This is a genomic window from Pseudoduganella namucuonensis, assembly GCF_900116645.1.
In the GTDB taxonomy this organism is placed as follows: Bacteria; Pseudomonadota; Gammaproteobacteria; order Burkholderiales; family Burkholderiaceae_D; genus Rugamonas; species Rugamonas namucuonensis.
In genome coordinates this window covers 113,352-171,022 of record NZ_FPBO01000013.1, presented here as the reverse complement: position 1 = coordinate 171,022, position 57,671 = coordinate 113,352, and the positions used below count along the sequence as shown (strand labels likewise).

Annotated in this window: 45 protein-coding genes (2 of these 45 cut by a window edge); 21 read left to right on the top strand and 24 right to left on the bottom strand. The window is 68.1% G+C overall.

What is annotated here, in order from left to right; genetic code table 11:
* Positions 1-1,267, bottom strand: the 5' portion of a protein-coding gene (gene tssF / locus BM436_RS15910) for a type VI secretion system baseplate subunit TssF (RefSeq protein WP_093556508.1). Its footprint begins 560 nt before the window's first position; 1,267 of the gene's 1,827 nt are visible here — the first part of the coding sequence; it begins with the start codon at positions 1,265-1,267; its stop codon lies off the left edge, out of view.
* A 147-nt stretch (positions 1,268-1,414) separates the two neighbouring features.
* Here tssF and tssK point away from each other — a divergent pair, with 147 nt between their 5' ends.
* Positions 1,415-2,767: a type VI secretion system baseplate subunit TssK gene (gene tssK, locus BM436_RS15905; protein WP_093556507.1), complete on the top strand. Its 1,353-nt coding sequence runs from the start codon at positions 1,415-1,417 to the stop codon at positions 2,765-2,767.
* Here the strand turns inward: tssK and BM436_RS15900 are convergent.
* The 9 genes from BM436_RS15900 to BM436_RS15860 all read right to left on the bottom strand — a co-directional run bounded on the left by BM436_RS15900 (position 2,736) and on the right by BM436_RS15860 (position 17,653).
* Positions 2,736-3,761, bottom strand: a complete 1,026-nt coding sequence (locus BM436_RS15900) for a LacI family DNA-binding transcriptional regulator (RefSeq protein ID WP_093556506.1) — start codon at positions 3,759-3,761, stop codon at positions 2,736-2,738. The genes tssK and BM436_RS15900 overlap by 32 nt on opposite strands.
* A gap of 87 nt (positions 3,762-3,848) precedes the next feature.
* Positions 3,849-5,510 (bottom strand): alpha-amylase family glycosyl hydrolase, encoded by a 1,662-nt coding sequence (locus BM436_RS15895; RefSeq protein WP_093556505.1) that lies wholly within the window; start codon positions 5,508-5,510, stop codon positions 3,849-3,851.
* A gap of 33 nt (positions 5,511-5,543) precedes the next feature.
* Positions 5,544-6,371 carry a carbohydrate ABC transporter permease gene (locus BM436_RS15890; protein ID WP_218164867.1) on the bottom strand — a complete coding sequence of 276 codons (828 nt, stop codon included), beginning with the start codon at positions 6,369-6,371 and terminating at the stop codon, positions 5,544-5,546.
* Between the two features lie 2 nt (positions 6,372-6,373).
* A complete protein-coding gene (locus BM436_RS37550) occupies positions 6,374-7,339 on the bottom strand; it encodes a carbohydrate ABC transporter permease (RefSeq protein WP_093556504.1) in 966 nt (321 codons plus the stop codon).
* Positions 7,339-8,619: an ABC transporter substrate-binding protein gene (locus BM436_RS15880; RefSeq protein ID WP_218164866.1), complete on the bottom strand. Its 1,281-nt coding sequence runs from the start codon at positions 8,617-8,619 to the stop codon at positions 7,339-7,341. The genes BM436_RS37550 and BM436_RS15880 overlap by 1 nt, the downstream gene beginning before the upstream one ends.
* Positions 8,616-9,734 (bottom strand): ABC transporter ATP-binding protein, encoded by a 1,119-nt coding sequence (locus tag BM436_RS15875; protein WP_093556502.1) that lies wholly within the window; start codon positions 9,732-9,734, stop codon positions 8,616-8,618. Before BM436_RS15875 ends, BM436_RS15880 begins: the two co-directional genes overlap by 4 nt.
* Positions 9,735-9,745: 11 nt before the next feature.
* On the bottom strand, positions 9,746-12,244 hold the full coding sequence (locus tag BM436_RS15870) for a TonB-dependent siderophore receptor (protein ID WP_093556501.1): 2,499 nt from the start codon (positions 12,242-12,244) through the stop codon (positions 9,746-9,748).
* 277 nt (positions 12,245-12,521) lie between these two features.
* Positions 12,522-16,655, bottom strand: coding sequence for an EAL domain-containing protein (locus tag BM436_RS38490; protein WP_093556500.1), 4,134 nt, complete (start codon positions 16,653-16,655; stop codon positions 12,522-12,524).
* A gap of 167 nt (positions 16,656-16,822) precedes the next feature.
* Positions 16,823-17,653 (bottom strand): response regulator, encoded by an 831-nt coding sequence (locus BM436_RS15860; RefSeq protein ID WP_143133158.1) that lies wholly within the window; start codon positions 17,651-17,653, stop codon positions 16,823-16,825.
* Between the two features lie 234 nt (positions 17,654-17,887).
* Here BM436_RS15860 and BM436_RS15855 point away from each other — a divergent pair, with 234 nt between their 5' ends.
* The 3 genes from BM436_RS15855 (at position 17,888) to BM436_RS15845 (ending at position 23,911) form a co-directional block, all read left to right on the top strand.
* Positions 17,888-19,885 (top strand): DNA topoisomerase IV subunit B, encoded by a 1,998-nt coding sequence (locus BM436_RS15855; protein ID WP_093556498.1) that lies wholly within the window; start codon positions 17,888-17,890, stop codon positions 19,883-19,885.
* 21 nt (positions 19,886-19,906) lie between these two features.
* Positions 19,907-22,414 carry a DNA topoisomerase IV subunit A gene (gene parC / locus BM436_RS15850; RefSeq protein ID WP_229490346.1) on the top strand — a complete coding sequence of 836 codons (2,508 nt, stop codon included), beginning with the start codon at positions 19,907-19,909 and terminating at the stop codon, positions 22,412-22,414.
* A 102-nt stretch (positions 22,415-22,516) separates the two neighbouring features.
* Positions 22,517-23,911 carry a GGDEF domain-containing protein gene (locus tag BM436_RS15845; protein WP_093556497.1) on the top strand — a complete coding sequence of 465 codons (1,395 nt, stop codon included), beginning with the start codon at positions 22,517-22,519 and terminating at the stop codon, positions 23,909-23,911.
* A gap of 73 nt (positions 23,912-23,984) precedes the next feature.
* Here BM436_RS15845 and BM436_RS15840 read toward each other — a convergent pair whose 3' ends face one another.
* The 4 genes from BM436_RS15840 to BM436_RS15825 all read right to left on the bottom strand — a co-directional run bounded on the left by BM436_RS15840 (position 23,985) and on the right by BM436_RS15825 (position 29,191).
* Positions 23,985-24,485, bottom strand: a complete 501-nt coding sequence (locus BM436_RS15840) for a hypothetical protein (protein ID WP_093556496.1) — start codon at positions 24,483-24,485, stop codon at positions 23,985-23,987.
* A 126-nt stretch (positions 24,486-24,611) separates the two neighbouring features.
* The gene (locus tag BM436_RS15835; protein WP_218164865.1) at positions 24,612-26,279 is read right to left on the bottom strand and encodes a glycoside hydrolase family 32 protein; all 1,668 of its coding nucleotides are present in this window, start codon (positions 26,277-26,279) and stop codon (positions 24,612-24,614) included.
* A gap of 96 nt (positions 26,280-26,375) precedes the next feature.
* Positions 26,376-27,824, bottom strand: a complete 1,449-nt coding sequence (locus BM436_RS15830) for an IgA Peptidase M64 (RefSeq protein ID WP_093556495.1) — start codon at positions 27,822-27,824, stop codon at positions 26,376-26,378.
* Positions 27,825-27,961: 137 nt separating this feature from the next.
* Positions 27,962-29,191 carry a cyanophycinase gene (locus tag BM436_RS15825; protein WP_093556494.1) on the bottom strand — a complete coding sequence of 410 codons (1,230 nt, stop codon included), beginning with the start codon at positions 29,189-29,191 and terminating at the stop codon, positions 27,962-27,964.
* Between the two features lie 196 nt (positions 29,192-29,387).
* On the opposite strand from BM436_RS15825, the gene BM436_RS15820 reads away from it, so the two are divergent.
* The 3 genes from BM436_RS15820 (at position 29,388) to argH (ending at position 33,513) form a co-directional block, all read left to right on the top strand.
* The gene (locus BM436_RS15820) at positions 29,388-30,503 is read left to right on the top strand and encodes a succinylglutamate desuccinylase/aspartoacylase family protein (protein WP_093556493.1); all 1,116 of its coding nucleotides are present in this window, start codon (positions 29,388-29,390) and stop codon (positions 30,501-30,503) included.
* A 16-nt stretch (positions 30,504-30,519) separates the two neighbouring features.
* Positions 30,520-31,905, top strand: coding sequence for a YfcC family protein (locus BM436_RS15815; RefSeq protein ID WP_093556492.1), 1,386 nt, complete (start codon positions 30,520-30,522; stop codon positions 31,903-31,905).
* 210 nt (positions 31,906-32,115) lie between these two features.
* Positions 32,116-33,513, top strand: coding sequence for an argininosuccinate lyase (argH, locus tag BM436_RS15810; RefSeq protein WP_093556491.1), 1,398 nt, complete (start codon positions 32,116-32,118; stop codon positions 33,511-33,513).
* Between the two features lie 72 nt (positions 33,514-33,585).
* Here the strand turns inward: argH and BM436_RS15805 are convergent, their stop codons facing one another.
* Positions 33,586-34,215 (bottom strand): ACT domain-containing protein, encoded by a 630-nt coding sequence (locus tag BM436_RS15805; RefSeq protein WP_229490344.1) that lies wholly within the window; start codon positions 34,213-34,215, stop codon positions 33,586-33,588.
* Between the two features lie 710 nt (positions 34,216-34,925).
* On the opposite strand from BM436_RS15805, the gene BM436_RS15800 reads away from it, so the two are divergent.
* From BM436_RS15800 to BM436_RS15735, 14 genes are all read left to right on the top strand, one after another.
* Entirely contained in the window at positions 34,926-37,466 is a 2,541-nt protein-coding gene (locus BM436_RS15800; RefSeq protein WP_093556489.1) for a M4 family metallopeptidase, read from the top strand.
* Positions 37,467-37,568: 102 nt separating this feature from the next.
* A complete protein-coding gene (locus BM436_RS15795) occupies positions 37,569-38,801 on the top strand; it encodes a type II secretion system F family protein (RefSeq protein WP_093556488.1) in 1,233 nt (410 codons plus the stop codon).
* Positions 38,798-40,480, top strand: coding sequence for a GspE/PulE family protein (locus BM436_RS15790; protein WP_093556487.1), 1,683 nt, complete (start codon positions 38,798-38,800; stop codon positions 40,478-40,480). Before BM436_RS15795 ends, BM436_RS15790 begins: the two co-directional genes overlap by 4 nt.
* Positions 40,467-41,540 carry a hypothetical protein gene (locus tag BM436_RS15785; protein WP_143133156.1) on the top strand — a complete coding sequence of 358 codons (1,074 nt, stop codon included), beginning with the start codon at positions 40,467-40,469 and terminating at the stop codon, positions 41,538-41,540. Before BM436_RS15790 ends, BM436_RS15785 begins: the two co-directional genes overlap by 14 nt.
* Entirely contained in the window at positions 41,537-42,091 is a 555-nt protein-coding gene (locus BM436_RS15780) for a hypothetical protein (protein ID WP_093556485.1), read from the top strand. Before BM436_RS15785 ends, BM436_RS15780 begins: the two co-directional genes overlap by 4 nt.
* Positions 42,079-42,672, top strand: a complete 594-nt coding sequence (locus BM436_RS15775; RefSeq protein WP_093556484.1) for a hypothetical protein — start codon at positions 42,079-42,081, stop codon at positions 42,670-42,672. Before BM436_RS15780 ends, BM436_RS15775 begins: the two co-directional genes overlap by 13 nt.
* Positions 42,669-43,334, top strand: a complete 666-nt coding sequence (locus tag BM436_RS15770; protein ID WP_093556483.1) for a hypothetical protein — start codon at positions 42,669-42,671, stop codon at positions 43,332-43,334. The genes BM436_RS15775 and BM436_RS15770 overlap by 4 nt, the downstream gene beginning before the upstream one ends.
* Positions 43,331-45,331: a secretin GspD/PilQ domain-containing protein gene (locus BM436_RS15765; protein ID WP_229490342.1), complete on the top strand. Its 2,001-nt coding sequence runs from the start codon at positions 43,331-43,333 to the stop codon at positions 45,329-45,331. The genes BM436_RS15770 and BM436_RS15765 overlap by 4 nt, the downstream gene beginning before the upstream one ends.
* A gap of 1 nt (position 45,332) precedes the next feature.
* Positions 45,333-45,803 carry a type II secretion system protein gene (locus BM436_RS15760; protein ID WP_229490339.1) on the top strand — a complete coding sequence of 157 codons (471 nt, stop codon included), beginning with the start codon at positions 45,333-45,335 and terminating at the stop codon, positions 45,801-45,803.
* A 5-nt stretch (positions 45,804-45,808) separates the two neighbouring features.
* Positions 45,809-46,192 carry a type IV pilin protein gene (locus BM436_RS15755; protein ID WP_093556519.1) on the top strand — a complete coding sequence of 128 codons (384 nt, stop codon included), beginning with the start codon at positions 45,809-45,811 and terminating at the stop codon, positions 46,190-46,192.
* The gene (locus BM436_RS15750) at positions 46,189-46,719 is read left to right on the top strand and encodes a type II secretion system protein (protein ID WP_177307224.1); all 531 of its coding nucleotides are present in this window, start codon (positions 46,189-46,191) and stop codon (positions 46,717-46,719) included. Before BM436_RS15755 ends, BM436_RS15750 begins: the two co-directional genes overlap by 4 nt.
* A 91-nt stretch (positions 46,720-46,810) precedes the next feature.
* Positions 46,811-48,040 carry a M24 family metallopeptidase gene (locus BM436_RS15745; protein ID WP_093556481.1) on the top strand — a complete coding sequence of 410 codons (1,230 nt, stop codon included), beginning with the start codon at positions 46,811-46,813 and terminating at the stop codon, positions 48,038-48,040.
* A 112-nt stretch (positions 48,041-48,152) separates the two neighbouring features.
* Positions 48,153-48,410, top strand: coding sequence for an AbrB/MazE/SpoVT family DNA-binding domain-containing protein (locus BM436_RS15740; RefSeq protein WP_093556480.1), 258 nt, complete (start codon positions 48,153-48,155; stop codon positions 48,408-48,410).
* A complete protein-coding gene (locus BM436_RS15735; RefSeq protein WP_093556479.1) occupies positions 48,407-48,763 on the top strand; it encodes a type II toxin-antitoxin system PemK/MazF family toxin in 357 nt (118 codons plus the stop codon). Before BM436_RS15740 ends, BM436_RS15735 begins: the two co-directional genes overlap by 4 nt.
* A gap of 9 nt (positions 48,764-48,772) precedes the next feature.
* Here BM436_RS15735 and paaZ read toward each other — a convergent pair whose 3' ends face one another.
* From paaZ to paaK, 9 genes are all read right to left on the bottom strand, one after another.
* On the bottom strand, positions 48,773-50,818 hold the full coding sequence (paaZ, locus tag BM436_RS15730) for a phenylacetic acid degradation bifunctional protein PaaZ (RefSeq protein ID WP_093556478.1): 2,046 nt from the start codon (positions 50,816-50,818) through the stop codon (positions 48,773-48,775).
* A 21-nt stretch (positions 50,819-50,839) separates the two neighbouring features.
* Positions 50,840-51,451, bottom strand: coding sequence for a phenylacetic acid degradation protein PaaY (locus BM436_RS15725; protein ID WP_093556477.1), 612 nt, complete (start codon positions 51,449-51,451; stop codon positions 50,840-50,842).
* A 79-nt stretch (positions 51,452-51,530) separates the two neighbouring features.
* Complete coding sequence (locus BM436_RS15720; RefSeq protein ID WP_093556476.1) at positions 51,531-52,262, bottom strand: ABC transporter ATP-binding protein; 732 nt, start codon at positions 52,260-52,262, stop codon at positions 51,531-51,533.
* A gap of 8 nt (positions 52,263-52,270) precedes the next feature.
* A complete protein-coding gene (locus BM436_RS15715; RefSeq protein ID WP_093556475.1) occupies positions 52,271-53,026 on the bottom strand; it encodes an ABC transporter ATP-binding protein in 756 nt (251 codons plus the stop codon).
* A 4-nt stretch (positions 53,027-53,030) separates the two neighbouring features.
* Complete coding sequence (locus BM436_RS15710; RefSeq protein WP_093556474.1) at positions 53,031-53,966, bottom strand: branched-chain amino acid ABC transporter permease; 936 nt, start codon at positions 53,964-53,966, stop codon at positions 53,031-53,033.
* Positions 53,963-54,838, bottom strand: a complete 876-nt coding sequence (locus tag BM436_RS15705) for a branched-chain amino acid ABC transporter permease (protein WP_177307222.1) — start codon at positions 54,836-54,838, stop codon at positions 53,963-53,965. Before BM436_RS15705 ends, BM436_RS15710 begins: the two co-directional genes overlap by 4 nt.
* A gap of 12 nt (positions 54,839-54,850) precedes the next feature.
* Positions 54,851-55,999: an ABC transporter substrate-binding protein gene (locus BM436_RS15700; RefSeq protein ID WP_093556473.1), complete on the bottom strand. Its 1,149-nt coding sequence runs from the start codon at positions 55,997-55,999 to the stop codon at positions 54,851-54,853.
* A gap of 191 nt (positions 56,000-56,190) precedes the next feature.
* Entirely contained in the window at positions 56,191-57,396 is a 1,206-nt protein-coding gene (gene pcaF, locus BM436_RS15695) for a 3-oxoadipyl-CoA thiolase (protein ID WP_093556472.1), read from the bottom strand.
* 9 nt (positions 57,397-57,405) lie between these two features.
* A protein-coding gene (gene paaK / locus BM436_RS15690) for a phenylacetate--CoA ligase PaaK (protein ID WP_093556471.1) crosses the window boundary here: on the bottom strand, positions 57,406-57,671 show its 3' end. Its footprint extends 1,054 nt past the window's final position; 266 of the gene's 1,320 nt are visible here — the last part of the coding sequence; its start codon lies beyond the right edge, outside the window; it ends in the stop codon at positions 57,406-57,408.

Here is a 57,671-nt window from a genome sequence, read left to right as displayed (position 1 = left end):
GCGTGGCGCCTTCCAGCTCGAGGCCGGCCGCGCCGGCATTGACCAGCGACAGTCGCTTCTCGTGTCCGGGACTGGCCGCTGCAAGCGCGTCGTCGTGCCGCAGCGTCCAGTAACGCCCCTCGCCTTCCTCGCCGTGCCGCAGCGAGTAGAACGGCTTGAAGTCGATGGCGTCCGCGCCGCCGCCCTGCGGCAGCATCGCCACGGAATCGACCGTGTACACCTCGTAGGCATCGGCTTGCGTGGCATGCGCGCGCACGGCGTGGTCGCTGGTGCGTTCGGTGAGAGCGATCGGTTCGCCGGGCCGCCGGAACAGGTTGACGACCGGCGCGCAGTGCAGCCGCAGATGGTCCGCCGACAGGCTGCGCAGCATGCGCGCGGCCTGCGTGTCCGGGCCGAGGCCCGCCAGTGCCAGATGCAGCGTGCAGCGCCGGCAACCCGCGGGCAGGCCGCCTCGCATGGCGGCCAGGTCGATGTCGAAGAAGTTGAACTTTTCGGGAAAGGCGAAGTATTCGATCAGCAAACGGTAGGCGGGATGCGATCGGGCGCAAAAGGGAATCAGCGCGTCCTCCTCCGCGAAGCCCACCGGCGCGATCGGAACCGACGCCAGCGGCACGTGGCCGCCCTCGTCGAACGCGATGTACGCCCCGGCGGCGGAGATGAAGAGCGCGTCGCGCAGCGCCGCGCCGAAGGACGCCTCGCCGTCGATGTGGACGCGCAGCGCGCGGTCCGCCAGGTGCGCCAGTTCCGGTCCGCCGGGCGTGGATTCGAGCGTGATGGACAGTCCCGCGCCGGCGTGGGCGGGCAGGCCCAGACCGGCGGGAACGGCGGCGATGGCGTCGAAGCGCGCCGCCGCCAGCCGCACCGGCGTCTTCGCCAACCCGTACGCCACCCTGAAGCCGCAGCGCACGCCCTGCACCGGGGGCGATTCCAGTTCGGTGCCGCGGGGGATCGTGAAAGCCGCCGCGCCCCGCTCGCCGTCCTCGGCGGCCTGCACGATGGCGCAGGACGGGAAAGGCCGCAGATAGTGGGGGAACAGCATCTCCAGCAGCGCCTCGGTGAACTTCGGGTAGTCGTCGTCCAGGCGCTTGGAGACGCGCGCCGCCAACAGCGCCACCGCCTCGATCAGGTGCTCGACATGCGGGTCGGCGCAGCCGTCGCTGCCCATCCGCAGCCGCGCGGCCACCTTGGGGAAGCGTTCCGCGAATTCGCGGCTGTGGCGCCGCAACGTCACCAGCTCTCGTTCGTAATACGGCAGCAGGTCTTCCAAGGCATCCCCCTAGATTCCGCACGGCAAATCGTATCGAGTGCCCATTATTGAGGTTTTGCACATTGGCAAGTTGCGTCAAATCAACGCCTGGCGCCGCCGGGCGCTGCATGCTGGGTGGCCTGCAAACCGCCACGAAAGGAGCGCGCAATGACCTTGCCACTGAAAGTCCTCTGGTCCGAGGGACAGACGCTGGGACCGCAGCAGTTCCAGCAAATGGACCGTTACCACGAGGCGCGCCTGCAACGCATGGCCGCCGCCCTGCGCGCCCACGTGTGGGGCGTGCGGTCCATCGAATGGATGGACGAGGCGCTGGCCAGCAACCGGCTGTGCGTGCAAACCATGTCGCTGATCTTCCCCGACGGCGAGATCTACGAGGCGCCCAACGGCGACGCCCTGCCGCCGCCTGTGGACCTGTCGTCGCTGCCGCAGGACCAGCAAAGCTTCACCTTCTACGCGGCGCTGCCGGCGCTGCAGCCCTACGGCGGCAACCTTGGCGCCGCCAACGGCGCCACCCACGAGGCCCGCTACGCTCGGGTGGACAGCGACACGCCGGACCTGTACTCGGAGGCGGTCAGCACGGACGTGGCCTTCCTGCGCAAGACGGTGCGGCTGCGTTCGCAGCTGGAGTCGCGCGACGCCCATGTCAGCATGCCGGTGATACGGCTGCGCCGCGTGGCCGGCGGCGGCTTCGAACAGGACCCCGCGTTCGTGCCGCCCTGCCTCGCGGTCGGCTCCTCCGCCGCGCTGCCGCGCATGCTCGACACCCTGCTCGCCAAACTCAACGCGAAGATCGCCTCGCTCTACCAGCGCCACCGGCAGCCGGCCAAGGGCGTGCTGGAATTCCACAGCGGCGACATGGCCTCGTACTGGATGCTCAACACGCTCAACACCGCCGCCGCCTCGCTCGGCCATTGCGCGCGCTACCGCCTGCATCATCCCGAGGAGCTGTTCGACCGGATGACGGCGCTGGCCGGCAGTCTGATGACCTTCTCCAGCAAATACGCGGTGGCCGAGCTGCCGGCCTACAGCCACGACGACGCCGGCCCCGCCTTCGCGCGGCTGGACGCCATCATCCGCGAGCTGGCGGACGTGGTCATCTCGTCCAAATACTTCACGATCCCGCTCGTCCTGGACCCGGACAGAACCACCCACCTGCGCGGCATGCTGGACGCGGCGCAGGTCGACAGCCAGACCATGCTGGGCATCGCGGCCAGCGCCGACATGCCGCCGCTGGAACTGGTGGCGGCCCTTCCCGTTCGCCTCAAGATCGGCACGCCGGACGACGTGGACCGCATGATCAACACGGCGGTGTCCGGCGTGAAGCTGCTGCACATGGCGCAGGTGCCGCCGGAGGTTCCCGTGCGGCCCAACACCTTCTACTTCTCGCTGGAGCGCAAGAGCGCGCTGTACGAGGCCATGCTGAAGGCGCAGGCCATCACGATCTTCGCGCCGGAGGGAATGAAGGGGCTCAAACTGGAGCTATTCGCGCTAAAGGCGTAGCGCCGGGGACGGTGGACTGGCGCACCAACAGCTCGGTCGGCAGAACAACCGACTCCACCCGCCGCCCCCCCAGGGTTTCCAGCAACAACGCCACCAGTATGCGGCCCGCCTCCTCTATCGACTGGCGGACGGTGGTGAGCGGCGGGTTCGATTGCGCGGCGGCACGGATATCGTCGAAGCCCGTCACCATGACGTCCTGCGGCACGCGCAGGCCGCCGTCGCGCAGGGTCGACATCACGGTCAGCGCCACCACATCGCTGCAGGAGAACACCGCGTCGAACGCGGTCTTTTCCCGCAACATGCGCTCCACCTCGGCCTGCACGCTGGCCTCCACAAACGGCACCGGACGATACAAAGCCGGATCCGCGTCCAGGCCGAGGTCCGCGTGGGCCTGCAGGTATCCCTCGTACCGCAGACCCAATTCCGGCAGGCGCCGGTCGCCGAAAAAGGCGATGCGGCGCGCGCCCTGCCGCAGCAGGTGTTCGGTCGCTTGCCGTCCCCCCATCGCGTTGTCGCTGCCAACGGTGCAGTACAACTGCTTGCTCAGGCGCGCCCCCCACACCACGAACGGCATGCCGCGCACCGCCAGCTCGTTGAACAGCTCATGGTTGTATTCCTGGCCCAGCATGATGGTGCCGATGGCCTGGCCGGTCTCGTGCGCCTGCAGCAGCTCGCCGCTCCTGGCCTCCTCCACGCCCACCACCAGCATGCTATGGCCGCTGTCGATCAGCGCGTCGCCGATGGCGCCCAGCAGCGCGAGGAAGAACGGGTCCTTGAAGTGCTGGCGCCGTTGCGAATGATAGGGAAAGGCCACCGCCACCGTGCGCAGCGGCTTGCCCTTGAGGATCTGCGCGCCGACATTGATCGAGTAGTTGAGCGACTTCGCCAGCTCGTTGATACGGCTGCGGGTTTCCTCGCTCAGGCGCGGGTTGTTGGCCAGCGCGCGCGAGACGGTGGAGACCGACACATTGGCCAGGCGGGCGATATCGGCCATTTGCAGCTTGGATGGCCGTGCTCCGGGCGCGGGGGATGCTGTGGGTGACTTCCGTGGGGGCATGGCGGGGATTCTGAACAGGTCCGGTCATTCTACCATCGCGGCGGCGCCGAACCAGGCGCCGAACGGCGGCAAGGCGATGTCCCCATCCCTCAGCGCGCCGCCCATGCCGTGCCCTTCGACGTCAACCGCGCCGGCGCGCGGGCAGGCCAGGACCACGGGCACGGCGGACAAGTTGAACGCCGCCACCAGCGCCGTCCCGCCGCCGCGGCGCGACAGCAGCAGGCAGTTGTCCGGCGCGTCATGGAAGCGGATATCGCCGCCCGTCAGCAGGGGCTGCGTTTTGCGCCATTGAAGGAAGCGGCGCGTCCGGTTCAGCACCGAATCGGCTTGCACGGCCTGCAGCGCGGCGGCGCGCGAACGGTGCTGCCCGGCCATCGGCAGCCAAGGCTCGCCGGTCGAGAAGCCGGCATGCGGCGCCCGCCCGTCCCATGGCATCGGCGTGCGGCAGCCGTCGCGCCCCTTGAACTCGGGCCAGAAGGCGATGCCGTACGGGTCCTGCAGACGCTCGAACGGAATCTCCGCCTCCGGCAGTCCCAGCTCCTCGCCCTGGTAGATGCAGGCGCTGCCGCGCAGCGACAGCATCAGCGCCAGCAGCACGCTGGCCAGCGCGGGCGGCGCGTCGGCCCCGCCCATGCGGGTGACCACGCGCGGTGCATCGTGGTTGCCGATGGACCAGCACGGCCAGCCGTCGCCGATGCCCGCCTCCACCGTCTCGACCACGCCGCGGATGTAGGCCCCGCTCAGCGCGTCGCCCAGCAGGTTGAAGGTGTAGGCCATGTGCAGCTTGTCGCCGCCGCTGGTGTAGTCGGCCATGACGGCTAGCGCGTCGTCGTCGCCGATCTCGCCCACGCTGGTGGTGGCGCCGTACTCGTCCAGCAGCGCGCGCAGGCGCCGCAGGAAGGGCAGGTTTTCCGGCCGCGTCTTGTCGTACAGGTGGCGCTGGCGCGAATAGGGATTGGTCAGCGGGGTCGAGTAGTCGCCGCGCGGGCGGGCGCCCCATGGCGGGTTGTCGCGCAGGCGCTCGTCGTGGAAGTAGAAATTGCAGGCGTCGAAGCGGAAGCCGTCCACGCCGCGCGCCAGCCAGAAGCGCACCTCGTCCAGCAGCTGGTTCTGCAGGGCGGCGCTGTGCAGGTTCAGGTCCGGCTGGCTAGCGAGGAAGTTGTGCAGGTAATACTGCTGGCGGCGCGTGTCCCACTGCCAGGCCGAGCCGCCGAATATGCTCAGCCAGTTGTTCGGCGGCGTGCCGTCCGGCAGCGGGTCGGTCCAGACATACCAGTCCGCCCTGGCGTTGTCGCGGCTGGCCCGGCTCTCCTTGAACCAGGCATGTTCGTCGGACGTGTGGCTCAGCACCTGGTCGATCAGCACGCGCAGCCCCAGTTCGTGCGCGCGCGCCAGCAGGCGGTCGAAGTCGGCCAGCGTGCCGAAAATGGGATCGACGTCGCGGTAGTCGGCGATGTCGTAGCCGAAGTCGCGCATCGGCGAGGTGAAGAACGGCGAGATCCAGATCGCGTCCACGCCCAGCGACGCCACGTAATCAAGCCTGGCGGTGATACCCGGCAGGTCGCCGACGCCGTCGCCGTTGCTGTCCATGAAGCTGCGTGGATAGATCTGGTAAATCACGGCGCCGCGCCACCAGTCGCGGTCCAAGGGAGCGAGCGGGGAGACCGGTGCATTCGGTTGAGACATGAGAGTATTCCTTACAAATGGATGAGTAGTGCGTTAGCCTTTGACCGCGCCGGCGGTCAGCCCGGAGACAATGCGGCGCTGGAACGCCAGCACCAGCAGCACCACCGGCACGGTGACCGTCACGGAGGCGGCCATGATGTTCCCCCACGGAAGCTCGTGCTGGCTGGCGCCGCTGATCAGCCCTATCGCGACGGGAATGGTGCGCTGCTCGGTGCTGAGGGTGAAGGTCAGCGCGAACAGGAATTCGTTCCAGGCGGTGATAAAGGCCAACAGCCCGGTGGTGACCATGGCCGGTCCCATCAACGGCAGGTAGATGCGCACGATCAGCGTCAGGGTCGAGGCGCCGTCTATCATGGCCGCGTCCTCGAGCTCCTGCGGCAGCTCGCGCATGAAGGTGGTCAGCACCCACACGGTGAACGGCAGCGAGAAGATCATGTAGGACAGCGTCATCGACAGCAGATTGTTGTACAGGCCGAGGGCCCGTATCAGTTCGAACATGCCGGACAGCACGGCCACCTGGGGAAACATCGACACCCCCAGTATCGTCATCAGCAGCGTGGCGCGGCCGCGGAACGGAATGCGGCACAGCGGATAGGCCGCCAGCAGGGCCAGGCCCAGCGACAGCCCGACCACGGAGGCCGACACCAGCACCGAGTTGGCGATGTTCTCGCCAAAGGCCTGCTCGCGGAACACGGCGGCGTAGTTGTCCAGGTTCAGCCTGGCCGGGAACAGTTCGGCGCGGAACAGGTCCCCGCTGTCCTTGAGCGAGGTGACGATGGCGTAATAGAACGGGAAGATCGAGTACAGCACGATCAGGCCGACCAGGCCGGCGAAGCCAGCTCTCAGGGCGATTTTCTTCACGGTCAGTTCTCCTTCGACATGCGGACCTTGCCGAGCACCATATACAGCGCGACGCAAGTGGCGATCAGCAGGAACAGCAGAGTGGAGGCCGCCGAGCCGTAGCCCACGTCCTGGAAATCGACCAGTTGCTGGCGCGCGTAGATCGACATCGACATCGTGCTCTGGTTGTTCGAGCTGAGGACATAGATCACGTCGAAGACGCGCAGCGCATCGAGCGTGCGGAAGATCACGGCCACCACCAGCGCCGGTTTGATCAGCGGCAGCGTGATGCGCCAGAACACCTGCCATGGCGACACCCCGTCCACGCGGGCCGCCTCGTAACAGTCCGACGGCAGCATCTGCAGCGCCGCCAGTATCATCAGCGTCATGAAGGGCGTGGTCTTCCACACGTCCACCAGCACCACCGACAACATGGACAGGTGCGGATCGGCGGTCCACGCCAGCGGCTGGCCGATCCAGCCCAGGTCCAGCAGCACATGGTTGACGACGCCGAACTGGTCGTTCAGCATCCAGCCCCAGATGCGGGCCGAAACGATGGTGGGTACCGCCCACGGCACCAGCACGGCCGCGCGCACCAGGCCCCGGCCGGGGAAGGAGGCATTCAGCACCAGCGCGAACACGGTGCCCAGCGCCACCTCGATGGACACCGAGATGGCGGCGAAGCGGAAGGTGTTCCACACCGCGCGCCACCAGTCCGGATCGGCCAGCAGGCCTATCCACTCTCCCTCGTCGAGGGCGAGGTAGTTGGCGAAGCCGATGAATTGGGGCCGCCCGACACCGGTCAGGCTGGCGTCCGTCAGGCTGAACCAGATGCTGCGCAACAGTGGCCAGCCGGCCACCGCCACCAGCACCGCCATCATGGGCGCGAGCAGCAGCCACGCCGTGCGCGCGCGCCGGCTGGCCATGGCCCCGCGGCTGGCCGCGCGCGGGGTTACCGCCAATTCCGATATATGCGCTTCGTGCTTCATCACCACTGCCCTCCCCGGCGCAGGCGCCGCAATTTCTTATCCAGCACGTCCAGGCGGTGGCCCGCCTCGTCCTGACCGGCCAGCACGGCGTGCACGGCGTTCGAGAACTCGATGCTGACACGGTTGTATTTGGCCCCGGTGGCGCTCGACGGACGCGCGGTTGCGCCGGCCATCGCGGCGCGCAAGGTGCCCAGGTAGGGCGCCACGGCCAGCACATCGGCGTCCTGGTACAGCGCCGGCAAGGTCGGGCTGTAGGATCCCTTGATGGCGCGCCGCTTCTGCTCCGCCTCCGCGGTGAGGTACATCACCAGGTCCGCCGCCAGGCCGGTCTGGCGGGAGTACCTGTTCACCACCAGCAGCGACCCAGCCAGCGTGCCGGTGGAGACGCCACCCTCACCCGCCGGCAGCGCGGCCACCCCGACCTTGCCGCGCACCGCGCTCGCGCCGTCATTGAGCAGCGACCAGGCGTAAGGCCAGTTGCGCATGAAGACCGCGTTCCCCGACTGGAAAATCCCGCGCGCCTCCTCCTCCGTGTAATTGAGCACGCCCTGCGGTGTGATGCCGCCCACCCAGCTCGCGGCCTCGTTCAGCGCCGCCACCGCGCTCGGGTTGTTGATGGTGACCTTGCCGCTGGCATCGACCACGGTTCCGCCGCCATGGCTGGCCACCCATTCCAGCGCGTTGCAGGTCAGGCCCTCGTAGGCCCTGCCCTGCCAGACGTAGCCCCAGGCCTTCTGGTTGCCGCGCGCGCGTTCGGCGGCCTGGATCAGCGCGGCCGTATGGCGCAACTGCGCCCAGGTCGCCGGCGGCGACTGTCCGTACTTGTCCAGCAGGTCTTTTCGGTAGTACAGCAGACCGGCGTCGCCGAACCAGGGCATGCCCACCAGGCGTCCGCCCACGGTGGCGCTGCGCGCCATGGCCGGGAAGTGGCCGGCCAGCCTGCCGCCCGCCGCGCCGCCCAGGTCGTGCAGGTGCTGCGCCAGGATGCCGGACCAGGCGATGTCGATCTGGAACACGTCGATGTCGGCGGCGCCCGCCGCCAGCAGTTGCTGCGTCAGCGTCAGCGTGTCGGCGCCCGGCATCGTCACCAGTTTGACCGCGTGGCCGCGCAGCGCGGCCCAGGCGTTCGCGCCCTCGCGGCACAGTTCCAGTTCCCGTCCGGTCGATCCGCAGGTGATCGTGACCGTGGCGGCGGCGGCGGACCTCGGCCCGGCCGCGCAGCAGGCCAGCGGGAGAACAAGCGCCAGCCGCATCCATGGCGATTCAGCGCGTGTCCTCATTGCCCCGCCCCGCACAGGAAGGCCATGCGGGCGCCCGCCTCGTCGAACAGGTGCGCACGCTCCTTCGGAAACGCCACGGACAAGGACTCGCCCTTGGTCCGGGGCACATCCGCGTCGGCGCGCACCAGCAACAATCGCCCCTCGGGCAAGCCGATATCGAGGTGAATAAAGGTTTCGTTGCCCAACCGCTCGGCCACCACCACCTTGCCGCTGGCATGGGCCCGTTCGGGCCCGCACAGCTCGATATGCTCCGGGCGGATGCCGAAGACGACCGGGCGGGCGGTGCTCCAGGTCGCCGCCGCCGGAATGGCGGCCGCGAGACGCACCGGCTTGCAGCCCCAGGGAGTGGCCAGCGCCTTGCCGTCCGCGTCCGCCGACAACGTGCCTGGCATCAGGTTCATTTTCGGCGAGCCGATGAAGCCCGCCACGAACACGTTGCGCGGCGCGTGATACAACTCCAACGGCGCGCCGACCTGCTCGATCCGTCCGCCATTGAGCACCACGATGCGGTCGGCCAGCGTCATCGCCTCCACCTGGTCGTGCGTGACATAGATCATCGTCGTGCCCAGGTCCTCATGCAGCTTGGCGATCTCGATGCGCATCTGCACCCGCAGCGCGGCATCCAGATTGGAAAGCGGCTCGTCGAACAGGAACACCTTGGGGTTGCGCACGATGGCGCGGCCGATCGCCACGCGCTGGCGCTGTCCGCCGGACAGCGCCTTCGGCAGGCGGTGCAGCAGCTGGTCCAACTGCAGGATGCGCGCCGCCCGCTCCACCCGCCGGCGGATATCGTCCTTGCCGGCTTGCGCCAGCTTCAGGCCGAACGCCATATTCTCATACACGGTCATGTGCGGATATAGCGCGTAGGACTGGAATACCATGGCCACGCCGCGTTTGGACGGCGGCTCGTCGGTCACGTTCACGCCATCGATCTCGATGGCGCCGGAGCTGGTCTCCTCCAGTCCCGCGATCATGCGCAGCAGCGTGGACTTGCCGCAGCCCGAGGGGCCCACAAACACCGTGAAGTCGCCGGCCTCGATCTCCAGGTCCACACCGTGCACCGTCTCATGCCGGCCAAAGGACTTGCGCACGGCGGTCAAAGTAACGTTGGTCATCGAAGCAGCCCTCAGAACTTGTACTCGATGCTGGCACGCAGGTGGCGGCCGAAGTTCGGCCGTCCCTGGAACACCGCCTGCTGCCCGCCCAGGATCACACCGGAACGCGGGTTGCCCTCGCTGACGCCGACCTTGTCGGTCAGGTTGGTCACCAGCAGCTGGAAGCGCGTCCTCGGGTTGATCATCGCCGCGAACCCCAGGTCGATCTCGCCGAACGCCGGCAGCGCGACCGTGTTGGCCACGTCGGCGTAGCGCTTGCCGGTGTAGCGGTACTCGCCAAACACATCATACGCATTGCCGGCGCCGAAGTGGAAAGCGGGACGCAGCGACGCCTGCGCCCTCGGCTGGCGCACGATCTGGTTGCCGGTGTAGTTGAATGCGCCACCATCGGCGCCACGGCCGGAGAAGCCGCTGTACTTGAGCTTTTGCAGCACGCCGCTGAAAGCGACGTCGAAGCGGGTGGACGGGCGCCAGACGAATTCCGCCTCCAGTCCGACCGACTTGGCCGCCGCGCTGGCCGATTCCGTCACCTGCGCGCCGTTGACGGTGGAGGTGGTGTTGAACGACAGGTTGGGGAAGTTGTTGTGATACGCCGTCACGAAGGCGGAATACTCCCTGGAGGCGTGCTTCAGGCCGAACTCCGCCATGCCTATGCGATTTTCTGTCGGGGTGCAGCAATTGAACCACTGCGCGAATTCGGGCGTGATGCGGAAGCTGCGGCCGGCGCGCGCAAAGCCCGACAGCGAAGGGCTGAACTCGTAGTTGGCGCCCACCGACCAGGCCGCCTGCTCGTCCTTGAACGTGTAGGGCTGGAAGGCGCCGCTGAACACCGCCACGCTGTCATCCGCCAGCGTGGCCGGGTCGCCCAGGTCCTTGTTCACGGTTTGCGCAATCCGGCCATGCTTGCTGACGGTGTGGTAGCGGATGCCGCCGTCGATGCGCAGCGCCTTGGTCAACCGCCAGTTGTCGGTCAGGTAGTAATCCAGATTGCGCACATGGTCGTGGAACTCCTGCAGGTTGGTATGCAGATTGAGCAGGCCGTTGCGCGTGAGCGAGGCGGTCACGCCGCCGGCGGCGTTCAGACCGACGACGTCCAGCAAGCGTGGCTGATGCACGGCCTCGGTCAGCACGTCGCTCCAGTTCCAGTTTTGCCGCTGGTTGAACCGGCTGTAATAGACCCCCGCCGTCAGCTCATGGTCGCCCATGCCCGTCTCCAGCTTTTTGCTGACGCTGAAGTCGTTGATCACGTTGTCCAGCTTGACGTGGGTGTTCCACAGGCCCTCGGTCAGCGCCAGGCCGTTGCCCAGGTCCGCGGGAGCCAGGTTGCGGCCATCGCCGCCGGCCACGCGGTATGCCGCCGACACAGTGGCCGGATTGGCGGCCCGCAGACGCCCAAGGCCCGATGCCAGGAAGGACTGCGCGCTGTCCACGCCATTGCTGAACAGTCCGTTGAAATCGATGGAACCGGCGGTGCGGCGGAACTTGTTTTGTATGGAGAGGGTCGGCGACAAGTCCTTCTCGTAGAGCGCGGTGAAGGTGTCGGTGTCGGTGTGGATGCCGTCCTTGAGATGGAAGGACTGCTTGAACGCGCCCTGGCCGTCCGGCACCGCCAAGCCGTCGAAGGCGCTCGACACCAGCGTACCCTCGGTGGCGGACAAGCCCGGCAACCCGCGCGAGGGCGACGCCATCGGCATGGCGGTGTAGAAGATGTTACGGTCGTTCAGGCTTCTCACGCCCAGGAACAGCTCTCCATCGTCCAGCTTGAAGGTCAGACCGCCGCGCAGCTGGCCGCCCTTGTTGCCCTGGAAGCCGGGGTCGCGCAAGCCGTTGTTGGTGCGCAGGAAGCCGCCCAGCTGGAACAGCACCTTCTCGCTGAGCGGGCCGGAAAGGTTGAAGTCGGTGCGCAGGTGGTCGTAGTCGCCGGCCTCCAGCTTGACCTGCCCTTGGAAGGTTTCCGTGCCCTTCTTGGTGATCACGTTCATCGAGCCGCCGGGCGCGTTGTTGGCCAGGATGGACGCCGTGCCGCCGCGCACGATCTGCGCGCTGCGGACGGTCGCGTCCAGCCGGAAGAACAGGTCGGCGTTGGTGAAGGCGCCCGCGCCCTCTTCCCAGACCGGCAGGCCGTCCTCCAGCAGCGGCAGATAGCGGTAGTTGTCATTCGGCAGGCCGCGCGAATACACATTGTTGCCCACTTCGCCGCCCGAGCTTTCAGCGAACACGCCGGGGGTCTGGGTCAGCAGCGCCGCCACGCTGAGGGGCGCCTTCCTGGCCAGGTCCTTTTCCGAGAAGGTGCTGATGGAATAGGAACTCTGGAATTTGGTGGTGTCGGAACCGCCGCGGCCGGTCACGATGACCTTGTTCAGTTCCAGCATGTCGGCGGCCGACGGCGCCGACGGCGCGGTCACCGCTTCGGCGTCGGCCTGTCCCGCCGCATGGACTTCGGCGCCAACGATGAAAGCGAGCGCGATGGACAGGGCCATGGGAGTGGCCCGGGGGGTGTGCATTGCCATTTCTGTCTCCTGGTTATTGTTCACTGCTTCGAAACGAAGATTAGCACCAATTGCAATCGATTGCACACAAATTTCTCGATTGGATTTTTGTGTGCAAACGGAAAATTCAGTATCGATTACGCTATCAAGCAGCGCATCTCCACTATGAGACGGCGGCTCGCAAACCACGGATAGACAGAGGGAATCGACTATTTTGTGCAATCAATTGCACACACCGCCGCAGCGGCGGATGGCGTGTGCTTGATGAGATGGGGGCGCGGGCCGCCAGCGGCCCGCGCTAGTGCGCCGCGGACGCCGTGCGCAGGTCGCGGCCCGACTCCAGCAGCGCGCGGAAGGCGCCGGCCGGCAGCGGCCTGCTGAAGTGGTAGCCCTGCATGATGTCGCAGCCCAGCCGCTGCAGGTAATCCAGCTGCGCGGCGGTCTCCACGCCCTCGGCCACCACCTGCAGCTTCAGGTTGTGCGCCAGCGCGATCACCGAGGCGACGATGGCGGCGTCGTCGCCGTTGGCGATGATGTCGCGCACGAAGGAGCGGTCCACCTTCAGCACGTCGATGGGGAAGCGGCGCAGGTAGGACAGGCTGGAATAGCCGGTGCCGAAATCGTCGATCGAGAGCTTCACGCCGATGGCCTTCAGCTCGCGCATGGTGCTGACCGCGCTGCCCACCTCGGCCATCAGCAGGCTTTCGGTCAACTCCAGCTCCAGGTCGCGCGCGGGCAGCCCGGTCTCGCGCAGCGCGGCGATGACGGAGCTGGCCAGGTCCTTCTGCGCGAACTGGCGCGCGGACAGGTTGACCGCCACCCGCAGGTCCTTGAAGCCGGCGCGCTGCCATTCGAGCGTCTGCGCGCAGGCGGTGCGCAGCACCCAGGCGCCGATCGGCACGATCAGGCCGGTCTCCTCGGCCAGGCCGATGAAGCGGTCCGGCGCCACCATGCCCAGGTCGGGATGCCGCCAACGCAGCAGCGCCTCCATGCCCACCAGGCGGCCGCTGCGCAGGTCCAGCTGCGGCTGGTAATGCAGCACGAACTGGCCGCGCTCGAGCGCGTGGCGCAGCTCGGCCTCCAGCTGCAGCCTTTCCAGCGACTGCGCGTTCATGGCGCGCGCGAAGAAGCGCAGCGTGTTGCGGCCGGCCTCCTTGGCGCGGTACATGGCGATGTCCGCGTGACGCAACACGGTGTCGCCGTCGCCGCCGTCGGCCGGCCAGGCCGCCACGCCGATGCTGAAGGTGGGGAAGCATTCATGGCCCTCCACCTGCAGCGGCTGCGCCAGCGCCTCCTGGATGCGCTGCGCCAGCGCGGCCACGCCGGTGCTGCCGTGCGGCCCGGCCAGCATCACGGCGAATTCGTCGCCGCCCAGGCGCGCCACCAGGTCGCCGGACGGCACCGCCGCGCGCAGGCGCGCCGCCACCTGCTTGAGCAGGCCGTCGCCGGCCTTGTGGCCCAGGCTGTCGTTGACCAGCTTGAAGCGGTCCAGGTCCAGGTACATCACCCAGGCCGGCGTGCCCTCGGCGATGGCGCGGTCCAGGTGCTGCTGCAGCAGGCTGCGGTTGGGCAGGCCGGTCAGGCCGTCGTAATGGGCCTGGTGCTGCAGCGCCGCCTCCGAGCGGCGCATGGCCGTCACGTCGTACTGGATGACGACGAAGTGGTGCACCTCGCCGGCCTCGTCGCGCACCGGGGCGATGTACAGGTCGTTCCAGTACATGCTGCCGTCCTTGCGGTAGTTGCGCAGCATGGTCTTGCCTTCGCGCTTGCCCTGGAACGCCGCCAGGATCTCGCCCACGCCGTGCTGCGCGCGGTCCTCCCCCAGCAGGAAGTCGGGGCTGTTGCCGATGGCCTCCTCGCGCGGGTAGCCGGTCACGCGCTCGAAGGCGGGGTTGACGTATTCGATCTCGTACAGCGGCGCGCGGGCGCTGATGATCATGATGGCGTTGGCGCTGGCCTCCATCGCGCGCTCGTGCAGGCGCAGCGCGGCGCGCTGGCGGAACGCCTGCAACGTGGCGGCGACGCGGTCGGCCAGTCCCTGCAGCAGCAGCACCTCGTCGGGATCGAAGGCGTCCTGCTCGTCGGCGTACACATTGAGCACGCCCAGCGACTGCTCCTGCTGGTGCAGCGGCAGCGCGATCTTGGCCAGGAAGCCGCGCCGCAGCGCCTCCTTGCGCCAGGGCGCCTGGCAGGGGTCGCGCTGCATGTCGTTGACGGCCACCGGCCGCCGCGAGCGCAGCGCGGCGCCCACCGAACCGGTGCCGGCCGCGCCGGCCTCCAGCGCGGGACGCAGCACCTCGAGGTAGCCCTGGTGCTCACCGGTCTGCGCGGCCAGCACCAGGTTGTTGCCGCCCTCGAACGCGCCGGCCCACGCCATGCGGTAGTCGGCCGCCAGCACGTCGCACACGCCCTGCAGCAGGGCGCGCTCGCTGCGGCTGTCGGCGATCACGCGCTCGCAGGCGTGGATCACGCGCAGCGCGCGGTGGCTGCGCCGCAGCGATTCCTGCAGGCGGTGCTGGGCCGTGATGTCGATGCCCACGCTTTCGATGCGGCCGGCGCCGTTGCCGGGCACGAAATAGGACTCGTAGCGCATCCAGCGCACTTCCCGGTCGGGACGCACGATGCGGTATTCGAAGCTGCCATGGCCGCGCTCGAGCAGGCTGGAGGACAGCGCCACCATGCGGCGCCGGTCCGCCGGGTGCACGCATTTCAGCCACAGGTGCGGGTCGGCGTAGAAGGCGTGGCGCGCGTGGCCGTAGATCCGCTCCACGGCCGGGCTGACGTAGTTGATGCGCCAGTCCGGCAGGTCGAAGGTCCACAGCACCTCGTCCAGCGACTCGATGGCGCCGGCCAGGTGCTGGGCGCGGCCGTAGGTGCGCGGCCGGGGCGAGGCCATCGGCGCCGCCGGCAGCGCCGCGCCGTGCGCGGGGGCGCGCAGCGTGCTGCCGGACCAGATGCTGATGGCGTTGCGGCCGCTCTTTTTACTGCGGTGCATGGCCGCGTCGGCGCTGCGCAGCAGCTCATGGGCGCTGCGGCCGTTCTGCGGATAGAAGCTGACGCCGATGCTGGCCGAGCTGCGCAACTGGCGGCCGTCGCAGTCGTAGGGCTGCTGGGCCGCGTCCAGGATCTGCTCCGCCAGCGACGGCGGCAGCAGCTCGGTGGCGCACAGGATGGCGAATTCGTCGCCGCCCAGCCGGCCCACCTGCGCCTCGGGCGGCACCAGCGCCGCCAGCCGGCGCGCGAAGCTCGACAACACCATGTTGCCGGCCGCGTGGCCCACGCTGTCGTTGATGGCGCGGAAGCGGTCCAGCCCGATCGAGAACACGGCCAGCCCCTGGCCGCCCAGGCCCGCGTCGCGGCAGGCCTCGTCCAGCATGGCGTAGAACTGGCCGTGGTTGGACAGGCCGGTCAGCGCGTCGATGCGGGCCAGCTTGAGCAGCTGCTCCTGCTGGCGCAGGCGCTCCACCGTCTGCGCCACCAAGGTGCCGATGGCCAGCGCCAGGTTGGGCAGCTGCGCCTCGCGCTGGCGCGACAGGGTGCTGAAGAACTCCAGCACGCCGGCGGGATGGCGCTGGCGCTCCTGGTTCAGGCAACTGACGGGGAAGGCGTAGCCCGACAACAGGCCGGACGCGGTGGCGCTGCGGCCGCGCAGGAAGGTCGGGCTGGTGGCGATGTCCTCTATCCACGAGGCCTGGCCGCTGCCCCACACCTGCCCCACCAGGCCCTGGCCGGGCCCCATGCGCACGGCGCGGCTGTCGCGGGTGAAGGCGTCCAGTTGCACGTGCGGGTCGTGCCAGTAGTGGCTGCACTTGAGCACCGGCTTGCCGGGATCGGCCTCCGGGTCCGGCGACCAGAACGCGCCCCACTCCCAGCCCAGCGTCTCGCACACCAGCCGTATCACCTGCGTGACGGCGGTTTCCACCGTGGTGGTGCCGACCAGGATGCTGGTCGATTCGAAACTGAAGCGCTCGCGCAGCGCGGCCTGCTTGGTGGCGGTGATGTCGGTCAGCATGCCGGTGGCCAGGCCGCCGCCGGCTTCGTGCGCGGCGGAACCGGGCAGCGTGTGCATGCGCAGCCAGCGCAGGCCGAAGGTCTCGTTGATGATGCGGAATTCGCAGTCCAGCGGCACGTGGCGCGCGTGCGGCAGCACCGCCATCAGTTTCAGCACGTCGTCCGGCACCACGTTGACCAGGCAGCGCTCCACGTCGTGCTGCAGGCCGGGCTCCACCTCGAAAAAGGCGGCGGCGCGCGCCGACACCACGATGCGCGCGCTCTCCGGGTCGTACCACCAGCGGCCAAAGGCGGCCGCCTGCTCCAGCGCGGCCAGCGCATCCGCTTCCCGCACGGCCGCCAGCAGCGCGGGCGACGCCGGCGCGGGCGACCGGTGGGTCCGTTCGCCGGGGCGACGCTGGGATAATTGATCCTTGCTCACTTCACACCTTCTGAATAAAAGGCTGGTGCGGCGCGACGGGCGCCCACGAGTCCTGTCATTCAGTCATGCAATATCCGGGCCAGGCGCGAACCGGGGTTCGCGCCCCCGCGCTGCGCCGCCCCGCACCAGCGCGGCGCAGCGGTGCGACGTTTTGGGGAGCGCGGACCTCAGGCGATACGCATCAGCTTCTTCAACACCGCGCGCAGGGTCGGGTCGGAGACCGGCTTGTCCAGCAGCCCCTCGACGCCGGCGGCGCGGGCGCGCGCGCCGTCGTAGGCGAACGGCGGCGCCACCAGCAGCACCACGGCCGGGGCGCGCCCCTCCTCGCGCCGCCCCCGGCGCAGCGCGGCGCACAGCGCGTAGGGATCGACGTCGGGCGTCGAGGTGTTGATCAGCACCACGGCGATGGCGCCGTCGGCGCAGGCCACCAGCGCGGACGGCTCGTCGTCGGTCCAGGCGCAGGCGATGTTGTAGGGCTTGAGCAGCAGCGCCACGTGGTCGCTGAAGCGGGCGCCCTGGTCCACCACCAGCACGCCGCCGCGCCGGCCGGGGCCGCGCATGGCCGCGTACTCGGCGGGATCGGTCAGGTCGAAGTCCAGCCGCTCGCTCCGGCGGCGCTCGGGCGGCGGCGGCAGGCCGGCCGCCGCCAGCCGGGCCAGCGCGTCGGCGCGGCGCGCCACCAGCCGCGCCAGTTCGGCGTGCAGGGCGCCCGCGTCCAGGGGCAGCGGCAGGCGCGGGAAGGCCAGGTCGATGCTGGGCGGGCCGACCAGCAGCACCGGGTTCAGGGCGCTGCCGTCCGCCCTGGGCAGACCGGCCAGCGCGCGCAGGTCGCCGCCGTTGGCGAGCACCAGGTCGGGCTCTTGCAAACTGTCGCCGGACAGGCAAAAATACGCCGGCCCCCGCGCCGGCGCGGCGGCCAGCAGCGCGGCCAGCGCCGCGGCCTCCTCGGGCGCGAAACCGGCCAGGCGCACCGCGAATGGGAATTTGTGTGTAGTCATGGACCCCGGGATTCGTCGTTTTTCGGCGTTTTTCGGATTTTTCAGCATTTAAGCACAGTTCGGGCTTCCCTCCCCAGCCCGGATTTGCCGCCGGCGCGGCCCGTTGCGGATAGAATGCGCAGGCGTCCGCCGCGGCCCGCGCCGCGCGGAAAGCGCCGGGAACCACAAATAACTGTATATAATCACAGCATTTCGTCGCAACAACAAGAACCGCACAACCTAGCTCGATCAAGTATGGCCACTAAAAAACCTGTTTCCGACTACAGCGAATCATCGATCCGCGTCCTCAAGGGCCTGGAGCCCGTCAAGCAGCGGCCGGGCATGTACACCCGCACCGAGAATCCGCTGCACATCATCCAGGAGGTGATCGACAACGCCTCCGACGAGGCGCTGGGCGGCCATTGCAAGAACATCATCGTGACGCAGAACGCGGACGGCAGCATCACCGTCGAGGACGACGGCCGCGGCATCCCGGTCGGCCTGCACCCCGAGGAAAACGTGCCGACGGTGGAAATCGTGTTCACCCGCCTGCACGCGGGCGGCAAGTTCGACAAGGGCTCGGGCGGCGCCTACGCCTTCTCCGGCGGCCTGCACGGCGTCGGCGTGTCGGTCACCAACGCGCTGTCCAAGCGCCTGGAAATCTCGGTGTGGCGCAAGGACGACAACGGCAACGGCTTCCACCAGCTGGCCTTCGAGCACGGCGACCTGGTCGAGCCGCTGTCGTCGGCGCCGGCGCCGCGCGACGGCAAGAAGTCCGGCACCCGCGTCACCGCCTGGCCGGACGCGAAATACTTCGATTCGCCGCTGATCTCGCAGGTCGAGCTGCAACGCCTGCTGCGCTCCAAGGCCGTGCTGCTGCCCGGCGTGACCGTCACCCTGGCCAACGCCAAGACCGGCGACTCGCAGACCTGGAAGTACGACGAGGGCCTGCGCGGCTACCTGACCGAGGCGCTGGCGCAATCCTCCGACGGCGAGACGCTGATCCCCCTGTTCGAGGGCGCGCAGTTCGCCGGCCCGGACGCCGAGGGCTTCGCCGAGGGCGAGGGCGCGGCCTGGGTGGTGGCGTGGACCGAGACCGGCGCCATCGTGCGCGAATCCTATGTGAACCTGATTCCCACGCCGAACGGCGGCACCCACGAATCGGGCCTGCGCGACGGCCTGTTCGGCGCGGTCAAGAACTTCGTCGAGATGCACTCGCTGCTGCCCAAGGGCGTCAAGCTGCTGCCGGAGGACGTGTTCGCGCGCGTTTCCTTCGTGCTGTCGGCCAAGGTGCTGGACCCGCAGTTCCAGGGCCAGATCAAGGAGCGCCTGAACTCGCGCGACGCGGTGCGCCTGGTGTCCACCTTCGTCAAGCCGCCGCTGGAGCTGTGGCTGAACCAGCACATCGACTACGGCAAGAAACTGGCCGAGCTGGTGATCAAGCAGGCCCAGTCGCGCCTGCGCTCGCTGCAGAAGGTGGAAAAGAAAAAATCGTCCGGCGTGGCCGTCCTGCCGGGCAAGCTGACCGACTGCGAATCGAGCGACGTGCACCGCACCGAGATCTTCCTGGTCGAGGGCGACTCGGCGGGCGGTTCGGCCAAGATGGGCCGCGACAAGGAGTTCCAGGCCATCCTGCCGCTGCGCGGCAAGGTGCTGAACTCCTGGGAGACCGACAAGGACCGCCTGTTCGCCAACAACGAGATCCACGACATCTCGGTGGCCATCGGCGTCGACCCGCACGGCTTCGGCGACTCGCCCGACCTGTCCGGCCTGCGCTACGGCAAAATCTGCATCCTCTCCGACGCGGACGTGGACGGCTCGCACATCCAGGTTCTGCTGCTGACGCTGTTCTTCCGCCACTTCCCGGCGCTGATCCAGAAGGGCCACATCTGCATCGCCCGTCCGCCGCTGTTCCGGGTGGACGCGCCGGCGCGCGGCAAGAAGCCGATCCAGAAGCTGTACGCGCTGGACGAGGGCGAATTGATCGCCATCGAGGACAAGCTGCGCAAGGACGGCCTGAAGGACGGCAGTTGGGCGATCTCCCGCTTCAAGGGCCTGGGCGAGATGAACGCCGAGCAGCTGTGGGAAACCACCATGAACCCGGACACGCGCCGCCTGCTCCCGGTGAAGCTGGGCCGCACCGGCCACAACGCCTCCTCCGCGCGCTTCAATATGCTGATGGGTAAAGGCGAAGCCGCCGCCCGCCGCGCGTGGATCGAGGAACACGGCAACGAAGTCGAAGCCGACATTTAATACAGCACACGGTAACAGATCATGAATCAAGCAAACCTCTTTGACGAACCGAAGCTGGACGAGCCGGCCGGTAAACAAGATGTGGCCCCGGAAGTGGACGCGGAATCGGGCGCCGCCGCCGCCGCGGCCATGGCCGAAGCGGTCGCCGGCGCCGAGGCCGAGGCGGCCGATGAAATCGCCCCGTTCGGCGGCGGCGATGGCGGTGGCGATGGTGGAGATGGCGGCGACGGCGGCGATGACGGCGACGATGGCGACGGCGGCGACGGCGGCGAAACGCTGGTCCTGTCCACCTTCGCCGAGCGCGCCTACCTCGACTACGCGATCTCCGTGGTCAAGGGCCGCGCGCTGCCGGACGTGTGCGACGGCCAGAAGCCGGTGCAGCGCCGCATCCTGTACTCGATGAATGAACTGGGCCTGGGCCACACCGCCAAGCCGCGCAAGTCCGCAACCGTGGTGGGCGACGTGCTGGGTAAATTGCACCCGCACGGCGACCAGTCGGTGTACGACGCGCTGGTGCGCATGGCGCAGGACTTCTCGCTGCGCTACCCGCTGATCGACGGCCAGGGCAACTTCGGCTCGCGCGACGGCGACGGCGCCGCCGCGATGCGGTACACCGAGGCCCGCCTGACGCCGATCTCGCGCCTGCTGCTCGACGAGATCGACCTGGGCACGGTGGACTTCCAGCCCAACTACGACGGCTCGTACGAGGAACCGAGCCTGCTGCCGGCGCGCCTGCCCATGGTGCTGCTGAACGGAGCCTCCGGCATCGCGGTCGGCCTGGCCACCGAAATCCCGTCGCACAACCTGACCGAGGTGGCGCAGGCGGCGGTGGCCATGATACGCAACCCGAAGATCTCGCACGACGAGCTGATGGCGCTGGTGCCGGGTCCGGACTTCCCGGGCGGCGGCCAGATCATCACGCCGGCGGCGCAGATCCGCGACATGTACGCCAACGGCCGCGGCTCCATGAAGGTGCGCGCGCGCTGGAAGATCGAGGAACTGGCGCGCGGCCAGTGGCAGGCTGTGGTCACCGAACTGCCGCCGGGCACCTCGTCGCAGAAGGTGCTCGAGGAGATCGAGGAACTGACCAATCCCAAGGTCAAGATGGGCAAGAAGGCGCTGTCGGCCGACCAGTTGGCGCTCAAGCAGCTGATCCTCGGCTCGCTCGACACCATCCGCGACGAATCGGGCCGCGCCGCGCCGGTGCGCCTGGTGTTCGAACCCAAGTCCAAGAACCAGGACCAGACCGAATTCATGCTGATGCTGCTGGCCCACACCTCGCTCGAGTCCTCGGCCTCGATCAATCTGGTGATGATAGGCAGCGACGGCCGCCCGCGCCAGAAGGGCATCGGCGACATCATCGGCGAGTGGATCGGCTTCCGCTTCGAGACCGTCACCCGCCGCTCGCAGTTCAAGCTGAAAAAGGTGGAGGACCGCATCCACATCCTGGAGGGCCGCGAGACCATCCTGCTCAACATCGACGAGGTGATCCACATCATCCGCAATTCGGACGAACCGAAGGCGGCGCTGATGGAGCGCTTCAACCTGTCGGCCATCCAGGCCGAGGACATCCTTGAAATCCGCCTGCGCCAACTGGCGCGCCTGGAGGCGATCAAGATCCAGCAGGAACTGGCCGACCTGCGCAAGGAAAAGCAGACCCTGATGGACCTGCTGGAAAACCCGTCGTCGATGAAGCGCCTGATCATCAAAGAGATCGAGGCCGACGCCAAGACCTACGGCGACGCGCGCCGCACCCTGATCGAGGAGGCGCAGAAGGCCGTCGCCGAGCAGAAGGTGGTGGACGAGCCGGTCACCGTCATCGTCTCGGAAAAAGGCTGGATCCGCGCCCGCACCGGCATCGGCCACGACAAAACCCAGTTCACCTTCAAGGTGGGCGACGCGCTGCACGACGCCTTCGAGTGCCGCACCGTCGACACCCTGCTCGGCTTCGGCGACAACGGCAAAGTGTATTCGGTGCCGGTGGCCGCGCTGCCGAACGCGCGCGGAGACGGCGTGCCGATCACCACCCTGCTCGACCTGTCGGGCGGCGTACGCATCAAGCACTACTTCGCCGGTCCGGCGTCCACCCAGCTGCTGCTGTCCTCCAGCGCGGGATTCGGCTTCATCGCCAAGGCCGGCGACATGGTCAGCCGCCTGAAGGGCGGCAAGGCCTTCATCACGCTGGACGAGGGCGACCTGCCGTTGCCGCCGTCCGTGGTGGGGCAGGACGCCAGCGCCGTAGCCGCGCTGTCCGAGAAGGGCCGCCTGCTGGTGTTCGGCCTGTCCGAAATGAAGACGCTGACCAACGGCGGCCGCGGCGTGACCCTGATGGAGCTCGACGCCAAAGAGACGCTGCTGTCGGCCGCGGCCATCAGCCAGAAGGGCGTGATCGTCCATGGCACCATGGCGGCCAAGCCGCGCGAGCTGGAAATGTCCGGCAACGTGCTGGCGCCGCACTTCGGCAAGCGCGCCCGCAAGGGCAAGGAGCTGGTGCAGCGCATCAAGGCCTCCACACTGGCGCCCAAGTAGGCGCGTCCTCCCGGTGGCGGCGCTGTTGCGCCGCCACCATCCCCCGCATTTGACTAACTCCCCCCGCTTCAGCACAATGCCTGAACTGGGTGGAGGACCCGCATGACGATAGCCGGCACGATGCTGAAGGAAGCGCTCTTGATCGGCGTGGTCATATACGCCTGTTCCATCTTCGGCATCTACACCGCGCCGCCCGGCGTGCTGGCCGCGTTCTGGCCGGCCAACGCCGTGCTACTGGGCCTGCTGGTGCGGCGCGACCACCCGCCCGGGCTGGCGCACTGGCTGGCCGCCGCCGCCGGCTACATGCTGGCGTCCCTGTACATGGACCACGGCTGGGCCAAAAGCGTCATGCTCGCCTGCACCAACATGCTGGGCGTGGCCGTCGGCCATATCCTGCTCGCCCGCCTGGACGAAGCGCACCAGGGCCTGCGCCATCCGCGTTCCATGATGCGCTTCCTGCTGGTGGTGGTCGGCGCGTCCGCCGCCGCCGGCGTGTCCGGCATCTTCGTCAATCCCGTGCTGTTCGGCGGCAGCCACGCCTACGGCTTCGCCTTCTGGTTCTGCACGGAGCTGGTCAGCTACATCGCCATCCTGCCGGTGATGCTGACCTTGCCCGACGCGCGGCGCTGGCTCAAGGACCACCGGCGCCGCGCCGACTGGCCCCAATGGCGGCTGGAATACCTGGCGCCGCTGGCGGCGTTCGCCGGCAGCCTGTGGCTGGGCACGCAGCTGGGCGGCCCGGGCGCCATCGCCTACCCGGTTCCCGCCATGCTGTGGTGCGCGCTCAGCTACAGCCTGTTCGCCACCGCCGGCATCACCCTGCTGTTTTCGATGTGGACCCTGCTGGCCATCGCCAGCGGCACGCTGGTGCTGGGCGCCAGCGTCGACAGCCCGCAAGCCATCATGTCGCTGCGCGTGGGCGTCACGCTGACCGCGCTGGCGCCGCTGACGGTGGCCAGCGTGATGGTCGCGCGCAACGAGCTGCTGGAACGGCTGAAATACGCCGCCTCGCACGACCACCTGACGCAAGTGCTCAACCGCAGCGGCTTCATGCTGCGCGCCGACGGCCTGCTCACCACGCCGCACCTGTTGCGGCGCCCGGTGGCGGTGCTGATGATGGACATCGACCACTTCAAGAAGGTCAACGACAGCTACGGCCATGCGGCCGGCGACGTGGTGTTGAAGGAATTCGCGGCGATCGCCCAGGGCTGCCTGCGCGCCGGCGACCTGCTGGGCAGGCTGGGAGGGGAAGAGTTCGCGGTGCTGCTGCCGGGCTGCGTCCCGGAAGACGCGCGGCTTATTGCCCAGCGCATCTGCGACGCGGTCGCCCGGCACGGCATGCCGGTCGGGGACGGCCAGCTGCTCAACTGCACGGTCAGCATCGGCGTCTACAGCGAACCGCAGGTGGCGACGCCGATCGAAACCATGCTATCGGCGGCCGACGCCGCGCTCTACCGCGCCAAGGAAGCCGGCCGCAACCGCGTCATGTTGTCATAATTACATCGGTGTCAGGCGCGACATTCGGACATTTGTCCGAATGTCGCGCCTGACACCGATGTTAAGGCGGCAATTATTTGACGGAGGCGGCCTTGATGTCGGCGGCGGCCTTGGCTTTCACTTCGGCGGTTTTGGCGGCGGCGATGGCTTTTTCCTCGTTGGCCTCGGCTTTTTCCTTGGCTACCTTGGACTCGGCCTTGGCCGTGGTTTTGTTCACGTCGGCGTTGGCGTCGGCGATTTTCTTGTCGGCCTTGGCTTCGGCTTTGATCTTGTCCTCGGGGTCGGCCTTGGCGACCTTTTCCTCGGCGTTGATCTGCTTCTTCTCGGCCTTGGCGTGCGCCTTGGCGACTTTCTCGTCGGCCTTCGCCTGGGCCTTGGCCACGTCCTCGTTGGCCGACGCGTCCTTCTTCATTTCCTTGGCTTCCGCCTTGGCCACGGCCTTGTCGGCCTTGGCCTGCGCCTTGGCGACTTCCGGCGTGGCGGCCACGACCGGCGCGGTCACGGGAGCGGTGGTCTGCGCCATGGCGGCGGTGGCGAACATGCCTGCGATCAGGGTTGCGATGAGCTTATTCATGGTGAGTGCCTTTCAAATGGTTTTTTGGATGCATGTGTTTTCTTGTCACGGATCCAGAATAGGCGCGTATCCGCGCCCCATCTGTTCGGTAGCGCACCATGAATATTTATCAAACGTAAGCAAACGTTAACGGCCGCCGTCCCGAATCGCCTCCGGGATTTCCGCCGGCTTCGCCCAGATCGAGGCCAGCGGCCATATTTGCAGCGCGCGCAGTTCCGCCGCGCCGCCCTCGGCGAACAGCGCCACGCCGTCGCTGCCGGCGCGCGGGAAGACCTGGCTGCTCAGCGTCAGCTCGCCTTCGCCGGCGAACACGGTGACCGACGACCGGTCGACCAGGATGCGCAGCCGGATCGCGCCATCGCGCAGCGCCATGGGCGCCGCGTGCCGCGCCGCGAAAGCCGCGTGGAACGACGCGTCGCCCGCATTGCGGCGGTCCACGTACACCTCGCCGCGTTCGCGGTCGTAACCCACCACGGTCCCCTCCCCGTTCGGACCCGCGTGCACCGTCACGCCCGCGCGCGCGGCGCCGCCGGGCGCCAGCAGCATGTCGATGTCCAGCGCGCCGGCCGGGCCGCGCGCTTGGGGCAGCGGTGTGACGCCCTCCGCGACAGCCCTGCCGCCCCGCGCCACCGCCGCCCGCCGCAAGCCATCGAAGCCGGTCACGGGTTGCTGCGTCAGCCGCACCTGGCCATCGATGGTGCGCAGCCCAAGCTCGCGCGGCACCGACTGCGCGCCGCGCCACGCCGCCGCCGGCAGGTCGTGCGCGTACAGCCAGTTGCTCATCCAGCCCAGCAGCACGCGGCGGCCGTCCGGCGCGCCGTTCCAGCTGACGGCCGCGTAGAAGTCGGCGCCGCCGTCCAGCCATTCGTCGCGCTCCGCCTGGAAGGTGGCGCCGTCGAAGCGGCCGACGAAGTACTGCGCGCCGGAACCGCCCGCCGGCCCGCCGGGATTCAGATTCATCACCATCACCCACTTGCTTCGCGCCGGATCGCCATCGACGGCCAGCTCGAACAGGTCCGGGCATTCCCACATGCCGCCCACCGCGCCGGCCGGTCCGAATTCGCTCATGTAGCGCCAGTTGCGCAGGTCCGTGGACGAATACAGCACGGTCTTGTGCCTGTGCGCCAGCACCGCCACCATCACCCACTTGCGCTCCGGCGCGTACCAGAACACCTTGGGGTCGCGGAACTCGCGGTACTCGTCCGCGTACGGCGCCGGCGGCTGCTCGATGACCGGGTTGCCCGCGTACTGGGTCCAGCTGCGTCCCTTGTCCAGGCTGTAGGCCAGCGACTGGCTTTGCTGGCCGGCCCGCACGCGCCGCCCGTTCGCCAGCGTGAAGTCTTGCGGGTAGACGCTGGTGTACATCGCCACCATGGCCGGCTTGCCGGGCTGCCCCAGGCCGCTGGTGTTGTCGGTGTCCACCACGGCGCTGCCGGAAAAGAACATCTGGGTGACGCCTCCCTTGTCGTCCTTCTCCACCGTCAGTGCCAGCGGCAGCTCGCGCCAATGCAGCAGGTCCGGGCTGACCGCGTGGCCCCAGGACATGTCGCCCCAGCCGGCGCCGTTCGGGTTGTACTGGTAAAACATGTGGTACTCGCCGTCGTGGTGGACCAGGCCGTTCGGGTCGTTCATCCAGTTGCGCTCGGGCGTGTACGAGAGCTGCGGCCGGTGCGGCTGGTCGTATTCCGCGCGCGGCTGGCCCGCGGGAACTTGCGCGCAACCGGAAATGGCGGCGGCGGCGATGCCGGCGGCCAGCATCTCCGCGGCGCGCGGTTTTTCAGTGGTGATTTTCATGTCTCCGCTCATGAATGTCCAACGTTGTCATATTTATGCAAGACTATCGCCACGCCGGCGGGATGTCAAGCGATGCCCGCCGGCGGGCGGGGCGGCCTAGTTGCGGGGCCGCGAATACAGGTCGATGGTCTGGCCCACCGCTTCGACGCAGACGGCGCAGAATTTCTCGCTGCGGTCGAACATCAGGCACTGCTGCGCGGGACGGTAGTAGCCGGTGGCCTCGTAGTTCGCGCCCTCGAAGGCGCCCACCGCGTCGCGGTGCGGGGCGGTGGAGAACAGCTTGTTGGTGTAGGCCAGGTCTTCGCGGAACAGCGCGCTCATTTCGGACTCGGGACGGTTGGCCTTGCGCAGCGCGGCGCGCGTCTTCTGGTATTCGCGCGCATGCTCCTCGTACGCGGCCTTGGGCCAGGGCGTGGGCAGCGGCGTGCCCTCCTTCGCCAGGTGCCGCCATTTCAGTTTGGCCGGGTCGCGCAGCGCGGTGGCGTTGGGCTCCCAAGGTTCCACGCGCTCGCCGGTGGACTGGTAGGCCACGGGCGAGGTGTAGTACTCGTCCGCCAGGCCGGCGAAGTGGTGGCCGAATTCGTGCACGAACAGGTAGTTGGACCAGTCGCTGTTGGCGGCGGCGGTGCTGAACTGGCCGTAGATGCCGCCGCCGCCGTAGGTGTCGTTGTTGACCAGGATTTCAATGAACTCGTACGGCGCGTGCTGGGCGATGTCGCGCAGCGCGCGGTTGTCCAGCGTAAGCACGTAACGCTCGCTGCCGAAGATGTCGTAGCGGGTGCCCAGCGCCGACGGGTTGTGCACGCCGGTCGATGGACGCGAGACGCCGGATTGCCGCGTCGGCACCGCCAGGCCCCACACGTTGAAGTCCCGCGCGCGCTCCTTGAAGGGGGACACGCTGAACAGATAGTCGGCCAGGCGGCGCGCGGTGCGCTCGAACTTCGCCATCTCGGCCTGGGTATAGCCGTCGCCCAGGATCAGCAGGTCCACCTTGTCCGGCGACGGGCCGCCGACGCGGATGGGAATGGGCTTGGCGGGCAGCGGCTCCTGCTTGCGCACCACGTCCTGCGCGTCGGTGTCCACCTCCACGCTCCACACGATGGAGAAGGCGTTGCGCTCGTCGCGCTTGAGGATGCGCACGCGCACCGGGCGGTCGGGCTTGGGGAATCGCACCGACTCCTGGAAGCCGCGGCTGGCCTTCTGCGCCTCGTCCGTGGTGCGCCACTCGCCGAAGATGGTGGAGAAGCCGCGCGAGTACAGCAGTTCGCCCGTTTTCGCGTCCACCACCTCCACCCGGTTCACGCCGCGGTCCGTGTCGTCCAGGTTGCGATCCAGCCTGCCGGGCCACGGCAGCGGCTCGATCACCACGCGGTCCATCGCGTACTGTTCGGACAGGGCGTTGCCGGTGTGGAGGTAGTCCACGCGGACGGTGGCGGGCTGGGTGGCGGACGGACTGGATGGCGCGGCGGCGAGGGCGGGGGCGGCCGCGCCGGATAGGGCGACGGCTATGCTCAGCGCAATGCGCGCCCTGGTGGAGCGGATCATGGCGAGTCCTTGTACGTGGTTGGGTGCCGCGTATTGTAAACGCCACCGCCGCGTCCTAGGGGACAGACCCGCGACCTTGGCCCCAAGCCTTGGCTCGGGGCCCGAGGCGCGGGGTCTGTCCCCGGTTTGAGCTCGCGTCAGTTCTTGTACTTGTACAGCGGCCGCTGGACCTCGATCGGCCGGATGTCCAGCCGCAGGTTCAGGATCGAATACGCCTCCACCACCTGCGACAGGTAGCCCGTGCTTTCGGGCGTCTTGGAGAAGCGGAACTCGAAGCCGATCTCCGGCGCCGTGCCGCGCGGATCGCCGCTGGCGATGCCGATGGCGTCCTGCTGGTCGCTGTCGATCAGCTTCTCCATCAGGTCCACCACCGCGCTGTTGCCGAGGATGTCGTTGCTGTACACGGGGCCGCGCCGCACCGGCCGGGTGTTGTCCAGCCGCCCGTCGGCCTTGTCCTGCGCCGGTATGAAGGTCTGGGTGGCGATGTTGAAGCGGTCGCCCCGGTCCAGGTAGCTGATCAGGACATTGCTGACATTGAAGGCGCTGGCCTCGGCGTCCATGGTGGCGCGCGACAGGTCCAGCAGCAGCGCGCCGCGGTAGCCGATGATCTCCACCTCGCGCTTGGAGTTGACCACCATGGCGCTGTTCTCGTCGATGCCCAGGCCGAGCTGGTAGCCCTTCTTCAGCATGGCCGGGATCATGCGCGCGAAGCGGCCGCGGATCAGCAGGTGCTGGTCGACGAAGATGTCGTCGCCGATGAAGCCCAGGCCCGGCGCGATGTCCTTGCCGTCGGCCACGCCCTCCTGCAGGGTGGCCAGCACGCGGCGCGCGTCGTAGAACATGGTGCTGCTCATGATGGCCGCGCCGGCGCTGGTGCCGGCGATCACGCCGCCGCGCTTGTAGATGTCCCAGATCGCGTCCAGCGCCGCCGTGCGCGTGCCGTCCGCGCGCACCAGCGCCTGCGTGATGCGGCCCTGGTCGCCGCCGGCGAAGTAGACGCCGTCGGCGCGCCGCACGCGGTCCGCCAGGGTCATGTCGTCGGCCGCCTTGCGGTAGTCGCTATTGGCCAGCTTGACGGCGATCGGCACCAGGAAGGGATCGGCGCCGTAGCGCTTCAGGTAGCCGATGATGGCCTGGCCCGACTTCTCCGGCGCGCCCGCCGCCGACGGGAACACCGCGATGCGCGCGCCCTTGCCGCCGGCCAGCTGCACGATGCGCTGCCAGATGTCCGCGTTGTCGCCGCGCAGGCCGCCGCCGATGATCACCAGGGAGCCCTTGGGCTGCACCGGGTCCGACGCGTGCGCGGTCGTCACCGCGGCGAACCAGATCAGCGAGGCGTGCCCGAGGCGACGCAATAGTCTTTTCATCACACCCATAAATCCGTCCATCCAGCAAAAATCCAGCAAATAAGTATGTAAGGCATGCGCCCGTTCTTTTTTGACAATATACATCAAAGCGCCGCGTCCCCGGGGACCGGTGCCGCGCGCGCGATACAAATCCTTCGCCACGGCGCGCCCGGCGCGGCATAATTCACGGCTTGAACCCCACATGACAGGTACGGCCATGCACGCGGAAAAACACACGATATCCACGCCCCACAGCGGCACCAGCCACGCGCTCACCAGCTACCACTTCGGCACCGCGGGCCAGGGTAAGAAGATCTACATCCAGGCCGCGCTGCACGCCGACGAGGTGCCCGGCATGCTGGTGTCGCAGTTCCTGCGCCAGCGGCTGCAAGAGCTGGAGGCGGCGGGCAAGGTGCGGGCCGAGATCATCCTGGTGCCTGCCGCGAACCCGATCGGCCTGTCGCAAGCCATCCACGGCGCGCCGTTCGGCCGCTTCGACATCACCACCGGCATCAACTTCAACCGCGCCTACAAGCACGTGGCCGACGAATTGAAGCTGTCCCTGGAGGGCAGGCTGGGACAGGACGCGGACGCCAACGTGCGCCTGATCCGCGAGCAGGCGCGCGCCGCCATCGCCGCGATCAAGCCGGCCACGGACGCGGAAACGCTGAAGAAGCACCTGCTGACATTGGCCATCGACGCCGACATCGTGCTCGACCTCCACTGCGACAACGAGGCCGTGCTGCACATTTACGCCGGCACGCCGCTGGCCGACGCCATCGAACCGCTGTCCCGGCTGATGGGCGCGCACGCCGTGCTGCTGGCCCTGGCCGCCGGCGGCGACCCGTTCGACGAGGCCTGCAGCCGCCTGTGGTGGGACCTGCAGGCGCACTTCCCCGGCCACCCGATACCGCCGGCCTGCCTGTCCACCACGGTGGAGCTGCGCGGCGAGATGGAGGTGAACTACGACTACGCCCGCAAGGACGCGGACGCGCTGCTGCGCTTCCTGGCGCTGAACGGCGCCCTCGACATGGAGGCGGGCGAGCTGCCGCCGGCGCTATGCGCGGCCACGCCGCTGGAGGGCGTGGAGCCGCTGGTGGCGCCGCACAACGGGGTGCTGGTCTACACGCGCGACTTGGGCGAACGGGTGGCGGCCGGCGACGCGCTGGCCGACGTGATCGACCCCGTCACCGGCGAGACCACGTCCGTGCGCTGCACCGTGCCCGGCGTGTTCTTCGCGCGCAGCGCGCACCGCCACGTGCTGCGCGGCATGAACATCGGCAAGGTCGCCGGCGCCGCCGCCTTCCGCTCCGGCGAGCTGCTGAGCCAATAGTCCATCAAGGGACCCAATGAAAATCCGCCTCCCCAACACCTACGTCCTGGTCTTCGCCATCCTGGCGCTGATCGCGCTGTCCACCTGGTTCATCCCGGGCGGCAAATACGACACCCACCTGGTCAACGGCAAGCAGCTGATCGACCCGGCCACCTTCCACTACATCGAAAGCAAGCCGCAGGGCTTCGCCGCGCTGATGATGGCGCCGATCAAGGGCTTCGCCGAGGCGGGGCTGATCATCGGCTTCATCCTCATCGTCGGCGGCGCCTTCAACGTGCTGCACAAGACCGAGGCGATCGACTCGATGATCAAGTCCATCGCCAAGGCGCACACCCGCTCGGCCTTCGTGCGGGGCGCGCTGATCCCGGTCTTCATCACCCTGTTCTCGCTGGGCGGCGCCACCTTCGGCATGAACGAGGAGGCGATACCGTTCATCCTCATCTTCGTGCCGCTGGCGCTGGCGCTGGGCTACGACACCATCACCGGCGTCTCGATCCCCTTCCTCGGCTCGCAGGTGGGCTTCGGCGCCGCCTTCCTGAACCCCTTCAACGTCGGCATCGCGCAAGGCATCGCCGGCATCCCGGTGTTCTCCGGCATGGGCTACCGCCTGATCTGCTGGACCGTGGCGACGGCGCTGACGGCCGGCTTCATGATGTGGTACGCGGCGCGCATCAAGCGCAATCCGCAGCTCAGCCCCACCTATGTACTGGATCTCACCAAGCGCAAGGAGAGCCAGCTCGACCTGAGCAGCTTCGAGGGCATGACGGCCAAGCACAAGGTCGTGCTATGGACTTTCGCCGCGTCGCTGGCCGGCATGGTGGTCGGCGTGGTGAAGTTCGACTGGTACATCGAGCAGATCGCCGCGCTGTTCCTGGTGATGGCCATCGTGATCGGCGTGATCGGCGGCCTCGATTCGGACGAACTGGTGGCCGCCTTCATCCAGGGCTCGAAGGACCTGGTGGGCACGGCGCTGGTGATCGCGCTGGCGCGCGGCACGATGATCCTGGCGCGCGACGCCAACATCATCGACACCATGCTGCACGGGCTGCTGCCGCTGGTGCAATCGTCCAGCCCCGTGTTCGCGGCGCAGAAGATGTTCGGCATCCAGACCGTGATCAACTTCTTCATCCACTCCGGCACCGGCCAGGCCTCGCTGACGATGCCCATCATGGCGCCGCTGGCGGACCTGGTGGGCGTCACGCGCCAGACCGCGGTGCTGGCCTTCCAGTTCGGCGAACTGACCACGCCGATGATCCCCACCTCCGGCATCACGGTCGGCGTGCTCGCGCTGGCGCGCATCCCGTGGATCACCTGGGCCAAGTGGATGATCCCGCTGCAGCTGATCTACGCCGTCATGGCCCTGCTGCTGCTGATCCCCCCCTGCCTGATGAACTGGCAATAGTTATCATAACCACATCGGTGTCAGGCGCGACATTCGGACATTTGACTCGGCGTCCCCGTCCGAATGTCCGAATGTCGCGCCTGACACCGATGTAGTTGGGGCAAGTTTCTCTCCCGCCACGGGGGCCGAATTCCCCCCGCCCGCCACCTCCGGGCCCCAACCTTGGCTATAATCGTCCAATTCTCCGCACGCCCACCCTCATTAGAAATCATGACTGATCAATTCTCCAAAAAGAGCGAAGCCTGGTCGGCTCGCTTCTCCGAACCCGTCTCGGACCTCGTCAAGCGCTATACCGCCTCCGTGTTTTTCGACAATCGCCTGGCCAAGGCCGACATCCAGGGCTCGCTGGCGCACGCCGAAATGCTGGCCGCGCAGGGCATCATCAGCGCCGCCGACCGGGCCGAGATCGAGCGCGGCATGGCGCAGATCAGCCAGGAAATCGAGGCCGGCAAATTCGAATGGCTGCTGGACCTGGAGGACGTCCACCTGAACATCGAGAAGCGCCTGACCGAACTGGTGGGCGACGCCGGCAAGCGCCTGCACACCGGCCGCTCCCGCAACGACCAGGTGGCCACCGACATCCGCCTGTACGTGCGCTCCGCCATCGACGACGTGACCGCCCTGCTGAACCAGCTGCGCGGCGCGCTGACCGACCTGGCCGAGAAGCACGCGGACACCATCCTGCCCGGCTTCACCCACATGCAGGTGGCGCAGCCGATCACCTTCGGCCACCACATGCTGGCCTACGTTGAGATGTTCGGCCGCGACGCCGAGCGCATGGCCGACTGCCGCAAGCGCGTGAACCGCCTGCCGCTGGGCGCCGCCGCGCTGGCCGGCACCACCTTCCCGATCGACCGCGTGCGCGTGGCGAAAATCCTGGGCTTCGACGACGTCTGCCACAACTCGCTGGACGCCGTCTCGGACCGCGACTTCGCCATCGAATTCACCGCCGCCGCCTCGCTGACCATGATGCACGTGTCGCGCATGTCCGAGGAGCTGATCATCTGGATGAGCCCGCGCGTGGGCTTCATCGACATCGCGGACCGCTTCTGCACCGGCTCGTCCATCATGCCGCAGAAGAAAAACCCGGACGTGCCGGAACTGGCGCGCGGCAAGACCGGCCGCGTGTACGGCCACCTGATGGGCCTCCTGACCCTGATGAAGGGCCAGCCGCTGGCCTACAACAAGGACAACCAGGAGGACAAGGAGCCGCTGTTCGACACCGTGGACACGCTGGTCGACACGCTGCGCATCTTCGCCGACATGGCCGGCGGCATCACCGTCAAGCCGGACGCGATGCGCGCCGCCGCGCTGCAGGGCTACGCCACCGCGACCGACCTGGCCGACTACCTGGTGAAGAAGGGCCTGCCCTTCCGCGACGCCCACGAGGCCGTGGCGCACGCCGTGCGCGCCTGCGACGACCTGAAGATCGACCTGGCCGAGATGTCGCTGGACCAGCTGCGCGGCTTCTCCACGCTGATCGGCGAGGACGTGTTCCAGGTGCTGACGCTGGAGGGCTCGGTGGCCGCGCGCGACCACGTCGGCGGCACCGCCCCCAACCAGGTGCGCGCGGCGATCGCCCGCGTGCGCGCCCAACTGGCCGGTTAAGCGGCCGGCGCCGGCGGGGCGCGAAAAGGGGTCGGGTTCGGTATTTTTAAATACCGAACCTGACCCCTTTTTTCATTGCGCCACCAGCCGCGACAGCACGGCGATGGCGGCGCCGGTCTGGCGCTGCTCGAGCAGGATGGTCAGCTCGGTGTGGGTGGAGATCATGTTCACCAGGTTGATCTTGTCCCACGCCAGCTTCTTCAGGATGCCGTGGTAGATGCCCGGCCGGTCGCAGGTCTCCGGGTCCAGCTGCAGCGTGACGGCGTTCAGGTTCTCCAGCCGCAGCAGCAATCGCTCGTGCTCGAACACCTGTTCCACCGCGCCGGTCAGCGGCCGGCTGCAGATCACCATCACCTCGTTGATGCCGCGCGTGACCGTCACGAACGCGCCCCGCTGCGGCGCCGACAGCGCCAGCAGCTGCCGGTGGCACTCGTAGGTGTGCTCCGAATAGCGGAAGGTGTACATCGTCAGGTCGGTGCGGGTGGTCAGCTCGCCCGTCTTGCGCGCCAGGGACAGCTCGGCCACGCAGCTGTCCCGGTGCTGCGGCAGGCGTTCGGCCACGCGCCGCAGCGCCATCACCACGGCCGCCTGGCCGACCGGTTTCCACAAGTCCGTCTCCAGCTGCGGCTGCAGCTGCCGCGCCAACTCGGACAGGTTGATCAGTCCCCGCCCCAATCCCTCTGTAAGGAAAGGCGATTCCATGACCAGCCGCTCAACTTTGGTAGATATCGAGAGCATAGTAAGCGAAGAAAAAAGCTGTCCCTGCGTGCTGGCGCCGTATATGGCGGCGAGTACGCGACGACGCTGCCCGGCCGGATGTCGGCGAGACGGCGCAATGGCTGACTGGGGTGGCGGCGGCGTGGCCCTATGAGGAGTTGGGTGAACCCGTGCGTATCGTCATCGTTGATTTCCCTGTGTTTTTCCCTGGAGCGCTGGTTTTTGTGGACCTTGGGGTCCCGCGCCTTTGTGTCCCCGGCTGGCGAAAAAACGCTGCCGGTTTTCACTTAGTGTAGATCGCAACATTATGGAATTGCAACCTGAGCGTGATGATTAATCTTGCAATGTGTCGCGTAGATCACGAATTTAGAGTGTTACGTCTATTTCGTTGCGATTTACATACACCCTGGCCGGAAAACACCCCTATCGTGCGCCGCTAATTTGGCGTTCCGGCTAGCGAAAGTGAATGTACTTGCGAAAATTTGTCCCATTCTTAACAATTATTCGCCCAACGACTCATTTTCCAAGTTTTTTGACTTGCCTCCATTGAACGGAACAGTATCCATCCCACCCGGCGTTTTCGTCAAAACACTGCCCGGGACTACCCGTCCCGCGCGCGGCGGACGCCAGGCTGGCCTCGCACCAGCGGCCAGGTTGGATACCTGAGTGCATAACCCGTAACCCTTGGAGAAGAGATGAATTTACGTAAGACCATGCTTGCCGCATCCATCGCTGCCTTGCCGCTGATGATGGCCACGAACGCCCACGCCGCCGGCCCGATGATGGCCGCCCCGATCAGCCAGGCTTCTCCACAAGAGAACGCCAGCCTGGTCGCTAAACTGGCCGCCCGCCCGAGCTCAAAAGGCCTGGACGCCGCCCACGGCTACGCCGTCGCCGCGCAGCACGCCGGCGAGGCCGGCACCAGGATCAGCCGCGCGCGCCACACCTACAACGGCCTGCGCGTGTTCGGTTCCGAATCCGTGGTGGTGACCAACGCCGCCGGCGACATCGTCAGCGAGTCCGTGTCCGACCGCCGCGGCGGCCTGGACGCCCCCGGCTCGCGCGGCCTGGCCGCCAGCGCCTCGTCCCGCGCCGGCGCGCCGGACCTGACCCCGGCGCTGAGCTCCACCGCCGCCATCGACAAGGTGGTCAAGGCCGTCGCCCCGCGCGGCACCCACCGCTGGGCGCCGCAGGCCGAGCTGCTGATCTACCCCGTCATGAAGTCGGTGCGCGTGGCCGCCGCCGTCAACAAGCCGGAATCGGCCCTGAACGCGATGGACCTGGAAGAGGTGGTCGAGCGCTACGAGCTGGCCTACCTGGTCAAGACCCGCATGGCCGACAACGGCAAGCTGGTGTTCCACGACACCGTGGTCAACGCCAAGACCGGCGCCGTGATCGCCCAGTGGCAGGCGCTGCAAACCGTGGTCGGCACCGGCAACAGCCAGTACAACGGCGCCGTGCCGATCAACACCACGCTGTCCGGCGGCACCTATTCGATGAAGGACGCCTCGCGCGGCGTGGGCGGCACCTTCGGCGGCATGGCCATCACCAACGCCAACCACGCGCCGGAATCGAACCCCACCCCGGGCACCATCTACACCAACACCAGCAACACCTGGGGCGACGGCCAGCAGTACGTCAGCGGCGGCAGCACCACCAACGCCAACGGCCAGACCGCGGCCGTGAACGCGATGTGGGGCCTGATGAACACCTACGACACGATGAAAAACGTGCTGGGCTGGCAGTCCCTGGACGGCAACAACACCGCCACCTACATCGCCGTCCACGTCGACAACAATTACGACAACGCCTTCTTCGACCCGAACTGCAAGTGCATGTACATCGGCGACGGCGGCACCAGCTTCAAGAACCTGGGTTCGATCGACGTGATCGGCCACGAGATGGGCCACGGCGTGATCGACGCCACCTCGGACCTGGTCTACTCCGGCGAATCGGGCGGCTTGAACGAGTCCAACTCGGACATCGCCGGCGAGATGACGGAGGCCTACGCGCGCGCCGGCGGCACCGGCAACCTGATCCCCGCCTCCGGCAACGACTGGCAGATGGGCACCGAGATCTCCAAGTCCGGCCAGCCGCTGCGCTGGATGATCAAGCCATCGAAGGATGGCAGCAGCCCGAACCAGTGGTCCACCACGCTGAAGAACCTGAACGTGCACTACAGCAGCGGCCCGAACAACCGCATGTTCTATTTCCTGTCGCAGGGCTCGAGCTCCAGCTCCTCCAACGACGCCTACAGCTCCTACCTGACCAAGCAGCCGCTGGCCATGACGGGCATCGGCAACGACAAGGCCTTCCGCATCTGGTTCAAGGCCGCCACCACCAAGTTCACCTCCTCCACCAACTACGCCGACGCGCGCAACAAGGTGCTGCTGGCGGCCGAGGAACTGTACGGCGTGGGCAGCAAGGAAGCCACCGCCGTGAAGCGCGCCTACGCGGCCATCAACGTCGGCACCGACGTCGACGAGGTGGCGGGCGGCGTGACCATCGGTACCCAGCCGGCCAGCATCACCGTCGCGCCGGGCGCCACCGCCTCGTTCACCGTGGGCGCCAGCGGCGGCACCGCGCCGTACGCCTACAAGTGGTACCGCAACGGCGCGCTGATCTCGGGCGCCACCGCGGCCACCTACTCGTTCACCGCGCAGCAGGCCGACAGCGGCGCCGTGTTCAAGGCCACGGTGACCGATTCGTCGTCCACCCCGGTGACGGTCACCTCGGGCAACGCCACGCTCACCGTCAACACCATCACCGGTGTCGAGCGCGTGACCAACGGCGGCTTCGAGTCCGGCGCGACAGGCTGGAGCGGCAGCACCGGCGTGATCGGTTCCTACAGCGGCCAGACCGCGTTCGAGGGCAGCAAGTTCGCCTGGCTAGGCGGCAACGGCAGCACCGCGACCGAGACGCTGACGCAGAGCGTGGCGATCCCGTCGACCGCCACCTCGGCCGCGCTGACCTTCGCGCTGCACATCGACACCGCCGAGACCACCACCAGCACCGCCTACGACAAGCTGGTAGTGACGGTGAAGAACACCAGCGGCGCCGTACTGGGCACGCTGGCGACCTACTCCAACCTGAACAAGGCGACCGGCTACCAGACCCGCAGCTTCAGCCTGCTGCCGTACAAGGGCCAGACGGTGCAGCTGTCGTTCGCGATGACGGAGGACTCGTCGGCGCAGACCTCGTTCGTGGTGGACAAGGTGAGCCTGATCACCCAGTGATCATGTCGTCCTAGCTTTTTGCAGTACCCGGGCGGGTGCGAACGTGGAGTGCGCATCCGTCCGGCCCCGCGGTGGAACACGAATGAAACGATTGAGGCGGTAATGCAGTACCAGTTACAAGTCCAGGGCGGCGCCGGCGCGCGCGCGCGGCGAACGATCGCCATAGACGCGGCCAGCGAAACGGAGGCCATCCGCCTCGCGCTGCGCCAGGGCTGGCGCGTGCTCGCCGTCGGGGCCGCCGCCTCGGCCGCGTCGCCCGCGCCGCGCGGGGAATCCGCGCCCGCGCTGGCGCGGCGCGCCACGCGGGGGCAGCCCTTCCCCCTGCTGCAATTCAGCCAGGAGTTGCTGGCCCTGCTGGAAGCGGGCCTGAACCTGGGCGAGGCCATGGCCACCCTGCACAACAAGGAAACGCGCGGCGGCGCCAAGGCCACGCTGGCCGCGATCCGCCTGGCCCTGTCCCAAGGCCAGAGCTTTTCCGACACGCTGGCCGGTTTCCCGGCCATCTTCCCCGACCTCTACGTCGCCACCGTGCACGCGGCCGAACGCTCGGGCAACCTGCCCGAGGCGCTGGCGCGCTATGTGGGCTATCAATTGCAGTTCGACGCCATCCGCAAGAAGCTAGTCTCGGCCGCCATCTATCCGGTGATGCTGCTGGCCGTGGGCGCGCTGGTCACGCTGTTCCTGCTCGGCTATGTGGTGCCGAGGTTCAGCGTGGTGTATGAAAGCTCCGGCCGCGACATCCCGTGGATGTCGCAAATGCTGCTTGGCTTCGGCCGCTCGCTCGCCGCGCACCCCTGGCTGTGCCTGGGCGCGCTGGGCGGCGCGGCCGGCGGCGCCGTGTTCGCCGCCACCAACGCCGCCGCGCGCGGCGCGCTGCTGCTGTGGGTGCTGCGCCTGCCGGTGCTGGCCGCCAAGGCCGCCGAGTTCCGCCTGGCGCGCTTCTACCGCGCCCTCAGCCTGCTGCTACACGCGGGCATTCCCCTGTCCAAGGCGCTGGCCATGGTGTCGGCCATGCTGATGCCGGAACAGCGGCGCGCCCTGGCCATGGCCCGCCGCGCCGTCGAGGAGGGCCAGCCCTTCTCCACCGCGCTGGAGCGCCAGGGCCTGGCCACGCCGGTCGCCCAGTCGCTGCTGAAGGTGGGCGAGAACACCGGGCGCCTGAGCGACATGCTGGAGCGCTCGGCCAGGTTCCACGACGAGGAGTTCGCCCGCTGGGTGGACTGGGCCTCGCGCCTGCTGGAGCCGCTGCTAATGACCCTGATCGGCGTGGTGATCGGCGGCGTGGTGGTGCTGATGTACATGCCGATATTCGAACTGGCCGGGAGCCTGTCATGAACGCACGCGCACCGGTCCCGCCGGCCGTCACACCCGAACTGCTGCGGCGCGCGGAGGCCGCCGCGCTGGGCCAGGGCCGCCCGCGGCTGGCGGTGCTGGAGGAAATGGCGGCGCTGGCGCCGGAGGAATTCACGCGCCAGTTGGCGGCGCTGTTCCGCTATCCGGCGTGGAGCATGGCCGACCTGCATGCCGCCACGCCCGGCTACGCCCTGCTGCCCTACACCGACTGCGCGCAGCGCGAGTGCGTGCTGATGCGGCACGGGGACGCCGTCCCGGTGCTGGTGATCGCCGATCCCTTCGCGGACGACGTGCTGCAATGGGCCGACTACACCACCGGCGCGCCGTTCACGGTGGCGCTGGCCCACACGGACGACCTGGCGGCCTACCTCGCGCAGCAGGAGGGCGCGCAGCAGGCCATGCAAGAGATGGCTCAAGACACGGAGGAGGACGCGGGCCTGGACCAGACCATCGAAGACATCTCGCTGATACGCATCAGCGAGGACAGCAGCCCGGTGGTCAAGCTGGTCAACTCCACGATCTACGACGCGCTCAAGTTCCAGGCCAGCGACATCCACCTGGAATGCGACGTGGCCAGCCTGGTCATCAAGTACCGGGTGGACGGGGTGCTGGTGCAGGCAGGCCAGGTGCAGGGCTTGCAGATGGCCGAGCAGATCATCTCGCGCATCAAGGTGCTGGCGGACCTGGACATCGCCGAGCGCCGCGTGCCGCAGGACGGCCGCTTCAAGGTGCGCGTGAAGGGCAGCGAGATCGACTTCCGCGTCTCCATCATGCCCAACATCTTCGGCGAGGACGCGGTGCTGCGCCTGCTGGACCGGCGCGCGCTGACGGCGGCGGCCAACGCGCTGCGCCTCGAGAGCCTGGGCCTGAACGCGGACGCCATCGCGCAGATCCGCCGCCTGGCCGCCAAGCCGCACGGCATGCTGCTGGTGACCGGCCCCACCGGTTCGGGGAAGACCACCACCCTGTACGCCGCCATCACCGAGATCAACACGGGACGCGACAAGATCGTCACCATCGAGGACCCGGTCGAATACCGGCTGCCGCGCGTGCTGCAGATCCCCGTCAACGAGAAGAAGGGCCTGACCTTCGCGCGCGGGCTGCGCTCCATCCTGCGGCACGACCCGGACAAGATCCTGATCGGCGAGATCCGCGACGACGAAACGGCGCAGATCGCGGTGCAGGCTTCGCTGACCGGCCACCTGGTGTTCACCACCGTGCACGCCAACAACGTGTTCGACGTGGTGGGCCGTTTCCTGCACATGGGCGTGGACCCGTACAGCTTCGCGGCGGCGCTGAACGGCATCGTCGCCCAGCGCCTGCTGCGGCTGAACTGCGAGCACTGCGCGGTGGAGGTCGCGGCCGACGAGCAGGACCTTCGCGACAGCGGCCTGACGGCGCAGCGGGTGCAGGGCTGGCGCTTCATGGCAGGCGCGGGCTGCGGCCACTGCCGGGGCACGGGATACAAGGGCCGCAAGGCGGTGGCCGAGGTGTTGATGCTGAACGACGCCATGCGCGAAATGATCTGCACGCGCGCGCCGGTCAGCCGCATGAAAGAGGAGGCCGCGCGCAACGGATTCCTGCTCGCGCGCGAGGCCGCGCTGGAACTGGTGCGGCTGGGGGAAACCACGCTGACGGAGCTCAATCGTGTCACTTATTAGTCGAATCAATACGCGGATCATGGAACTGCTGCCGGCGCGCGGCGGCCTGCACATCTATCTCGCGCCGCGGCGGCTGGTGGCCGTGGTGCGGCGGGGCGGGCGCATCGTGGAGGACGGCGCGCTGCATATCCCGCTGGTCAACCCCGGCAGCCAATGGAAGATCCCCGTCGCGGCGCTGCGCGGCCTGCTGGGACAGACAGCCACACCGGGGACAGTCCCCCCGCGTTCACCATCCCGCGCCCTTGCGACGGCTGGTGGCGCGGAGGGTCTGTCCCCTGATTCGCGCCGCGGTGCTATCGACCGCGCGGTGGCGGCGCGGCTGCCGGTGTCCATCAGCCTGTCCGGGCGCTGGTGCCAGATGGTGCTGGCGCCGTGGAGCGACGCGCTGATGGCCGAGCCGGCGGCATCCCGTTTCCTGCAAATGCAGCTGTCCGCCGTGTACGGCGACGCTGCGCGCACCTGGTCTGTGAGCTGCGACGACGCCCCCTACGGCCACCCGCGCCTGGCCTGCGGCATCGATGCGGACTTGCTGGAGTCGCTGCAATCCATCCTGGCCGAGCACCGCCTGCGCTGCGCCGCCATCGAGCCGCTGGTGGGGACGGTGTGCCGCACGCTGGACGGGAAGCCCACGGCGTTCGCCGTGGCCGAACAAGGCCGGCTGTCCATGGCGGTGCTGTCGCGCAGCCGCGTCACGGCGTTCCAGACCCAGCCCTGCGGCGACAACTGGCACAACGAACTGGCGCAGGCCTGGCAACGCTGGACGCTGCGCGCGCCGGAGTTGGCCGCCATCGACGACGTGGCGGTGATGGACCTGAGCGGCGTGGCGCGGCACGCGCAAGCCGACCGGCTGCCCGCCCATTTCCGGCTCGTGGAGCCGCCGTTCGGCCCCGCCGCCGATTTCTCCCGCCCCAACGACACGGCCAATGCCGCCGCCCCGCTCCACCGCGCGCCACCCGCTGCACAAGCAGAGGCAAAGGCAGCGACAGAGGTAGGGGCTGAGGCAGCGGCAGCGACAGAGGCGGGCGACAGCGCCATGGTCAAGCTGGGAGCCGCCGCATGAGCGTCACGCGTATCGCCTTCGTGCGCGGCACTCCGCGGCTGGCCGGCTGGCGGCTCGCGCTTTTGGTGGTCGGAGCGATCGCGCTGCTGCCGGCCGGCGCCCACTGGTTGCGGCAATGGAGCGCCATCGCCTCACTGGAGGCGCAACTGGAAACCGCGCGGCCGCGCCGAAGCATGGAGCCCGCCTTGCCAGCCGCCCAACAGCGTGAACACGACCAGCAAACCAGGGCGGTGGCCGAGGCGGTGCGCCAATTGAACCTGCCCGTTCCGCGCCTGCTCAAGACGCTACAAGCGCCCGCCGACATGCGCGTCGCCCTGCTCGGCCTCGACCTGAACGGCCAACCGCCCCAGGACGCCGCCGCGACGACCGGCCCGGCCGGCTCGCTGAAGATCGCCGCCGAAGCCGAAACCGCGCGGGACATGCTGAACTACCTCGCCTTCCTCAACCAGCAGCGCATGTTCAGCTCCGTCTACCTCGTCAAGCACGAAGTGGCCGCCGGCGACGCCGCCCACCCTTACCGATTCCAGCTGGAGGCCCAATGGCGTCTATGACATCCCGCGCCGCCCTGCGGCTACCCTCCAATCTTGGCCAGCGCACGGGTTGGGAGGCCAAACGGCTGTGGAGCAAACTAGGCCCCGGAGCCGCCCTGGGCATCGCCCTGCTGGCCGCCGCATTGGCGCTGCGTTGGCACGCCAGCACGCTCGAACAGCGCCACCAGCCGCTGCAACGGCAACTGGCCGCCGCCGCCAACGCCGCCATGCAACCGGTGCCCAAGGTCCCCACCGCCGCCGACGGTCTGGCCGCGTTCTACAACTACCTGCCGGCGCATTCGGCCATCCCCGATCAGCTGCAAACGCTGGTGGAAACGGCGCGGAAGCACAACGTGCCGCTGGCCAAGGCCGAATACAAGGCGCAGCCCGAGCCCCGCGCCGGATTCCTGCGCTACCAGATCACGCTGCCCTTGAAGGCGGACTACGCGAGCACGCAGGCCTTCCTGCTGGACGCGATGCAGGCCATGCCCACGCTGACCCTGGACTCGGTCGCCTTCAAGCGCGACCGAGTCGACACCGGCGAGGTCGACGCGCGCATCCAGTTCATCCTGCTGGTGCGCAAGGCGGAGGTGGCGCGATGAGGAAAATGGCCATCGGCGTGGCGGCGGCGGCCACCGCGCTGCTGGTGTGGTTCGCGCCTGACGACGAGGGGCTGGTGGTATCGCCCGCGGCCGCCAACACCGGAGCGATGCCGCCGCACGCGCCCAGCCATGCGCCGGACGCGGCTCGGCACGGAGCGCTGGACGCCGGGTGGCACGGAGCGCAGGAGGCGGGGCGGCACGGAGCGCCTAATGACGACCCGGCACAGCCACCCGCTCACGCGGGCCCCGCTCCCGGCGCCTCCGCCGAAGCCGGCGACGCCCCCGCCATCCCGCCCGAACTGCAAATCCAGCGCCGCGTGGCCGACGAGGAACCGGCCGCGTTGTTCGCGGGCGGCGGCTGGCTGCCCGAGGCGCCGCTCAAACCCGCCGCCGCGCACGCGCCGCAACCAGGACAGCTGCCAGTCCGGAAGGACGACGCCGCGGCCCTGCCCTTCCAGGTACTGGGCCACTTCATCGAGGACGGCAAGACCGCCTGGTTCCTGCAAATGGACGACCAGAACATCGTCGCTCGCGTCGGCGACACGGTGGGCGACAAGGCGGGGGGCGGCTACCGCCTGGATGCCGCCAGCGGCGGCACGCTGACCTTCACCCATCTGCCGCTCAACCAGAAACACACAATCGCAACAGGGGACACGAATTGAACCACACCGCCGCCACCCGCCTGTCCGTCCTGGCCATGAGCGCGCTGCTGGCCGCCTGCGCCGGCAGCCAAACCTTCAAGGAGGCCAACGCCCTGCTGGACGCCGGCCGGACGGAATCCGGCCTGGCCATGCTGGAACAGGCCTCGCGCGAAGACCCGCACAACGCCCAATACCGCATCGCCCTGCTGAACCGCAAAGCCGCGCTGGTGAACCAACTGAACGCCCAAGGCGACACCCAGCGCACGCTAGGCGGAGAGGCCGCATTGCTCCAGGCCGAGGAGCTGTACCGGCAGGCGCTCGCCATCGACCCGCACAACACCGTCTCGCGCCAGGGCCTCGCGCTGGCGGCGCAGGACCGCCGCCACCGCGCGATGGTTGGCGACGCCGAGGCGCTGCGGCAGCGCGGCGGCGACGCCAACCTGGCCGCCGCGCAGGACCTGCTGCGGCCCGTGCTGCAGGAGCAGCCGAATCAACGCGACGCGCTGCGACTGAAAGCCCGCATCGCCGACGAGCAGGCGCGCCATAAATCCGGCGCCGGCCGGCTGGCGGCGGCCTACCGCAAGCCCGTGACCTTGCAGTTCCGCGACGCGCCGCTGCGCTCCGTGTTCGACTTCATCGGCAAGGTCTCCGGCCTGAATTTCGTGTTCGACCGCGAGGTCGATCCCGCGCTGCGCGCCACCATCTCCGTGCGCGACGCCAGCATCGAGGAAGCCATCGCCATGCTGCTGGGCGCCAACCAGCTGGAACAGAGCGTGACGGGTGAGCGCTCCATCACCATCTACCCCAACACGGCGCAAAAGGTGAAAGACTACCAGCAGCTGCTGGTGCGCACCTTCTTCATCGCCAACGCGGACGTCAAGCAGGTGGCGTTCACGCTGAAAACCCTGCTCAAGGCGCGCGACATCGTCACCGACGAGCGCGTGGGCATCATCATCATGCGCGACACGCCGGACATGGTGCGCATGGCCGAGCGCATCATCGCCGTGCAGGACCTGGCGGACCCGGAGGTGATGCTGGAGGTGGAGGTGCTGGAGGTGAAACGCACGCGCCTGCAGGAGCTGGGCATCGCCTGGCCGGACAAGGCCACGCTGACGCTGGCTGGCGCCGGCGCCGGTTCCGGCCTTGGATTCGGCGGCCTGAAAGTGTCGGACCTGCGGCACATCAACGGCGGCAACATCAACCTGGCGCTGGGCGCCACCACGCTCAACGCCAACAAGTCCGACTCGGACAGCAACATCCTGGCCAATCCGCGCATCCGCGTGCGCAACAAGGACAAGGCCAAGGTGCTGATCGGCGACCGCGTGCCCGTCATCACCGTCACCACCAACAACGGCGTGAGTTCGGACAGCGTGAATTACGTGGACGTGGGCCTGAAGCTGGACGTGGAACCCAACATCCACCTGGACGACGAGGTGGCCATCAAGATCAACCTCGAGGTCAGCAACGTGGTCAAGGAAGTGGTCAGCAAGTCCGGCACGCAGGCCTACCAGATTGGCACGCGCAGCGCCTCCACCGTGCTGCGGCTGCGGGACGGCGAGACCCAGGTGCTGGCGGGCCTGATCAGCGACGAGGACCGCAGCGTGGGCAGCAAGGTGCCGGGCGTGGGCGAGCTGCCGGTGCTGAACCGCCTGTTCGGCAGCCAGAAGGACGACAGCTCGCGCAGCGAGATCGTGCTGTCGATCACGCCGCGCCTGTTGCGCTCCATTCGACGTCCAGACTTGGGCGACGCCGAATTCCTGTCCGGGACCGAGGCCAACGTGGGTGGACGCGGCCCGCTGGCCGGCGACGTTGCGGCCGCGCCGGCGTTTCAAACCCAGCAAGTGCCGCAGGCCCAGACACCGATGCAGGCGCTCCAGGCGCCCGCCGAACCGCCGCCGCCGCGCCCCAATCCCATGACCGGCGGCGAGGAAGCGGCGGGCGCCTTCGCCCAGCCACCCACCTCGGCCAAGCCGGAGCCCGCAGGCCCCGCGCCCAATGCGCCGAAGAAGGGCCAGTGACATGCATGCGCAGCGCGGCTTCACCTTTATCGAACTGATGGTGACGCTGGCCATCATGGGCGTGCTGGCCTCGGTCGCCGTGCCGATGGCGCAGGTGGCCGTGCAGCGCGAGAAGGAGCGCGAGCTGCGCGGCGCGCTGGTGGAGCTGCGTATAGCCATCGACGCCTACAAGCGCGCGGCGGACAACGGCAACATCAAGCTGAACCTGGGCGAATCCGGCTTCCCGAAGAAGCTGGAGGACCTGGTGGAGGGCGTGCCGGACCAGCGCCACCCGCGCAAGCAGATGCTCTACTTCCTGCGCCGCGTTCCACGCGATCCATTCGCCCCGGCCGACACCGCCGCCGCCGCCACCTGGGCCAAGCGCGCCTACGCCTCGCCGCCGGACAATCCATCGGAGGGCGAGGACGTGTTCGACGTGTCGTCGCGCTCGGACAAGACGGGCCTGAACGGCATTCCCCTCAAATCATGGTGAAACATATGCGCATACGAATCCGCGAGCGGGGATTCACGCTGATCGAATTGCTGGTGGTGCTGGCCATTATTTCCCTGTTGCTGACGGTGGCGCTGCCGCGCTATTTCGGCTCGGTCGAAAAATCCAGGGAGGCCGCGCTGAAGGAAAACCTCAAGGTGCTGCGCGTGGGCATAGACCGGTTTTACGCCGACAAGGGCGAGTATCCGGCCGCGCTGGCGGACCTGGTCACGCACCACTACTTCCGCGCCATTCCGCTGGATCCCGTGACGGAGTCCGACAAGACCTGGCAGCCCGTGAACCCGCGCGACAGCGAAAAGTCCGGCATCGCCGACGTGCGCAGCGGCGCCAAGGGCAACGCGCGCGACGGCACGCCCTACGCGCAGCTATGAGGCGACGGCACTGCGGCGGCTTCGCCTACATTTGGACCCTGATGCTGATCGGCTTCATGGGCGCCAGCCTGGTCATCGGCTCCGAGCTGTACGCCACCGCCGCGCGGCGCGACAAGGAGGCGCAACTGCTGTTCGTCGGCCACGAGTTCCGCCAGGCGCTGGGCCGCTACCACGAGGCCAAGGGCGCGGGCGGCGTGGCCCAGTATCCGCTCACGCTGGAGGAACTGCTGAAGGACCCGCGCTATCCCGGCGCCAAACGCCACCTGCGCCGCCTGTACGCGGACCCCGTCACCGGCAAGGCCGAATGGGGGCTGATACGACAGCAGGGCCGCATCGTCGGCGTGCATTCGCTGTCCGAGCTGCAGCCCATCAAGCAGGGCGGCTTCCACGAGGAGGACCGCATGCTGCACAAGAAGGCGCGCTACGCCGACTGGCTGTTCACCTATCCGGCCGACATGTTCACGAACGCGCCACCGGCCGGGCCGAACGCGCCCGCTATGCCGAATTCCGCACCGCCAAAAACCTAATCGGCACAGGACCTCGAAAACCGCGCCGATGGCGTTTTTTCGCCGCGCCGGAACTGCTATCATCCTCGCCACTTATCAGGAGGAGAAGCACATGACCATAGGCGTAGGCGGCAAAACCGCGGAACAAGCACTGGCGTCCCTGTCCAACATGATGGAAGGCGCCACCCCTATCGGCAAGGACGAACACCTGCAACGCATCGCCAAGGCGCAGGCCTTCATGCGCGCCCAGGGCATCGCCGCCATCTACATCAACGCGGGTTCCAACCTGCTGTACTTCACCGGCACCCGCTGGCATCCGAGCGAACGCATGGTCGGCGCCATCCTGCCGGCGCAGGGCGAACTCGAATACATCGCGCCCGCGTTCGAGGAAAGCACGCTGCTGGACTTCATGCTGGTGAAGGGCAATGTCAATGGCTGGGACGAGCACGAAAGCCCCTACCAGCTGTTCATCGCCACGCTGGCGCGCATGGGCGTCGCGCCCGACGCCGCGCGGCCGCCGCGCGTGGGCATCTGCGAAAGCGCCGCCTTCTTCATCTACGACGGCATCCGTCCGCTGGCGGAAGGCTACGCGCTGGAGAACGCGCGTGCCGTCACGGCGCACTGTCGCACCCGCAAATCGGCCGCCGAGATCGCGCTGATGCAGCGCGCCAAGGACATGACGCTGGCGGTGCACGTCGCCACCGCCAGCATGCTACGCGAGGGGATCACCACCGTGGAGGTGGAGGAATTCATCGCCCGCGCGCACCGTAAGGTGGGCGCCTCCGGTTCCTATTTCGTGATCGTGCTGTTCGGCGAGGCCACCGCCTATCCGCACGGCGTGAGCTACGTGCAGACGCTGAAACAGAGCGACATGGTGCTGATCGACACCGGCTGCAAGGTGCACAACTACATCTCGGACATCACCCGGACCTACGTGTACGGCGAGCCGACGGCGCGTCAGCGCGGCGTGTGGAACAGCGAGAAGAAGGCGCAAGCCGCCGCCTTCGCCGCCGCGCGGCTGGGCGTGCCCTGCCAGGAGGTGGATTTCGCCGCGCGCCGCGCGCTGGAGGAGGACGGCTACGGTCCCGGCTACAAGCTGCCAGGCCTGCCGCACCGCACCGGCCACGGCATCGGCCTGGACGTCCACGAATGGCCCTACCTGGTGGGCGGCGACGCCACGCCGCTGGACGTGGGCATGTGCTTCTCGAACGAGCCGATGATCTGCATCCCCGGCGAATTCGGCATCCGCCACGAGGACCATTTCCACATGACGGCCGGCGGCCCCAAATGGTTCACCGAACCGGCCCACAGCATCGACGATCCGTTCGGGCTGAACAGGTAGCTCTGAGGCCATGTTCTTGCTATTGCGCAATAACGTCGCCGTCACATTTGATTTCCCGAGACCCGCCGCCTAAACTGTATTACATCGTATTACATGACGGCGGGGGAATGAAATGGAAGGCGAAGCAACCATACGACGGCAAGGCAATTCGGTCGGCATCAGCTTGCCGCAACCTCTGCTGCGCGAACTGGGATTCACGGTCGGTCAGACGGTATCGCTGCAAGCGACGCCGGACGGCCTGCTGATCCGTGCCAAGCGGCCGCGCTACACGGCGGCCGAACTGAATGCGATGTGCGATCCGGCCGCCCCCATGCCAGAGGATCTACGGGAATGGGACGAGATGCCGGCCGTCGGCAGTGAAGTGAAATGAAGCGCGCCCCCCGGCAGGGCGATATACTGCAGTTGGCGCTGGACCCGGTTCTCGGCACGGAAATCCAGGGCAGCCGCCCGGTGCTGGTCCTGTCCAACGCCGAATCAAACCGGCAGGGCCGCGCCCTGGTCGCGCCCATTACGCAAGGCGGGAATTATGACCGCGTGCGCGGCTGGGCCACTTCGCTGATGGGCAGCGGCACGAAAACCCAGGGCGTGGCCATCGTCAGCCAGGCGCGCTTTCTCGACTACCGCGCCCGCAACGCCAAATTCGTGGAAGCGGCGCCCGTGGAAGTCGTCACCGACGCGATGGCGCGGCTCCAGGCCGCGCTGGACCCCGAACCGGCCGCCTGAGGCCTCGCCTCAAGCCTTCTTCGACACCAGCGTCAGGATGTCGTAGCTGGCCACCAGCTCGTCGTTCTGGTTGGTAACCTGCACGTCCCACGCCACCACGCCCTGGCCGACGCCCTTGTCGTCGGTGCGGTTGCGGTCGACCTTGCGCTTGCAGGTGAGGCGCGCGCGGATGGTGTCGCCGATCGCCACCGGAGTGATGAAGCGCAGGTTGTCCAGGCCGTAGTTGGCCAGCACCGGACCCGGCGCGGGCGACACGAACAGGCCCGCCGCCGCCGACAGCACGAAGTAGCCGTGCGCGATGCGCTTGCCGAACTGCGTGTCCCTGGCGGCGATCTCGTCGAAGTGCATGTAGAAGTAGTCGCCCGAGACGCCGCCGAAGTTGACGATGTCCGCCTCGCTCACGGTGCGGCGGTGCGTCAGCAGCGAGTCGCCCATTTGCAGGTCCTCGAAGTGCTTGCGGAAGGGATGCAGCTCGCTTTCGCGCACGGCCGCGCCGCGCACGTATTCACCCGTCACCGCCGCCAGCATGGTCGGCGAGCCCTGCACCGCCGCGCGCTGCAGGAAGTGGCGCACAGCGCGGATGCCGCCCAGCTCCTCGCCGCCGCCCGCGCGGCCGGGACCGCCGTGCTTCAGCTGCGGCAGCGGCGAGCCGTGGCCGGTGGAGTCCACCGACGACTCACGGTCCAGGATGTGCACGCGGCCGTGCGAGGCCGCCGCCATCGGCACCGCGTAGGCGGCGATCTTCGGATCCTTGGTCACCAGCGTGCTCACCAGGCTGCCCTTGCCGCGCGCGGCCAGGTCCAGCGCCTCATCGATGCCCTCGTAAGTCATCATGGTGCTGACGGGGCCGAAGGCCTCCACGTCGTGCACCGCGTCGTTGGCGCGCGCGTCGCGGCACAGCAGCAGCGTCGGCGGGAAGAACGCGCCCTCGGCCACGCCCTCGCCGATCAACTTGAAGCCGTCGTTCGCGCCGAACACCACCTCGTTGCCCCGCGAGAGCAAGGCCACACGCTCGGCGACATCGCGCTGCTGGTCCCTGGAGGCCAACGCGCCCATGCGCACGCCCTCCACCGACGGGTCGCCGACGGTGACCTTCGCCAGCCGCTCGCGCAGGCGCTCGGCCACCGCGTCCACGCGGTCGCGCGGCACGATGATGCGGCGGATGGCGGTGCACTTCTGGCCGGCCTTGCCGGTCATCTCGCGCGCCACTTCCTTGACGAACAGGTCGAACTCGGGATCGTCCGGCGTCACGTCCGGCGCCAGGATGGCGCAGTTCAGCGAGTCCGCCTCGGCGGTGAAAGGCACCGAGTTGGCGATCAGGTTGCGGTTGGTGCGCAGCTTCGCGGCGGTGTCGGCGGAGCCGGTGAAGGTCACCACGTCGGCGCCGGACAAGCGGTCCAGCAGGTCGCCGGTGCTGCCGATCACCAGCTGCAGCGCGCCTTCCGGCAGCAGGCCGGATTCATGCGCCATGCGCACCACCGCCTCGGTCAGGTAGCTGGTGGCGGTGGCGGGCTTGCCGATGCAGGGCATGGCGGCCAGGAAGCTGGGCGCGAACTTTTCCAGCAGGCCCCAGATGGGGAAGTTGAAGGCGTTGATGTGCACCGCCAGGCCGCCGCGCGGCACCAGGATGTGGGTGCCGGCGAAGCCGCCGCGCTTGCCCAGCGCCATGGCCGGGCCCTCGTGCAGCACGTTGGACGAGGGCAGTTCGCGGCTGCCCATGCTGGCGTAGGCGAACAGGGTGCCGATGCCGCCTTCCACGTCCACCCAGCTGTCGGCGCGGGTGGCGCCGGTGAGGTGCGAGATCTTGTACAGCTCCTCCTTGCGCTCCATCAGGTAGGTGGCCAGCGCCTTCAGGCGCTGCGCGCGCTGCTGGAAGTCCAGTTTCATCAGCGCCGGCACGCCGGTCTTGCGGGCGTAGGTCACGGCTTCGGCGAAGTCGATCGCCTCCGCGTGGGTGTGGTAGATCAGGCTGTTGTTCAGGGCGCTGTGCAGCGGCGTGGCGGCTTCCTTGCCATGCCATTGGCCGGCGATCAGGCTTTGCAGAGTTGGTGCCATTACTAGTTCTCCAATGTGAGTTTATTCAGTCGCGTTCTTGTGCAGATGCAGCGGCAGGGAGGTTTCCCATTCCATGCGCTTGCGGTCCGGTTCCACTTCGGTCGCCGCCTCCACCTCGCGCATGGTGGCGAGGGAGCGGTCGGTGAGTTCCTGGTATTGGGCGGTGCCGGCGCTCTTCCATTTGATTTCGTCGTCGGACACCTGGCGCATCACGCGCGCCGGCGTGCCCACCACCATGCTGCGCGGCGGCACCTGCATGTTGGCCTTCACGAAGCTCATCGCCGCGACGATGCTCTCGGCGCCGATGACGGCGTTGTCCATCACCACGGCGTTCATGCCCACCAGGGCGTTGCGGCCCACGCGGCAGCCGTGCAACACGGCGCCGTGGCCGATGTGGCCGTCCACCTCCACCACCGTGTCGCAGCCCGGGAAGCCGTGCATCACGCAACCGTCCTGCAGGTTGGCGCCGGCCTCCAGGATCAGGCGGCCGAAGTCGCCCCGCATCGAGGCCAGCGGGCCGACGTAGCAGCGCGGGCCGATGATGACGTCGCCGATCAGCACCGCCGTGGGATGGACATACGCCGTGGGATCGACCACGGGGCGGATGCCGTTCAGTTCATAAACCTTGACCATAGTTGTTCCTTCATTCAAAACCAGAGGCAGAGGCCGGGGTCAGACCCCGTTGGGTCCGACCCCGGAATTTGCCGTTGGTTTACATGCCCAGATAGGCGCTTTGCACCCGTTCATTCCTCAACAGCTCGGGACCGGGGCCGGACAGCGTGATGGCCCCGGTCTCGATCACATAGCCGACGTCCGCGATCGACAGCGCCGCGTGCGCGTTCTGCTCCACCAGGAAAATGGTGATGCCCTGGTCTCGCAGGCCGGCGACGATGCGGAAGATCTCCGCGATCAGCAGCGGCGCCAGCCCCATGCTGGGCTCGTCGAGCAGCAGCGCGGAGGGACGCCCCATCAGCGCGCGCGCCATGGCCAGCATCTGCTGCTGACCGCCGGACAGCGTGCCCGCCAGCAGCAGCCGCTTCTCCTTCAAGACGGGGAACAGCGCGAACATGCGCTCCATGTCCGCCTCCACCTCGCCTTTCGGGCGGGTGTAGGCGCCCAGGCGCAGGTTGTCCTCCACCGACATGGGGCCGAACACCTGGCGTCCCTCCGGCACCTGGCAGATGCCGGCCCGCACGCGGCGGTCCGCGCTGGCGCGCGTCACGTCCTCGCCGCGGAAGTGGATGCTGCCGCCGCTCACCGGCTGCACGCCGGAGATGGCGCGCAGCAGCGTGGTCTTGCCGGCGCCGTTGGCGCCCACCAGCGCCACCAGTTGCCCCTGCCGCACCTCAAGGTCGATGCCGTGCAGCGCCTGGATGCGGCCGTAATGGCTGGTGAGGCCTTTGATCTGCAACACCAGCGGGCTTCCCGTGTGATCGTTTTTCATGGCGTCCCTCATGCCGCGGCCCCCAGATAGGCCGCCACCACGTCCGGATTGGCCCGGACCTCGGCGGCGGTGCCCTCGGCCAGTTTCCTGCCGTAGTCCAGCACCAGGATGTGGTCGGACAAATTCATCACCAGCTTCATGTCGTGCTCCACCAGCACCACCGTCACGCCGGACTGCGCCACCTTGCGGATCAGCGCCTCGATCTCGCCGGTCTCGGTGTGGTTCAGCCCCGCCGCCGGCTCGTCCAGCAGCAGCACCCTGGGCCGCGCCGCCAGCGCCCGCGCGATTTCCAGGCGTTTCAGCGCGCCGTAAGGCATCTGGCTCGCCTCGGCGGCCAGGTACTGGCCCACCCCGACGAACTCCATCAGCCGCGCCGCCTCGTCGCGGCATTCCGCGTCCGCCTTGCGCACCGACGGCAGCCGCAGCATGGACGCGAACAGGTTCTGGTTCAGCCGCAGATGCGCGCCCACCATCACGTTCTCGATGGCCGTCATGTTCAGGCAGATCTGCAGGTTCTGGAAAGTACGGCTCATGCCGCGCCGCGCCAGGATGTCCGGCGACAGGCCGGACACGTTCTCGCCGCGCAGCATGATCTCGCCCCTGGTCGGCGTGTACACGCCGGTGATCAGGTTGAACAGCGTGGTCTTGCCCGCGCCGTTGGGACCGATCACCGAGTGGATGGCGCCTTCCTTGATGGTGAAGCTCACGTCCTGCACCGCGTGCACGCCGCCGAAGCTCTTGCTCAGGTTTTGGATGGTCAGCATCGGGTCAGCCTTTCGCGCGCCGCGCCAGGCTGGGCACCAGGCCGCGCGGCAGGAAGATCATGGTGGCCATCAGGATCGCGCCGAACACCACCACTTCCCAGCCCTCGAAGGCGGACAGCACCTGCGGCAGCAGGGTAAGCAGCGCCGCGCCCAGGATGGAACCGAACACGGACGCCATGCCGCCCACCACCACCATCGTCACCAGTTCGATGGAATGGAAGAAGCCCGCCATGCCCGGCGTGATGAAGCCGATGTAGTGCGCGCTGACGCTGCCCGCGATGCTGGCCAGCACCGCCGACAGCACGAAGACCCGCACCTTGAAGCGGGTGGTGTCGATGCCGACCACGCGCGACGCCACCTCCGAGCCGTGGATGGCCTGCAGCGCGCGGCCAACCGGCGAATCGATCAGGTTCAGCGCCAGCCAGGTCACCAGCAGCAGCAAGGCGGCGGCCACCGCGTACCACTGCTTCTCGCCCGCCACTTCCAGGCCGAGCACGGAGAAGGCGTTGACGGCGATGCCGTCCGGGCCGCCCGTCCATTGCCCCTCGTTGTTGATGGCGATGGAGATGATGATGCCCAGGCCCAGCGTGGCCATGGCCAGCGTGTGTCCCTTCAGCTTCAGCACGGGACGCGCCAGCGCGAAGGCCAGCAGGCCGGTGGCGGCGGCGCCGGCGGCCAGCGCGCCCAGCGGCGGCCAGTTGAAATGCGTGGTCAGCACCGCCGATGCGTAGGCGCCCAGGCCGTAGAAGCCGGCGTGGCCCAGGCTGATCTGGCCCGTGTAGCCCATCAGCAGGTTCAGGCCGATGACGACGACGGCGTTCAGCGCGATGCGGATCGCCACGTCGAAGTAATAGGCGTTGGGCAGCGCCAGCGGAAGCAGCGCGAGCACCAGGGCCAGGATCAGCAGGCCGCGATGGCGTGGGAACAAGGCGTTACTCATACGCGCTCCGAGACTTTGGCGCCGAACAGGCCGCGCGGCATGAAGAACAGGATCAGCAGGATCAGCACGAAGGGCACCGCGTCCTTGTAGGCGGACGAGATGTAGCCCGCCGTCATGGCCTCGGCGACGCCCAGTATCAGCCCGCCCGCGATGGCGCCCACGCCGCCGCCCAGCCCACCCAGCACCGCCGCCACGAAGCCCTTCAGGCCAAGCATGATGCCGGCGTCGTAGGAGGTGTAGGTGATGGGCGCGACCAGGATGCCGCCCAGGGCCCCCAGCAGCGCCGCCAGGCCGAAGGACAGCAGCAGCACGCGGCGCGTGTTGATGCCCACCAGCTGCGCCGCCAGCTTGTTGTGCGAAGTGGCCAGCATGGCCTTGCCCAGCAGCGTGCGGCCGAAGAACCAGCCCAGCGCGCCGACGATGAGCAGCGTCACGCCCAGCACCCACAGGCTTTGCGGCAGCAGGCTGGCGCCCAGGATCATGATGGGCGTGTCGCCGGAGAACGGCGCCAGCGCGTGCGTGCCCTTGCCCAGCCAGATCTGCACCAGGCCGCGTATCACCAGCGAGGCGCCGATGGTGATGATGATCAGGGTGACCACCTGCGCGTTTTGCGCCGGCTCGATGACCGCCTTCTCCATCACCAGGCCGACCACGCCGGTGAGGATGACGGCGCCGATGATGGCCAGCGGCAGCGGCACGCCGGCGCCCGCCATCATGGCGGCCAGCATCCCGCCCAGCATGATGAATTCACCCTGGGCGAAGTTGATCACGCCGCTGGTGTTGTAAATGATCGTGAAGCCGAGCGCCGCCAGCGCATAGGCGGAGCCGACCGTCATTCCCGAGTACAGGAACTGGAGGAACTGGGCGAGCATGGCTGGTCCCGTTTATTTCAGCAACTGCCAGTCGCCGTTCTTGACCTCGACCATGCGGAACGCGGACAGGTCCAGTCCCATGTGGTCGGCGGCGCTCATGTTGAACACGCCGGTGGTGCCGACGAAGCCCTTGGTGAGCTCCAGCGCGGAGCGCACCTTTTCCTTGTCGGTGCCGCCGGCGCGCTTGATGGCGTCGACGGACAGGTTGAGCGCGTCCAGCGCGTAGCCGCCGAAGGTGGAGGGTTCGACCTTGTAGCGGTCGCGGTAGGCCTTGTCGTAGCCGGTGACGATGGCCTTCTGCGCGTCACCCGCCGGCAGCATCTGGCCAATCAGCAGCGACGGGGTGGGCAGGCGCACGCCCTCGGCGGCCTTGCCGGACAGCTTGATGTACTCGTCCGACGCGACACCGTGCGACTGGTACATCGGCAGCGCGGTCATCGCCAGCTGGCCGTAGTTCTTGGTGACGACGGCGGGCCCCTGCCCCAGCCCGAACACGAACACCGCCTGCACGCCGGCGGTGTTCTTGATGCGGGTGAGCTGGGCGGTGACGTCGGTGTCCTTGGGGCCGTAGGTTTCATCGGCCACCAGCGTGATGCCATACTTGGAGGCGACCGCCTGCGATTCCTTGCGGCCGGAGGCGCCGAAGCCGCTGGTCTCCGACAGCAGGCCCACCTTGGCGATGCCGCGCTTCTTCATGTCCTCGAACACCTTCTCGGCGGCCATGCGGTCGGTGTGGGGAGTCTTGAACACCCATTTCTTCACCGGGTCGATGATCACCACGGCGCCGGCCAGCGAGATGAAGGGCAGGCCGGCCTTGTCCACCAGCGGGGCCATGGCCATGGTGGCGCCGGTGGTGGTGCCGCCGATCAGCACGTCCACCTTGTCGGACTCGATCAGGCGCTTGGTGAAGCCGTTGGCCTTGGCGGCGTCGCTGCCGTCGTCGTAATGCACCAGCTCCAGCTTGCGTCCCAGGACGCCGCCCTCGGCGTTGATCTTCTCGACGTACATCTGCAGCGTTTTCAACTCGGGGTCGCCCAGGAAGGCGGCCGGGCCGGAGACGGACAGCACGGAACCGATCTTGATGTTCTGCGCCAGCGCACTGCCCGCGGCGAGGAGCATGGCGGCGGCGATGGCGGATTTCTTGAGGAAGTTCGTGAACATTTTTGTGTCTCCATTAATTATTAGAATGATCAAAAAATGCTTTAAAACCGGGTAGAACCGGGGACAGACGGGGACGCCGAGTCCACGTTTTTCGTAAAACCAGGGACAGACCACGTTTTTCGTGCTGCAAACCAGAGGCAAATTCCGGGGTCAGACCCAATGGGTCTGACCCCTGCTTTACGCGGTTGGTTTTAAACGCGTTCGATCACCAGCGCGATGCCCTGCCCCACGCCGATGCACATCGTGCACAGGCCGTAACGGCCGCCGGTGCGTTCCAGCTGGTTCAGGGCCGCCGTGACCAGCCGCGCGCCGGACGCGCCCAGCGGGTGGCCGATGGCGATGGCGCCGCCGTTGGGATTGACGTGCGGCGCGTCGTCGGCCAGGCCAAGGTCGCGGGTGACGGCCAGGCCCTGCGCGGCGAACGCCTCGTTCAATTCGATCACGTCCATCTGCCCGATGGTCAGCCCCAGCTGCGCCAGGACCTTCCTCGACGCGGGCGACGGGCCGAAGCCCATGATGCGCGGCGCCAGCCCGGCCGTGGCCATGCCCAGCACCTTGGCGCGCGCCTTCAAGCCGTACTTGTCCACCGCGACGGCGGAGGCCAGCAGGATGGCGCAGGCGCCGTCGTTCACGCCGGAGGCGTTGCCGGCGGTGACGGAGCCGTCCGGCCTGACCACGCCTTTCAGCTTGGCCAGCATTTCGACCGTGGTGTCCGGGCGCGGATGCTCGTCGGTGTCGACCACCTTGGCCTCGCCCTTCCGTTGCGGTATCGTGACCGGCACGATCTCGCTCTTGAAGTGACCGGCCGCGTGGGCGGCGGCCCAGCGCCGCTGGCTGCGCACGGCGAACGCGTCCTGGTCGGCGCGGCCGATGTTGAATTGCTCGGCCACGTTCTCCGCCGTCTCGGGCATGGAGTCGATGCCGTGCATGGCCTTCATGAGCGGGTTGACGAAGCGCCAGCCTATGGTGGTGTCCTCGATCTTGGCGCTGCGCGAGAAGGCGCTGTCGGCCTTGCCCATCACGAAGGGCGCGCGCGTCATGGATTCCACGCCGCCCGCGATCACCAGTTGCGCCTCGCCGGACTTGATGGCGCGCGCGGCGATGCCCACCGCGTCCAGGCTGGAGCCGCACAGGCGGTTGATGGTGTTGGCCGGCACCTCCACCGGCAGGCCCGCCAGCAGCGCGGCCATGCGGCCGACATTGCGGTTGTCCTCGCCGGCGCCGTTGGCGCAGCCGTAGTGGACGTCGTCCACCTGGGTCCAGTCCACGCCCGGATTGCGCGCCATCAGCGCGGCGATGGGCACGGCCGCCAGGTCGTCGGCGCGCACGCCGGCCAGGGCGCCACCGTAGCGGCCGAACGGCGTGCGTACCGCGTCACAGATAAAGGCTTCGTTCATCTTCATTCCTTAAGTGGTTTTGGGGCGTTTGTCGATCACGCGCTTGGCCTTGCCGGTCAGCGTGCGTTCGATGCTGTTCGCGGCCTGCAGGCTGACGCGGGTGGTCACGCCGACATGGGTCTTGATGTGGTGTTCCAGTTCGCGCGCCAGCGCCTCCACCTCGTTCGCGGACAGACCCGCTTCCTGCCGCAGCTCGGCGATCACGTCCAGCTTGTCCAGGTGGCCGTCGCGGCTCACCACCAGCTGGTATTGCGGCGCCAGTTTCGGCATCTTGC

Bases quoted from the DNA above. Each gene is read 5' to 3' on its own strand.
- tssK (WP_093556507.1), top strand. From the start codon at position 1,415: ATGACCTTGCCACTGAAAGTCCTCTGGTCCGAGGGACAGACGCTGGGA.
- BM436_RS15900 (WP_093556506.1), bottom strand. From the start codon at position 3,761: ATGGCCGATATCGCCCGCCTGGCCAATGTGTCGGTCTCCACCGTCTCG.
- BM436_RS15895 (WP_093556505.1), bottom strand. From the start codon at position 5,510: ATGTCTCAACCGAATGCACCGGTCTCCCCGCTCGCTCCCTTGGACCGC.
- BM436_RS37550 (WP_093556504.1), bottom strand. From the start codon at position 7,339: ATGAAGCACGAAGCGCATATATCGGAATTGGCGGTAACCCCGCGCGCG.
- BM436_RS15880 (WP_218164866.1), bottom strand. From the start codon at position 8,619: ATGAGGACACGCGCTGAATCGCCATGGATGCGGCTGGCGCTTGTTCTC.
- BM436_RS15875 (WP_093556502.1), bottom strand. From the start codon at position 9,734: ATGACCAACGTTACTTTGACCGCCGTGCGCAAGTCCTTTGGCCGGCAT.
- BM436_RS15870 (WP_093556501.1), bottom strand. From the start codon at position 12,244: ATGGCAATGCACACCCCCCGGGCCACTCCCATGGCCCTGTCCATCGCG.
- BM436_RS15860 (WP_143133158.1), bottom strand. From the start codon at position 17,653: ATGACTACACACAAATTCCCATTCGCGGTGCGCCTGGCCGGTTTCGCG.
- BM436_RS15855 (WP_093556498.1), top strand. From the start codon at position 17,888: ATGGCCACTAAAAAACCTGTTTCCGACTACAGCGAATCATCGATCCGC.
- parC (WP_229490346.1), top strand. From the start codon at position 19,907: ATGAATCAAGCAAACCTCTTTGACGAACCGAAGCTGGACGAGCCGGCC.
- BM436_RS15845 (WP_093556497.1), top strand. From the start codon at position 22,517: ATGACGATAGCCGGCACGATGCTGAAGGAAGCGCTCTTGATCGGCGTG.
- BM436_RS15840 (WP_093556496.1), bottom strand. From the start codon at position 24,485: ATGAATAAGCTCATCGCAACCCTGATCGCAGGCATGTTCGCCACCGCC.
- BM436_RS15835 (WP_218164865.1), bottom strand. From the start codon at position 26,279: ATGAAAATCACCACTGAAAAACCGCGCGCCGCGGAGATGCTGGCCGCC.
- BM436_RS15830 (WP_093556495.1), bottom strand. From the start codon at position 27,824: ATGATCCGCTCCACCAGGGCGCGCATTGCGCTGAGCATAGCCGTCGCC.
- BM436_RS15825 (WP_093556494.1), bottom strand. From the start codon at position 29,191: ATGAAAAGACTATTGCGTCGCCTCGGGCACGCCTCGCTGATCTGGTTC.
- BM436_RS15820 (WP_093556493.1), top strand. From the start codon at position 29,388: ATGCACGCGGAAAAACACACGATATCCACGCCCCACAGCGGCACCAGC.
- BM436_RS15815 (WP_093556492.1), top strand. From the start codon at position 30,520: ATGAAAATCCGCCTCCCCAACACCTACGTCCTGGTCTTCGCCATCCTG.
- argH (WP_093556491.1), top strand. From the start codon at position 32,116: ATGACTGATCAATTCTCCAAAAAGAGCGAAGCCTGGTCGGCTCGCTTC.
- BM436_RS15805 (WP_229490344.1), bottom strand. From the start codon at position 34,215: ATGGAATCGCCTTTCCTTACAGAGGGATTGGGGCGGGGACTGATCAAC.
- BM436_RS15800 (WP_093556489.1), top strand. From the start codon at position 34,926: ATGAATTTACGTAAGACCATGCTTGCCGCATCCATCGCTGCCTTGCCG.
- BM436_RS15795 (WP_093556488.1), top strand. From the start codon at position 37,569: ATGCAGTACCAGTTACAAGTCCAGGGCGGCGCCGGCGCGCGCGCGCGG.
- BM436_RS15790 (WP_093556487.1), top strand. From the start codon at position 38,798: ATGAACGCACGCGCACCGGTCCCGCCGGCCGTCACACCCGAACTGCTG.
- BM436_RS15780 (WP_093556485.1), top strand. From the start codon at position 41,537: ATGAGCGTCACGCGTATCGCCTTCGTGCGCGGCACTCCGCGGCTGGCC.
- BM436_RS15775 (WP_093556484.1), top strand. From the start codon at position 42,079: ATGGCGTCTATGACATCCCGCGCCGCCCTGCGGCTACCCTCCAATCTT.
- BM436_RS15770 (WP_093556483.1), top strand. From the start codon at position 42,669: ATGAGGAAAATGGCCATCGGCGTGGCGGCGGCGGCCACCGCGCTGCTG.
- BM436_RS15760 (WP_229490339.1), top strand. From the start codon at position 45,333: ATGCATGCGCAGCGCGGCTTCACCTTTATCGAACTGATGGTGACGCTG.
- BM436_RS15755 (WP_093556519.1), top strand. From the start codon at position 45,809: ATGCGCATACGAATCCGCGAGCGGGGATTCACGCTGATCGAATTGCTG.
- BM436_RS15750 (WP_177307224.1), top strand. From the start codon at position 46,189: ATGAGGCGACGGCACTGCGGCGGCTTCGCCTACATTTGGACCCTGATG.
- BM436_RS15745 (WP_093556481.1), top strand. From the start codon at position 46,811: ATGACCATAGGCGTAGGCGGCAAAACCGCGGAACAAGCACTGGCGTCC.
- BM436_RS15740 (WP_093556480.1), top strand. From the start codon at position 48,153: ATGGAAGGCGAAGCAACCATACGACGGCAAGGCAATTCGGTCGGCATC.
- BM436_RS15735 (WP_093556479.1), top strand. From the start codon at position 48,407: ATGAAGCGCGCCCCCCGGCAGGGCGATATACTGCAGTTGGCGCTGGAC.
- paaZ (WP_093556478.1), bottom strand. From the start codon at position 50,818: ATGGCACCAACTCTGCAAAGCCTGATCGCCGGCCAATGGCATGGCAAG.
- BM436_RS15725 (WP_093556477.1), bottom strand. From the start codon at position 51,451: ATGGTCAAGGTTTATGAACTGAACGGCATCCGCCCCGTGGTCGATCCC.
- BM436_RS15720 (WP_093556476.1), bottom strand. From the start codon at position 52,262: ATGAAAAACGATCACACGGGAAGCCCGCTGGTGTTGCAGATCAAAGGC.
- BM436_RS15715 (WP_093556475.1), bottom strand. From the start codon at position 53,026: ATGCTGACCATCCAAAACCTGAGCAAGAGCTTCGGCGGCGTGCACGCG.
- BM436_RS15710 (WP_093556474.1), bottom strand. From the start codon at position 53,966: ATGAGTAACGCCTTGTTCCCACGCCATCGCGGCCTGCTGATCCTGGCC.
- BM436_RS15705 (WP_177307222.1), bottom strand. From the start codon at position 54,838: ATGCTCGCCCAGTTCCTCCAGTTCCTGTACTCGGGAATGACGGTCGGC.
- BM436_RS15700 (WP_093556473.1), bottom strand. From the start codon at position 55,999: ATGTTCACGAACTTCCTCAAGAAATCCGCCATCGCCGCCGCCATGCTC.
- pcaF (WP_093556472.1), bottom strand. From the start codon at position 57,396: ATGAACGAAGCCTTTATCTGTGACGCGGTACGCACGCCGTTCGGCCGC.